This is a genomic window from Williamsia serinedens (assembly GCF_024171725.1).
GTDB classification, from domain to species: domain Bacteria; phylum Actinomycetota; class Actinomycetes; order Mycobacteriales; family Mycobacteriaceae; genus Williamsia_A; species Williamsia_A serinedens.
Genome location: NZ_JAMTCG010000006.1, coordinates 226,286 through 283,051, shown reverse-complemented (window position 1 = coordinate 283,051; position 56,766 = coordinate 226,286). Strand labels below are relative to the sequence as shown.

General features: G+C 70.8%; 56 protein-coding genes and 1 tRNA gene (2 of these 57 only partly in view). 33 read left to right on the top strand and 24 right to left on the bottom strand.

Annotated elements, in window-relative coordinates:
• Window positions 1–551, bottom strand: the 5' portion of a protein-coding gene (locus LX12_RS17230) for a LysR family transcriptional regulator (RefSeq protein WP_253655969.1). It extends 391 nt beyond the left edge of the window; the window shows 551 of its 942 coding nt (coding positions 1–551); the start codon lies at window positions 549–551; the stop codon falls past the left edge of the window.
• Between the two features lie 26 nt (window positions 552–577).
• Entirely contained in the window at window positions 578–1,987 is a 1,410-nt protein-coding gene (locus LX12_RS17225) for a chloride channel protein (protein WP_253655806.1), read from the bottom strand.
• Window positions 1,988–2,087: 100 nt separating this feature from the next.
• Between LX12_RS17225 and LX12_RS17220 the strand changes: the two genes are divergently transcribed.
• Window positions 2,088–2,702, top strand: a complete 615-nt coding sequence (locus LX12_RS17220; protein ID WP_253655805.1) for a uracil-DNA glycosylase — start codon at window positions 2,088–2,090, stop codon at window positions 2,700–2,702.
• 192 nt (window positions 2,703–2,894) lie between these two features.
• On the opposite strand, the gene LX12_RS17215 is transcribed toward LX12_RS17220, so the two are convergent.
• A complete protein-coding gene (locus tag LX12_RS17215; RefSeq protein WP_253655804.1) occupies window positions 2,895–3,752 on the bottom strand; it encodes a Gfo/Idh/MocA family protein in 858 nt (285 codons plus the stop codon).
• Between the two features lie 94 nt (window positions 3,753–3,846).
• Here LX12_RS17215 and nicT point away from each other — a divergent pair, with 94 nt between their 5' ends.
• Both nicT and LX12_RS17205 read left to right on the top strand, forming a co-directional pair.
• Window positions 3,847–4,938: a Nickel transporter NicT gene (gene nicT / locus LX12_RS17210; protein WP_253655803.1), complete on the top strand. Its 1,092-nt coding sequence runs from the start codon at window positions 3,847–3,849 to the stop codon at window positions 4,936–4,938.
• 62 nt (window positions 4,939–5,000) lie between these two features.
• Window positions 5,001–5,606: a cold-shock protein gene (locus tag LX12_RS17205; RefSeq protein ID WP_253655802.1), complete on the top strand. Its 606-nt coding sequence runs from the start codon at window positions 5,001–5,003 to the stop codon at window positions 5,604–5,606.
• 72 nt (window positions 5,607–5,678) lie between these two features.
• On the opposite strand, the gene LX12_RS17200 is transcribed toward LX12_RS17205, so the two are convergent.
• From LX12_RS17200 to LX12_RS17190, 3 genes are all read right to left on the bottom strand, one after another.
• Window positions 5,679–7,106, bottom strand: a complete 1,428-nt coding sequence (locus tag LX12_RS17200; RefSeq protein WP_253655801.1) for an amidase — start codon at window positions 7,104–7,106, stop codon at window positions 5,679–5,681.
• Window positions 7,107–7,131: 25 nt separating this feature from the next.
• Window positions 7,132–7,806 carry a Crp/Fnr family transcriptional regulator gene (locus LX12_RS17195; protein WP_253655800.1) on the bottom strand — a complete coding sequence of 225 codons (675 nt, stop codon included), beginning with the start codon at window positions 7,804–7,806 and terminating at the stop codon, window positions 7,132–7,134.
• Window positions 7,807–7,950: 144 nt separating this feature from the next.
• Window positions 7,951–8,208, bottom strand: coding sequence for a hypothetical protein (locus LX12_RS17190; RefSeq protein ID WP_253655799.1), 258 nt, complete (start codon window positions 8,206–8,208; stop codon window positions 7,951–7,953).
• A gap of 238 nt (window positions 8,209–8,446) precedes the next feature.
• On the opposite strand from LX12_RS17190, the gene nth reads away from it, so the two are divergent.
• From nth to LX12_RS17170, 4 genes are read left to right on the top strand one after another with little or no spacing between them, the layout of a single operon-like run.
• Complete coding sequence (gene nth / locus LX12_RS17185; RefSeq protein ID WP_253655968.1) at window positions 8,447–9,127, top strand: endonuclease III; 681 nt, start codon at window positions 8,447–8,449, stop codon at window positions 9,125–9,127.
• A 5-nt stretch (window positions 9,128–9,132) separates the two neighbouring features.
• Complete coding sequence (locus tag LX12_RS17180; RefSeq protein ID WP_253655798.1) at window positions 9,133–9,822, top strand: TlpA family protein disulfide reductase; 690 nt, start codon at window positions 9,133–9,135, stop codon at window positions 9,820–9,822.
• A complete protein-coding gene (locus tag LX12_RS17175) occupies window positions 9,819–10,586 on the top strand; it encodes an NUDIX hydrolase (protein ID WP_253655797.1) in 768 nt (255 codons plus the stop codon). Before LX12_RS17180 ends, LX12_RS17175 begins: the two co-directional genes overlap by 4 nt.
• Entirely contained in the window at window positions 10,583–11,779 is a 1,197-nt protein-coding gene (locus tag LX12_RS17170; RefSeq protein ID WP_253655796.1) for a MarP family serine protease, read from the top strand. The genes LX12_RS17175 and LX12_RS17170 overlap by 4 nt, the downstream gene beginning before the upstream one ends.
• A 26-nt stretch (window positions 11,780–11,805) precedes the next feature.
• Here the strand turns inward: LX12_RS17170 and LX12_RS17165 are convergent, their stop codons facing one another.
• Genes LX12_RS17165 through LX12_RS17155 form a run of 3 tightly spaced genes read right to left on the bottom strand, consistent with a single transcriptional unit; the run spans window position 11,806 to window position 13,906 of the window.
• Entirely contained in the window at window positions 11,806–12,744 is a 939-nt protein-coding gene (locus tag LX12_RS17165) for an alpha/beta fold hydrolase (protein WP_253655795.1), read from the bottom strand.
• 30 nt (window positions 12,745–12,774) lie between these two features.
• Entirely contained in the window at window positions 12,775–13,275 is a 501-nt protein-coding gene (locus LX12_RS17160; protein ID WP_253655794.1) for a phage holin family protein, read from the bottom strand.
• Between the two features lie 58 nt (window positions 13,276–13,333).
• Window positions 13,334–13,906, bottom strand: a complete 573-nt coding sequence (locus LX12_RS17155; RefSeq protein WP_253655793.1) for a helix-turn-helix domain-containing protein — start codon at window positions 13,904–13,906, stop codon at window positions 13,334–13,336.
• Window positions 13,907–13,967: 61 nt separating this feature from the next.
• Between LX12_RS17155 and LX12_RS17150 the strand changes: the two genes are divergently transcribed.
• Window positions 13,968–15,212 (top strand): benzoate/H(+) symporter BenE family transporter, encoded by a 1,245-nt coding sequence (locus LX12_RS17150; RefSeq protein WP_253655792.1) that lies wholly within the window; start codon window positions 13,968–13,970, stop codon window positions 15,210–15,212.
• Here LX12_RS17150 and nhaA read toward each other — a convergent pair.
• Window positions 15,141–16,361: a Na+/H+ antiporter NhaA gene (gene nhaA / locus LX12_RS17145; protein WP_253655791.1), complete on the bottom strand. Its 1,221-nt coding sequence runs from the start codon at window positions 16,359–16,361 to the stop codon at window positions 15,141–15,143. The two genes, LX12_RS17150 and nhaA, sit on opposite strands and share 72 nt — an antisense overlap.
• Before the next feature lie 225 nt (window positions 16,362–16,586).
• A complete protein-coding gene (gene acs, locus LX12_RS17140; RefSeq protein ID WP_253655790.1) occupies window positions 16,587–18,563 on the bottom strand; it encodes an acetate--CoA ligase in 1,977 nt (658 codons plus the stop codon).
• Window positions 18,564–18,861: 298 nt separating this feature from the next.
• Between acs and LX12_RS17135 the strand changes: the two genes are divergently transcribed.
• The 5 genes from LX12_RS17135 to LX12_RS17115 all read left to right on the top strand — a co-directional run bounded on the left by LX12_RS17135 (window position 18,862) and on the right by LX12_RS17115 (window position 24,909).
• On the top strand, window positions 18,862–20,454 hold the full coding sequence (locus LX12_RS17135) for a peptide ABC transporter substrate-binding protein (protein ID WP_253655789.1): 1,593 nt from the start codon (window positions 18,862–18,864) through the stop codon (window positions 20,452–20,454).
• A gap of 78 nt (window positions 20,455–20,532) precedes the next feature.
• A complete protein-coding gene (locus tag LX12_RS17130; protein ID WP_253655788.1) occupies window positions 20,533–21,459 on the top strand; it encodes an ABC transporter permease in 927 nt (308 codons plus the stop codon).
• A complete protein-coding gene (locus LX12_RS17125) occupies window positions 21,452–22,429 on the top strand; it encodes an ABC transporter permease (RefSeq protein ID WP_253655787.1) in 978 nt (325 codons plus the stop codon). The genes LX12_RS17130 and LX12_RS17125 overlap by 8 nt, the downstream gene beginning before the upstream one ends.
• A complete protein-coding gene (locus tag LX12_RS17120) occupies window positions 22,426–24,114 on the top strand; it encodes a dipeptide ABC transporter ATP-binding protein (RefSeq protein ID WP_253655786.1) in 1,689 nt (562 codons plus the stop codon). Before LX12_RS17125 ends, LX12_RS17120 begins: the two co-directional genes overlap by 4 nt.
• Before the next feature lie 45 nt (window positions 24,115–24,159).
• Entirely contained in the window at window positions 24,160–24,909 is a 750-nt protein-coding gene (locus tag LX12_RS17115; RefSeq protein ID WP_253655785.1) for an oxidoreductase, read from the top strand.
• 391 nt (window positions 24,910–25,300) lie between these two features.
• Here the strand turns inward: LX12_RS17115 and LX12_RS17110 are convergent, their stop codons facing one another.
• Window positions 25,301–26,146, bottom strand: a complete 846-nt coding sequence (locus LX12_RS17110; RefSeq protein ID WP_253655784.1) for an HAD family hydrolase — start codon at window positions 26,144–26,146, stop codon at window positions 25,301–25,303.
• Between the two features lie 439 nt (window positions 26,147–26,585).
• Here LX12_RS17110 and ssd point away from each other — a divergent pair, with 439 nt between their 5' ends.
• Genes ssd through LX12_RS17085 form a run of 5 tightly spaced genes read left to right on the top strand, consistent with a single transcriptional unit; the run spans window position 26,586 to window position 30,556 of the window.
• Window positions 26,586–27,671 carry a septum site-determining protein Ssd gene (ssd, locus tag LX12_RS17105; RefSeq protein WP_253655783.1) on the top strand — a complete coding sequence of 362 codons (1,086 nt, stop codon included), beginning with the start codon at window positions 26,586–26,588 and terminating at the stop codon, window positions 27,669–27,671.
• A complete protein-coding gene (locus tag LX12_RS17100) occupies window positions 27,668–28,864 on the top strand; it encodes a TadA family conjugal transfer-associated ATPase (protein ID WP_253655782.1) in 1,197 nt (398 codons plus the stop codon). The genes ssd and LX12_RS17100 overlap by 4 nt, the downstream gene beginning before the upstream one ends.
• Entirely contained in the window at window positions 28,861–29,697 is an 837-nt protein-coding gene (locus LX12_RS17095; RefSeq protein ID WP_253655781.1) for a type II secretion system F family protein, read from the top strand. The genes LX12_RS17100 and LX12_RS17095 overlap by 4 nt, the downstream gene beginning before the upstream one ends.
• 44 nt (window positions 29,698–29,741) lie before the next feature.
• Window positions 29,742–30,290 (top strand): type II secretion system F family protein, encoded by a 549-nt coding sequence (locus LX12_RS17090; RefSeq protein ID WP_253655967.1) that lies wholly within the window; start codon window positions 29,742–29,744, stop codon window positions 30,288–30,290.
• A 59-nt stretch (window positions 30,291–30,349) separates the two neighbouring features.
• Window positions 30,350–30,556 (top strand): DUF4244 domain-containing protein, encoded by a 207-nt coding sequence (locus tag LX12_RS17085; protein ID WP_253655780.1) that lies wholly within the window; start codon window positions 30,350–30,352, stop codon window positions 30,554–30,556.
• 54 nt (window positions 30,557–30,610) lie between these two features.
• Here LX12_RS17085 and LX12_RS17080 read toward each other — a convergent pair whose 3' ends face one another.
• Together LX12_RS17080 and LX12_RS17075 are read right to left on the bottom strand one after the other, a co-directional pair.
• On the bottom strand, window positions 30,611–31,411 hold the full coding sequence (locus LX12_RS17080) for a glycosyltransferase family 2 protein (RefSeq protein WP_253655779.1): 801 nt from the start codon (window positions 31,409–31,411) through the stop codon (window positions 30,611–30,613).
• Between the two features lie 47 nt (window positions 31,412–31,458).
• Entirely contained in the window at window positions 31,459–32,283 is an 825-nt protein-coding gene (locus LX12_RS17075; protein ID WP_253655778.1) for a glycosyltransferase family 2 protein, read from the bottom strand.
• Window positions 32,284–32,437: 154 nt separating this feature from the next.
• Between LX12_RS17075 and LX12_RS17070 the strand changes: the two genes are divergently transcribed.
• The 3 genes from LX12_RS17070 to LX12_RS17060 all read left to right on the top strand — a co-directional run bounded on the left by LX12_RS17070 (window position 32,438) and on the right by LX12_RS17060 (window position 34,379).
• Window positions 32,438–33,592: a diguanylate cyclase domain-containing protein gene (locus LX12_RS17070; RefSeq protein ID WP_253655777.1), complete on the top strand. Its 1,155-nt coding sequence runs from the start codon at window positions 32,438–32,440 to the stop codon at window positions 33,590–33,592.
• 86 nt (window positions 33,593–33,678) lie between these two features.
• A complete protein-coding gene (locus LX12_RS17065) occupies window positions 33,679–34,017 on the top strand; it encodes a TadE family type IV pilus minor pilin (protein WP_372505072.1) in 339 nt (112 codons plus the stop codon).
• Window positions 34,014–34,379, top strand: a complete 366-nt coding sequence (locus tag LX12_RS17060) for an Rv3654c family TadE-like protein (RefSeq protein WP_253655776.1) — start codon at window positions 34,014–34,016, stop codon at window positions 34,377–34,379. The genes LX12_RS17065 and LX12_RS17060 overlap by 4 nt, the downstream gene beginning before the upstream one ends.
• 13 nt (window positions 34,380–34,392) lie before the next feature.
• Here the strand turns inward: LX12_RS17060 and sftH are convergent, their stop codons facing one another.
• Window positions 34,393–36,717: a DEAD/DEAH box helicase gene (sftH, locus tag LX12_RS17055; protein ID WP_253655775.1), complete on the bottom strand. Its 2,325-nt coding sequence runs from the start codon at window positions 36,715–36,717 to the stop codon at window positions 34,393–34,395.
• 306 nt (window positions 36,718–37,023) lie between these two features.
• On the opposite strand from sftH, the gene LX12_RS17050 reads away from it, so the two are divergent.
• From LX12_RS17050 to LX12_RS17035, 4 genes are all read left to right on the top strand, one after another.
• On the top strand, window positions 37,024–37,227 hold the full coding sequence (locus tag LX12_RS17050) for a cold-shock protein (protein WP_253655774.1): 204 nt from the start codon (window positions 37,024–37,026) through the stop codon (window positions 37,225–37,227).
• Between the two features lie 166 nt (window positions 37,228–37,393).
• Entirely contained in the window at window positions 37,394–37,972 is a 579-nt protein-coding gene (locus LX12_RS17045; RefSeq protein ID WP_253655773.1) for a hypothetical protein, read from the top strand.
• 217 nt (window positions 37,973–38,189) lie between these two features.
• A complete protein-coding gene (gene topA / locus LX12_RS17040) occupies window positions 38,190–41,231 on the top strand; it encodes a type I DNA topoisomerase (protein WP_253655772.1) in 3,042 nt (1,013 codons plus the stop codon).
• A gap of 34 nt (window positions 41,232–41,265) precedes the next feature.
• On the top strand, window positions 41,266–42,147 hold the full coding sequence (locus tag LX12_RS17035) for a GGDEF domain-containing protein (RefSeq protein WP_253655771.1): 882 nt from the start codon (window positions 41,266–41,268) through the stop codon (window positions 42,145–42,147).
• Between the two features lie 24 nt (window positions 42,148–42,171).
• Here LX12_RS17035 and LX12_RS17030 read toward each other — a convergent pair whose 3' ends face one another.
• On the bottom strand, window positions 42,172–43,881 hold the full coding sequence (locus LX12_RS17030; RefSeq protein ID WP_253655770.1) for an adenylate/guanylate cyclase domain-containing protein: 1,710 nt from the start codon (window positions 43,879–43,881) through the stop codon (window positions 42,172–42,174).
• 100 nt (window positions 43,882–43,981) lie between these two features.
• On the opposite strand from LX12_RS17030, the gene LX12_RS17025 reads away from it, so the two are divergent.
• Both LX12_RS17025 and LX12_RS17020 read left to right on the top strand, forming a co-directional pair.
• Window positions 43,982–45,241 carry a DNA polymerase III subunit delta' gene (locus LX12_RS17025; RefSeq protein WP_253655769.1) on the top strand — a complete coding sequence of 420 codons (1,260 nt, stop codon included), beginning with the start codon at window positions 43,982–43,984 and terminating at the stop codon, window positions 45,239–45,241.
• Between the two features lie 74 nt (window positions 45,242–45,315).
• Window positions 45,316–45,391 (top strand) — tRNA-Thr (locus tag LX12_RS17020).
• A gap of 20 nt (window positions 45,392–45,411) precedes the next feature.
• Here the strand turns inward: LX12_RS17020 and LX12_RS17015 are convergent.
• Window positions 45,412–46,101: a TetR/AcrR family transcriptional regulator gene (locus LX12_RS17015; RefSeq protein ID WP_253655768.1), complete on the bottom strand. Its 690-nt coding sequence runs from the start codon at window positions 46,099–46,101 to the stop codon at window positions 45,412–45,414.
• 86 nt (window positions 46,102–46,187) lie between these two features.
• Here LX12_RS17015 and LX12_RS17010 point away from each other — a divergent pair, with 86 nt between their 5' ends.
• Both LX12_RS17010 and LX12_RS17005 read left to right on the top strand, forming a co-directional pair.
• Window positions 46,188–47,321, top strand: a complete 1,134-nt coding sequence (locus LX12_RS17010) for an FAD-dependent oxidoreductase (RefSeq protein ID WP_253655767.1) — start codon at window positions 46,188–46,190, stop codon at window positions 47,319–47,321.
• A 29-nt stretch (window positions 47,322–47,350) separates the two neighbouring features.
• Window positions 47,351–48,124, top strand: a complete 774-nt coding sequence (locus LX12_RS17005) for a PIG-L family deacetylase (RefSeq protein WP_253655766.1) — start codon at window positions 47,351–47,353, stop codon at window positions 48,122–48,124.
• A 5-nt stretch (window positions 48,125–48,129) separates the two neighbouring features.
• Here LX12_RS17005 and LX12_RS17000 read toward each other — a convergent pair whose 3' ends face one another.
• The gene (locus LX12_RS17000) at window positions 48,130–48,909 is read right to left on the bottom strand and encodes a pirin family protein (protein ID WP_253655765.1); all 780 of its coding nucleotides are present in this window, start codon (window positions 48,907–48,909) and stop codon (window positions 48,130–48,132) included.
• A gap of 67 nt (window positions 48,910–48,976) precedes the next feature.
• On the bottom strand, window positions 48,977–49,576 hold the full coding sequence (gene wrbA / locus LX12_RS16995; RefSeq protein WP_253655764.1) for an NAD(P)H:quinone oxidoreductase: 600 nt from the start codon (window positions 49,574–49,576) through the stop codon (window positions 48,977–48,979).
• 96 nt (window positions 49,577–49,672) lie between these two features.
• Here wrbA and LX12_RS16990 point away from each other — a divergent pair, with 96 nt between their 5' ends.
• Complete coding sequence (locus LX12_RS16990; RefSeq protein WP_253655763.1) at window positions 49,673–50,152, top strand: MarR family winged helix-turn-helix transcriptional regulator; 480 nt, start codon at window positions 49,673–49,675, stop codon at window positions 50,150–50,152.
• Between the two features lie 113 nt (window positions 50,153–50,265).
• Entirely contained in the window at window positions 50,266–51,318 is a 1,053-nt protein-coding gene (locus tag LX12_RS16985) for an isopenicillin N synthase family dioxygenase (RefSeq protein ID WP_253655762.1), read from the top strand.
• 10 nt (window positions 51,319–51,328) lie between these two features.
• Here the strand turns inward: LX12_RS16985 and LX12_RS16980 are convergent, their stop codons facing one another.
• The 3 genes from LX12_RS16980 to LX12_RS16970 are packed head-to-tail and all read right to left on the bottom strand — an operon-like array spanning window position 51,329 to window position 53,819.
• On the bottom strand, window positions 51,329–51,796 hold the full coding sequence (locus tag LX12_RS16980) for a MarR family winged helix-turn-helix transcriptional regulator (protein WP_253655761.1): 468 nt from the start codon (window positions 51,794–51,796) through the stop codon (window positions 51,329–51,331).
• A 1-nt stretch (window position 51,797) separates the two neighbouring features.
• Window positions 51,798–53,267 (bottom strand): MFS transporter, encoded by a 1,470-nt coding sequence (locus LX12_RS16975; RefSeq protein ID WP_372505069.1) that lies wholly within the window; start codon window positions 53,265–53,267, stop codon window positions 51,798–51,800.
• 39 nt (window positions 53,268–53,306) lie between these two features.
• Complete coding sequence (locus LX12_RS16970; RefSeq protein WP_253655759.1) at window positions 53,307–53,819, bottom strand: GNAT family N-acetyltransferase; 513 nt, start codon at window positions 53,817–53,819, stop codon at window positions 53,307–53,309.
• 96 nt (window positions 53,820–53,915) lie between these two features.
• On the opposite strand from LX12_RS16970, the gene LX12_RS16965 reads away from it, so the two are divergent.
• Entirely contained in the window at window positions 53,916–55,058 is a 1,143-nt protein-coding gene (locus LX12_RS16965; protein WP_253655758.1) for a CaiB/BaiF CoA transferase family protein, read from the top strand.
• Here the strand turns inward: LX12_RS16965 and LX12_RS16960 are convergent.
• Both LX12_RS16960 and LX12_RS16955 read right to left on the bottom strand, forming a co-directional pair.
• On the bottom strand, window positions 54,998–55,576 hold the full coding sequence (locus LX12_RS16960; RefSeq protein WP_253655757.1) for a GNAT family N-acetyltransferase: 579 nt from the start codon (window positions 55,574–55,576) through the stop codon (window positions 54,998–55,000). The two genes, LX12_RS16965 and LX12_RS16960, sit on opposite strands and share 61 nt — an antisense overlap.
• Window positions 55,573–56,460: a LysR family transcriptional regulator gene (locus LX12_RS16955; RefSeq protein WP_253655756.1), complete on the bottom strand. Its 888-nt coding sequence runs from the start codon at window positions 56,458–56,460 to the stop codon at window positions 55,573–55,575. The genes LX12_RS16960 and LX12_RS16955 overlap by 4 nt, the downstream gene beginning before the upstream one ends.
• A 135-nt stretch (window positions 56,461–56,595) precedes the next feature.
• Between LX12_RS16955 and LX12_RS16950 the strand changes: the two genes are divergently transcribed.
• Window positions 56,596–56,766, top strand: partial view of an NAD(P)/FAD-dependent oxidoreductase gene (locus LX12_RS16950; RefSeq protein WP_253655755.1) — the 5' portion only. 498 nt of this gene lie beyond the right edge of the window; 171 of the gene's 669 nt are visible here — the first part of the coding sequence; its start codon is at window positions 56,596–56,598; its stop codon lies off the right edge, out of view.

Below are 56,766 nucleotides of genomic sequence, written 5' to 3'. Positions count from 1 at the left end.
GGCGCGGCCCATGGATGCGTCGGCGCGACGACCACCACCAATTCGTCGTGGGCGACCACCCGGTCGCGCACGTCCGACGGCACGTCCGGTGCCTCGACGAAGCCGAGGTCGGCTCGACCGCCACGAACCGCGTCGACGGCGCCGTCGCTGTTGCTCGCGGTGAGGGTCACCTCGGGCGGGGTCAGGCCCGCATCGACGGCGGCCGCGCGTGAGGACACCAACCATCGCGGCAGGAGCTGCTCGGCGATCGTCTGGCTGGCGACCACGGTGAGGTGGTCACGCGACTCCCCGCGGATGCCGGCCAGGCCGGTGTCGACGCGATGGGCGGCGGCGAGCACCGCGGTGCCCCACTCGGCGACCAGGGCCCCGTGCTCGGTGAGGGTCGATCCCCGAGGAGATCGCCGCACCAGTACGACGCCGGTCTGGGCCTCCATCGACCGAACTCGTGCCGAGGCCGCCTGCTGCGTCATCCCGAACTCGCGTCCGGCAGCACCGAGACTGCCGGTGCGGGCGACGGCGGCGAGCAGTTCGAGCGCGGCGAGATCGGGCATGCGGGGGCTCAGCCGACGGTCCTCGGTCACCGCGGGTCACCACCGGACGGGCGAGACAGCACGGGGTCGACGGGCGCCTGACCCGCGATGCGCGCAGAGTAGATCGAGTAGCCGTCGATGCGGCGGGTGACCGCCGTCGCCAGCACTGTCGCGATGATCATGGGCACCATGATGGGCAACCCGCTGTGGGTGAGTTCGACCACCAGCACCAGCCCCGCCAAGGGTGCCTGCATGGCAGCTCCGATCATGGCGGCCGCCCCGATCATCGCGTAGGCGCCCATCGGACTCCCGGGCCACAGATGTCCGAACAGCACCCCACCGACCGCGCCGATCGCGGCACCGGTGCACAGCACCGGGGTGAACAGGCCACCGGACGCGCCCGCCCCGAGGCAGAGGGCTGTCACGACCGGCTTGAGCACGGCGAGGGCTGCGAGGACGCCTAGGCTTCCGAGGCCGAGAAACGCGTCGTGAGCGATCGACCGACCGTTGCCGTAGAGCTGCGGATAGACGACCGCCAGACCCGCCAGTCCGGCGAACACCACCGGCATCGCCACGATCACCCACGCCCCACGGGCCTGATGGAAGGAGATCCAGCCGATCACGCGGATGTAGAGGGCAGCCAACACGCCGATGACGGGACCCCCGATCACCGCCCACACGAGCAGCCGGCCATCGACGGCGTGGTCGACGACACCGGGATAGATCGGCTCGTCGGACAGGAAAACCCACGCAACCGCAGCTGCGACGGCCGAGCATCCCACCGCGGGCATCACCGTGGTCAGTGTCACCGATCCGATCAACACCTCTGCGGTGAACAGGGCGGCGCCGAGCGGCACGTTGTAGACGGCAGCCAGACCCGCGCCGCCTCCGCAGGCGATGAGCAGGCGGCGTTGGGGGTCTGTCAGTCGAGCCCATTCGCCGATGAGACCGCCCGCCACCGCACCCATCAACTTCGGGGCGGCCTCGCGACCCAGAGATGCGCCGAGGCCGATGACGACCTCGGACAGCACGGATGTCCCCGCGCTGCGGCGGAAGGAGAGGCGGTCGGTGCCGGCCCACAACACGGCATCGGCCTCCGATGACATCCCGGGTGTGAATCGCCGCAGCAGATACCAGCCGACACCACCGATCACCCCGGCGATGAGGACCGGGGTCGCACGCTCCCATCCGCTCGCGCGTTCGACCGCTGCAGTGAATCCCTGGCCGTCGCTGCCGACACCGAACGCCAGATGCTCCACGGCGAACAGCAGCTTCATGAGCGCGCTACCGACGACACCGGACACGACCCCGACCAGAGCGACGAGAACCCAGAACCGGACGGTGAGGGGCGTATCTCCGTCGCTGGTCACGTTCGGCTGGACCGTGGACCCCTGTCCGGACGGCAGCCGCTTCTTCAGCAGCGGGACGGGCCGCCGCTGCCGTTCATACGACGTCACGTCCGCTCAAGTTCCGTGGGCCCATCGGAGTTCACCCCGTCATTCTCGCCGCAGTGCCGTCGCGCACGCCAGCGATCATGCCGCGTGGCAGCATCGACGGATGGTCGACGACGCCGCGGCGAGGGGCCGCATCGAGGACAAACGAGCCCGTGTCCGCGATCGGCACGTCGCACCCCTGAACGCCTTGGTCGACGACTGGCGTGGCGTTCATCCCGCAGTGCCCTGGTTCGATCCTGATGACGGCGGCGTCCTCGCGCGGGTGTTGATCCTGATGGAGTCGCCGGCGCCCAGGACGATGCGGGTCGGGGGCACGGGGTTCTGCTCGGAGGACAACCCGGACTCCAGCAACCGCCTGCTCTCGTCGCTGCGCGACGAGCACGGTCCGGCGCGGGCGGACTGCCTGAAGTGGAACATCGTGCCCTGGGCGGTGCTCGACGACGCCGGCCGGGCCCGCACTCCCGACGCCGGTGAGCTGGCCGAGGCGGGTGCGATGCTGCAGGAGGTCCTGTCCGTCGCGACGGCTGTCGAGGTCGTGCTCACCCTCGGGCGTCCTGCGCTCGCCGGGTACATGGCGTATCTGACCGCCGCGCCCGGGCGACCCCTCCTGCCGGTGGTGTCCGCCCCGCATCCGTCGCAACGCAACACGCGCGGCCGCGACGACGCCATCCGGCGCATCGGGGTGGCGTTCGGCGCGGCGCGAGACCATCTGGCGTGACGTCCGCCCGAACGCACAGCGGCCGTACAGGCTCGTCGCATCCGATCGTCAGGGTCGGACCATACGTTCGTCCTCGTTCGCACCAGCGGACAGCCGGTGACATCGCCCCGCTCTCGACCCCCGACCGGAGCGGGTCGGCGTCAACGGACCGACGGACCTCCTGACGCGCCCAGGCCGTCAGGGGGTCCGTCGTCATCCGACCGCGTCGAGGACGCGGCCCAGGATGCGCTGGATGTGCAGGCCGCGGTGGACGTCGCACTCATGTCGCGAGCCGTCACGCGCCGACGCGAGGAACTCGTCGATCAGGGTCGTGAAGCAGTCGACCGACGACGTCGACCGGTCGGTGAGCGTCACCACGCCGTCGCGTCCGTGGACCGAGAACTCCGTCACCGTCGGGCGGGCCGGGACACGCAGCGACAGCTGTACCGCCGACGTCGCACCGGTCTCGTGTCGGAACGTGATGTGCCACAGATCGTCCGGGACGAGCCGGGCGTCGATCACCTCGACGATCTCGCCGAGTGCCGCGTCGAGAAGATCGACGACGTGCGGTCCGACGTCGAGCAGCGCCCCGCCGTCCTTGCGCCACTGCGACGACGAGTAGCGGCCGCCCAGCAGTGCGCCCGACACCCACCGGCCGAGACCGCCGCCGTACGAACCGGCCTGTGCCGCCGTGAGGAACGCACGGGTCTCGGGTGCGAAGCGACGCGTGAACGTGACGATCGACGCGACGCCTGCGGTGTCGACGGCGTCCGCGAGTTCCGCGGCCTGCTCGACCGAGCCGGCGATCGGCTTGTCGAGGATGACGTGCTTGCCCGCTCGTATGGCCTGCAGCGCGATCCCCGCCTGCGCGTCGGGCGGCACGGCGAGGCTCACGGCGTCGGTCGCGTCGAGCATGGCCTCCACGGTGTCGAACCGATCGACGGGCAGGTCGGCCGCAGCCTCCGGTCGTCGGGTCCATCCGCCGACCACCTCCACGTCAGGATGTGCGAGGAGGGCCGGGTAGTGGGTCTCGAGCGCCCAGGGGCCGGCGCCCACGACGGCGATACGCATGCGCCGAGCGTATCGCCGCGGTGGCCGCGTCCGGCATGCGTCACGACGCGTGAGGTGCTACGAATCTCGCAGGCCGACGACGGAAGCGAGAACCATGACGACGACCGTGCAGACGCCGGTCCCACCCCTAGGCGGGTTCCTGCGGTCGGATCTGCGGCCGCTGATCGGCATGGCGGTGGTCGTGGTCGCGTTGCATGTCGTCGGGTTCGCCTCGTTGGTGGCGGTGGCGTCGGGGGATCACCGGATGACCGGCGGTGCGGTGTTCGGGATCGGGCTGGGGATCACGGCGTACACGCTCGGGATGCGTCACGCGTTCGACGCGGACCACATCGCCGCCATCGACAACACCACCCGCAAGCTCGTCGTCGACGGGCGTCGGCCGCTGACGGTCGGGTTCTGGTTCTCTCTCGGCCATTCGACGATCGTGTTCGGCCTCTGCGTGCTGCTGGCAGCCGGAGTGCGCGCCCTCGCGTCGCAGGTCGACGACGAGTCGTCGACGCTGCAGTCGGTGACCGGTGTTTTCGGCACGAGCGTGTCGGGCGTGTTCCTCATCGTGATCGGCGTGCTCAATCTCGTCGTGCTGCTGCGGATCCGGCAGATCGTGCGCGACATGCGGCACGGCGCGTTCGACGAGGCGCAGCTCGACGCCCGACTGAACGAGCGCGGCGCGATCAACCGGGTCGTCGGCCGGTTCCTCGGGGTGATCCGCGCACCGTGGCAGATGTACCCCGTCGGGCTGCTGTTCGGGCTGGGGTTCGACACCGCCACCGAGGTGTCGCTGCTCGTGCTCGCCGGTACGGCCGCGGTCAGTCTGCCCTGGTACGCGATCCTCACGCTGCCGGTGCTGTTCACGGCCGGGATGTCGTTGTTCGACAGCATCGACGGCGCGGTCATGCACTACGCCTACGGTTGGGCGCACGCGCGGCCCGCCCGCCGCATCTTCTACAACGTCACCGTCACGGCGCTGTCGGTGGCGGTCGCACTGGGCATCGGCGGCATCGAGCTGATCGGCCTGCTTGCCGAGAAGTTGGGCGTCACATCGGGTCCGCTCGCCTGGATCGGTGCGATCGATCTGGAGTACGTCGGCTACATCGTCGTCGGGTTGTTCGTCGCCAGTTGGCTTCTCGCCGCCGCGATCTGGCGCTTCGGTGACATCGAACGCCGATGGACCCCCGGCGCGGGCTGACGCCGACCCCTTTCGGAAAAACCCGGCGACGATGCAACCGTCTCCGTCTAAGGTTCTGCCGCATGAGGAGCACCGGCACCATCCGCTCCTGGGACTTCGAGGAGGGCCAGGGCATCATCGACTCGTCCGACATCCCGGGCGGAGTCGTGGTGTCCGGGTGGTCGATCCGGTGCGAGGCGATCACCGTCGACTCCCCAGACGGTATGGGGATGCACGGCCTCGAGGCGGGCGAGCCCGTCGACTTCTACTGGCGGCGAGACGACGACGGCGACGGGTACGAGGTCACCGACGTGTGGCCGTGCCGGTGTGACGGTCCGGACTCTCCGTCCACGGGTGCCTTCCGGTCCGCGCTGTGGATGAGTGCCACGCGCGAGGACGGCGTCGCGATCATGCGTGAGGTCGACCCGAACGATCTGCCGCCCGTTCCACCCCGGCCTCCGCTACGGCGCTCGACGGGAGTCGTCGTCGTGTGGCGGCCGGAGGAGGGATGGGGAGTCGTCGAGGCGCCCGAGACCCCGGGTGGCGCATGGACCCACTTCAGCGAGATCCGCGGCGACGGCTACCGCTCACTGGTCCGCGACCAGCGCGTCGAGTTCGACTGGGAGCCGGCGCATCAGGACGGCTATTCGTTCCGCGCCTCCGACGTCGCCGTCGTCGATCAGGCCTGACGCTGCCGAGATCTGTCCCCACAGGCCGGTCCGATGACGTTGTGCCGTCGGAGGGTGCTGTCGGGACAGATCTCAGGCGCGGGTGACGTCCTCGGGTGCGACCCAGCCGCCGAAGACCGACTCGAGGTGGTGGGCGACGGCGATGGTGACGTGGTCGTTGCCGGGCGCGGCGGCCACCTGCACGCCGACGGGCAGACCGCGGTGGTCGAAGCCGAGGGGTACCTCGGTGACGGCCATCCCGAGCATGTTGAACATGGCTGCCCCGCCGAACAGCCATGGGCGCGCCAGGGTCCCGTGGTGCAGCGGCGCGGGGGCCGGGAGCGGCGGGTGCAGCATGACGCCGTCGCCGACGGCGCCGAACACCTCGTCCTTCAGGTCGCGCGCGAACCGGTCGAGGAGGTCACGACCGGGCTTGGGCAGCAGCTCCGGGATGCGATCGCCGATCATCGCCAATCGCAGCTGGAGGCTGTCGGCGCGGAGGACCGCCGGGGTGAGGTGGCGACCCGGTGTCTCCGACAGCGAATCGAACAGCGACATCACCGGCATGCCTGCGTGGCGCCGCAGTTCCATCAGGTAGCTCGCGATCACCCGCCGCATCGCCGTCATCGGCTGCCATCGCACGTCGGCCCCGACGTCGGCGAGGCTGCGGCCTGCGGAATCCCGCGCGTCGCGCACGGCGCGGTTCATCGGCCGCACGAACGACGAGCGCGTCGGGACCACCACCGTCAGACCGGCGAGGTCGACGGAATCGACGTCACCGCAGCGGGTCCCGTCGTCGTCGGCGAGGATCCGCAGCAGCGGCATGAGGTCGGTCGCGCGACGGGCCATGGGCCCCAACGTCTCCAGGGTGTCGAGCTCGGCGTCACCGGCGAGCGACGGCACGCTCTCGTTCGCGGGCACCAGGCCGGGGGAGGGCTTGTGCCCGAACACCCCGCAGTAGAACGACGGGATCCGGATCGACCCGCCGGTGTCGCCACCGAGTCCGAACGGGCTGCCGCCACTGCCGATCGCGGCGCCCTCGCCGCCCGACGACCCTCCCGACACCCGACGCTCGTCGTACGGATTACGGGTCCGTCCGTGGACGCTGTTGGTGCTCTCGATGCCCAGGCACAGTTCGGCGGTGTTGGTGACGCCGAGGACGATCGCCCCGGCGTCGCGTAGTCGACGCACCGCGAGTGCGTCGTCGGTCGTGACGATGCACCGACGGCTCGCGAGCCCCGCGGTGTGCGGCATCCCGACGACCGGGATCGACTCCTTGACCGTGCACGGCACCCCGGCCAACGGACCGCCGGGTGACTCGCCGGCCGCGATCCGAGCGTCGACGGCGTCGGCCTCGTCGAGAGCGGCGTCGTACCGATCGGCGACGACGGAGGTGAGTGCCGAGCCGGCGCGCAGCCGGTCGACGTGGAACCGCACCACCTGCCGCGAGGTGACCTCACCGGCACGGATCGCCGCGGCGATCTCCGTGGCCGAGGCGTCACGGATCCACACGCCGGACACCGCTGTCACCCGGTCCGGCGTGGCGTCAGCGGGCGCGACGGGCCAGACGCTCGGAGTCGGCGATGAGGACGCTCTTGCCCTCGAGTCGCAGCCATCCGCGCTGGGCGAAGTCCGCCAGTGCCTTGTTCACGGTCTCGCGGGAGGCGCCGACCAGCTGGGCGATCTCCTCCTGGGTGAGGTCGTGCGTGACGCGCAGGGCGCCCGCCTCCTGCGTGCCGAAACGCTGCGCGAGCTGCAACAGCTGCTTGGCCACGCGACCCGGGACGTCGGTGAAGATGAGATCGGCGAGGTTGTTGTTGGTGCGACGCAGGCGCCGCGCCAGGACGCGCAGCAGCTGCTCCGCGATCTCGGGGCGATCCGCGATCCACGCTCGCAGCGCGTCGCGGTCCATCGACACGGTGCGCACCTCGGTGACCGTCGTCGCCGACGACGTCCGGGGGCCGGGGTCGAAGATCGACAGCTCACCGAACATGTCCGACGGGCCCATGATCGTCAGCAGGTTCTCGCGACCGTCGGCGGAACGGCGTCCGACCTTCACCTTGCCGCTGAGGATGATGTAGAGCCGGTCACCCGGCTCGCCCTCGTTGAAGATGACGTGGCCGCGCGGGAAGTCGACGGGCTGCAGCTGCTTGGTGAGCGCGGCCACCGCACTGGGCTCGACCCCTTGGAAGATGCCGGCCCTGGCGAGTACTTCCTCCACGTACGTCCCTTTCATCGCGTTCGGCGGCGGTGTCGTCGCACGCCCGTCGCCGCGAAGTGTTGACTGTGTCACTCGCGGGCATGTGAAGTCTACGACCAAACAGCCCGGGGAGGCGGTGAACCCGACGCGGTGGGTGTGTGGCGATCAGCCCGCGCGGTGGACCGGGACCTCGACGGCGTGTCCGAACGACGACGGGACGTCGAACTCGATGGTGTCGCGGCGACCCGCGAGTTCGTCGTCGGCGGGCGTGGGCAGGGCGTCGGGGGTGGCGGCTCCGGCGAGGAACTCCTCCACCTCTTCGCGGTGCACGCTGTTCTGGTCGACCCCGTTCTCCATGCGTTCCATGGCGAGGGCGAACAGCATGAGCACTGCCGGGAAGAGCAGTACGGCCAGTCCGTGCATGGCTTGCAGTAAACACATCGCAGGTCTCGGCGAGGCAACGAAAACGCCCTCCGGAACACAAGTGTTACCTCCGGCGCCGCACCTGAACTCCCCTTCAGGCGCCCTCAGTAGTCTGGTCGCCGTGAACGAGCCGGACAGCGCGCCCTCCGCGCCCGCGCGCAGGCCGGCGTCCCGGCGCCGCACCGCAGCCGAGAAGGGGACCGAGACACGGACCGGGCTGGTGCGCCGCGCGCGACGCATGGACCGGGCACTGCAGGTCGCGTTCCCGCACGTGTACTGCGAACTCGACTTCACGACGCCGCTCGAGCTGTCGGTCGCGACCATCCTGTCCGCACAGTGCACCGACGTCCGGGTCAACATGGTGACCCCGGCGCTGTTCGCCCGGTATCCCGACGCGCAGGCGTACGCGGGCGCCGATCGCACCGAGCTCGAGGAGTACATCCGCAGCACCGGCTTCTACCGCAACAAGGCCACGTCGATCATGGGCCTCGCGCAGGCGTTGCTCGAGCGGTTCGACGGGGAGGTGCCCGGCCGGCTCGAGGACCTCGTGACGCTGCCCGGCTTCGGTCGCAAGACGGCCAACGTGGTGCTCGGCAACGCGTTCGGCGTCCCCGGGATCACCGTCGACACCCACTTCGGACGTCTGGTGCGCCGCTGGCGGTGGACCGAGGAGACCGATCCCGTCAAGGTGGAGCACGCCGTCGGCGAGCTCGTCGAGCGCAGGCACTGGACCGACCTGTCGCATCGTGTGATCTTCCACGGCCGCCGTGTGTGCCACGCCAAGAAGCCCGCCTGCGGGGTGTGCGTGCTGGCCGCCGACTGCCCGTCGTTCGGCGAGGGGCCCACCGATCCGCAGGTCGCCGCAGCCCTGGTCAAGGGTCCCGAGACCGAGCACCTGCTCGCGCTGGCCGGGGTGTGACGCCGGTGTCCTCACGTCTGTCGCGGATCCCCGCGTCGGCTCGGTGGTCGGTGGTCCTGCTGGTCGTGGTCGTGGCGCTGATCGTCGCCATCTGGCCCCGCGGCGGGGGCGGCAGTTCCCTCGACGCCGGTGGGACGGCACAGAGCGCCGGACCCATCCCCGGTGCGACGGCGTCGGTGAGTCCCGACGACCTCGCCGCCGCGCGGTCACGCGCCGCCCTCGCGCCGTGTCCCGTCGGCACCGGTGCCGCGCCCGCGTCGTCGGTGCTGCGCGGGGTCACCGCGCCGTGCCTCGGTGCGCCCGGCGAGGTCGACCTCGGGGCCGCGACCGCGGGCAGGCCGATGTTGGTGAACTTCTGGGCGCCGTGGTGCCTGCCCTGCCGTCGCGAACTGCCCACGATCGAGTCCTTCGCACGACGCGCGGGCTCGTCGATGACCGTCCTCGCAGTGCAGGCGAAGGAGGGATCGGAGAACCCGGTGCTCGCCCTGGCGCTGCTCACCGAGATCGGCGTGCGGTTGCCGTCCGTCGTGGACTCGGACGCCCGCGTCGCCGCGGCCCTGGGCATCCCGCGCGTGTTCCCGGTGTCGGTGCTCGTCCGTGCCGACGGGACCGTCGCGAAGGTCCTCCCGACGGTGTTCGAGGGCGAACAGGACGTCGCCGACGCCGTCGCCCGTGATCTCGGCGTCCGCGTGTGAGCGGCCCGTCGGTGCCGGACGAGTCGGACGCCGGGGACACCCCGGGCCCGCTCGTCCCTCTCGACACCATCCCGCCGTGGCTCCGGTCGCTCGCGGCCGACGTCGACGCGGTGACATCGGCGGTCGAGAACCGCGGCGGCGACCGGACCCGCTTCCTGGCCGCGCTCAAGCCCGGCCGTCGAGCGGCGGCGGTGCTGATCGCGATGACGGGCGGGTTCGGAGAGGACGCCACCCCGCCCGCCGACGCCGCGGTCCTGCTGACCCAGCGGGCGAGCACGTTGCGCAACCACGCCGGTCAGGTCGCGTTCCCCGGCGGTGCGCGCGACCCCGGCGACGACTACCCGATCGGCACCGCGCTGCGCGAGGCCACCGAGGAGACCGGTCTGATCGCCGAGGACGTGACGCCGGTGGCGCGGCTGCGGTCGTTCCCGGTCCCGCCGTCCGGGTTCGACGTCGTCCCCGTGCTCGCGTGGTCGCCGGAGGCGACGCCGGTCCGCGTCGTCGACACCGCCGAGACCGCCCGGGTCACCCGGGTGCCCCTCGCGGATCTCCTCGACCCCGCGCACCGGTTCCAGGTCCAGCGATCGGTGATGGGCGGTCGCGTCTACCGCGGACCGGCGTTCGCCGTCGACGGGATGCTGGTGTGGGGCTTCACCGGCGGGCTGCTCGCCGCACTGTTCGACGCCGGGGGCTGGACCCGACCGTGGGACGCCGACGACATCCGTGACCTGAACGACGAACTGACGAAGGCGGGACAACGATGAGCGGCTCCACCTGGGTCGACATCGTCGTCGTGGTCATCGCGCTGCTCGCCGCGGGATCGGGGTACCGGCAGGGCGCGGTCGCGTCGGCGCTCGCGTTCGTCGGCGTGCTCCTCGGGGCGATCGCCGGCATCATGCTGGCGCCCACGGTGATCGGTCAGATCGACGACCGCCGCTGGCGGCTGCTCGTGGGCGTCGCGCTGCTCGTCGCCCTCGTGCTCGTCGGTGAGGCGGCGGGGATGGTGCTCGGTCGCGCCGCCCGCAGCGTCATCCGCTCGGTCGGCGTGCGGCGGGTCGACAGTGTCATCGGGTCGGTGCTGCAGGCCGTCGCGGTGCTCATCGCGGCGTGGTTGCTGGCGATCCCCGTGAGCAGCTCGGCCGAGCCGCAGATCGCGTCGGCGGTGCGGGGGTCGCAGGTGCTCGGCGGCGTCGACGACGTCGCCCCGCAGTGGCTGCGCGACCTCCCCAGCGACTTCAGCGCCCTGCTCGACGACTCAGGCCTCCCGCAGGTCATCGGGCCGTTCGGCCGGACCCCGATCGTCTCGGTCGACCCGCCCGACCAGGGCCTGACGACGCTGCCCGTCGTCTCGTCGGTGCGCCCGAGCGTGGTCAAGATCGAAGGCGTCGCGCCGAGCTGCAACCAGGCGCTCGAGGGCAGCGGGTTCGTGGTCTCGCCCGAGCGCGTGATGACCAACGCCCACGTCGTCGCGGGGACGCGCACGCTGCGGGTCGAGTCGAACGACGGCACGCTCGACGCCACCGTGGTGCTGTTCGACCCGTCGACGGACATCGCGATCCTCGACGTCCCCGGGCTCACCGCGCCCGCGCTGCAGTTCGTCGACCGTCCCGCGTCCACCGGCGACGACGCGATCGCGCTCGGGTACCCCGAGGCCGGCCCGTTCACCGCGAGTCCCGAGCGGATCCGCGAGGTCGTCGACCTGTCCGGTCCCGACATCTACCGCGACAGCCAGGTGCGCCGCGAGGTGTACACCGTCCGCGGGTCCATCCGGCAGGGCAATTCCGGCGGACCGCTCATCGACACCGACGGCCGCGTGCTGGGCGTCGTGTTCGGGGCCGCGGAGGACACCAGCAGCGAGACGGGGTTCGTGCTGACGGCCAAGCAGGTCTCCGACGACCTCGCGCGCTCGGAGAACCTCACCGAGCCCGTCGACACCCGGTCCTGCGTGAACGCCTGAGCTGATCCGCCGGCGGCGCCGAGCCCTCAGCGGTCGACGGTGTCCAGGTGCTCGACGAGGAGCTCCGAGGTGCGGCCGGGGTTCTCCTGGTGGGCGAAGTGCGCGGCGTCGGGGACCTCGGTGTAGGTCAGGCGCGACGCGTAGTAGCGCGCGGCGGCGACCGCATCGGCGCCGATGTACTTGTCGTCGGCCCCGCGCAGGGCGAGCACCGGGATGCTCAGTCGGCGGTTCATCAGGTGCATGAAGGTGGCCCCGTCGCGACGGAACTGCGACCGGAACGCCCAGCGCCGGTACTCCAGCGAACAGTGGGCCGCGCCGGGGATCTGGATGGCGGACCGGTTGCGCCGAACCACCTCCACGAACTCCGACGTCTGTTGCCAGGCCACCGTCGACCGCTCGATGAACATGCGGGCGACGAAGGCGCCGTCGTCGCGGGTCAGCGTCTTCTCCGCGCGGCGGGGCAGCTGGTTGCCGAGGAAGTCGGCCAGGAACGCGCTGCGCTGGCCGGGGTCGCGGAGCACCGCCCGCCGCAGGGCGCGCGGGTGCGGGGAGGCGAGCGTCGCGATCGAGTCGACCGCGCGGGGGTGCAGGGTCGCCGTGGCCCAGCAGACGAGCCCGCCGTCGGCGTGACCCACCAGCGACGCGTGCGTGTGCCCGAGCGCGCGGATCAGGGCGTTGGTGTCGCCGGCGAGCGTCCACCCGTCGTAGCCGCGCGGCGGCTTGTCGGTGTCGCCGTAGCCGCGCAGGTCGACCGCGACGGCCCGGTAGCCGGCGGCGTCGAGAGCGGCGAGCTGATGACGCCAGCTCCACCAGAACTCGCCGAACCCGTGCAGCAGCAATACCAGCGGCCGATCGAGGCGCGACGGACCGCACTCGACCGCGTGGAAACGGATCCCGTTGGCGCGGACGTCGAGGTCGATCCAGGGACCCTCGATCCGCACGGTCGACGGGTCGGGCGCGGTCATCTCAGGAGGTCGGGCGGAAACGGTCGGGCGTCACCGTCGCGGCGCGACACCCGCCCCACCGGGCAGATCGACCGGGGCGCCCTTGCCGGAACCGGGGACCACCGACGGGACGGCCTTCACCGTCTCGATCGTCTTCTTCGGCCCGCGGACCTTCTTGAAGAAGATCCACCCGACGATGGCCGCGATCACCGTGATGATCACGAGGATGCCGAACACGATCGCGAACGCGGCCCAGCGGGGCAGCCACACGTCGAGCAACTCGGCGAGGAAGAAGAACAGGAAGAAGCTGGAGTACAGCGCGATCACCGCGGCGACGATGAACAGGCCCGCACCGATGGCGGCCTTCTTGGCCTCGCCGACGATCTCGGCCTTGGCCAGCTCCACCTCGGCGCGCAGCAGCGTCGACATGTGCGCCGTCGCGTCCTTGACCAGGCCACCGATCGACTGGGTCGCCGGATCGTGCGGGTCGCTCAGCGGGATGGAGGAGACGGCTCGATCGCCGGCGGTCGGGGCACGGTCGTCCAGGCTCACGGGGATCCCTTCATCGAGGTCGTCCTTCGGTGGGGCGGCGGACCGCCATCCTGAGGTCTCATCGTGCCATGCCCGCCGGGGGCTGCTCCGGGTCGGCGGGGGTCATGATCACCAGGACGGCCTCGGTCGGCTCGTCGCCCGCCCGGTAGCGGTGCGCGGAGTCGCTCCGGAACGACGTCGACTCCCCCGCCGCGACGGTGCGCATCCGGTCGGTCGGACCGGCCGACAGCGTCCCTGCCACGACGGTGATGTGTTCGACGACGCCGGGGCCGTGCGCCGGCGAGGTGTGGTCGGCGCCGGCGGCGAACTCGAGCCGGAACACCTCGATGGTGCGGTCGAACAGGTGCCGTACGTCGAGGGTCACCGACGTCATCCCTCCGCCGCGGGTGTGCGGGTGGTCGCCGGACGCCGCGGGTTCGTCGCCGACCAGCGCGGTCATCGGCACCGACATCGGCGCGCACAGGGCATAGAGCGTCTCTATGGTCGGGTTGCGTCGCCCGGCCTCGATCTCCGACAGCGACCCCTTGCCGATCCCCGCCCGCCGGGCCAGCTCCGAGAGGCTCAGTCCCCGGTCCGTGCGCAGTGCACGGACGCGCCGCCCCACGGCGGCGGACGTCTGGTCGCGGTCCACCACCACAGTGTGTCATGGTGTTCCGCGAACAGAACGTTCCGTCGACAGAACGGGTGTCGAGATGCTGCGGGGAGATCGGTCGGGGCTGATGGCCGCGGGCGTGGTGTGCGCCCTCGTCGGGTTCACCAGCTCGTTCGCCGTCGTGGTGACGGGCCTGCGCGCGGTGGGCGCGTCTCCCGCGCAGGCGGCGTCGGGGTTGGTCGCGGCCTGTGTGCTGCAGGGCGTGGTGATGATCGGCATGGGCCTCCGGTACCGGATGCCGATCGCGTTCGCGTGGTCGACCCCGGGTGCGGCGGTGCTCGCCGGGGTCGGCGGGGACATCGGTGGGTGGCCGGCCGCGGTCGGGGCGTTCGCCGTCTGCGGTGTGCTGATCGTCGCCACGGGTTTCGTGCCCGCGCTCGCCGCCCTGATCCGCCGGATCCCCACTCGCGTCGCGCAGGCGATGCTGGCCGGCGTGCTCCTGCCGCTGTGCACGGCACCGGTCACCGCGCTGGTCCACCATCCGCTGTCGGTCGCGCCGGTCCTCGTCGTCTGGTTGGTCCTCAGCCGGTTCGCGCCGCGGTGGTCGGTGCCGTCGGCGTTCGTGGTGGCGGCCGTCGTCGTCGGCATCGACCTGATCCGGCCGGGGAGGTCGATCGCCGTCGCGGATCTCGTGCCCCGTCTGGAGTTCGCCACGCCGCACCTCACGCTCGCCGCGGTGACCGGTGTCGCGCTGCCGCTGGTCGTGGCGACCATGGCGGCACAGAACATCCCGGGCGTCGCCATCATGCGGGCGTTCGGGTACGCCGTCCCGTGGCGGTCGTCGATGGCGGCCACCGGGGCCGCGACCGTCGTCGGGTCGGTGGTGGGTGTGCACGCGCTGAACCTCGCCGCGATCTCGGCCGCGCTCGCCGCCGGACCCGACGTCCACCCCGACAGGTCGCGACGGTGGGTGGCGTCGGTGACCGCCGGGTGGGTCTACCTCGTCCTGGGCGCGCTGTCGGCGGCCGCGGCGACGATCGTCGCGCTCGCCCCGGACGGGGTGATCCAGGCGGTCGCCGGGGTCGCACTGTTCGGGACGCTCGCCGCGGCCCTCGCGGCGGCGGTCGGTGCGCGTCCCGACGGGTCCGCCGCGCGCCCCCACGAGACCATCGCGGCGTTGGCCGCGTTCGTGACCGCGGCGTCGGGTGCGACGTTCCTCGGTGTGGGAGCGGCGTTCTGGGCGCTGGTCGTCGGGATCGGGATATGGGTCGCGCTACGTCCCCGCCGTGTCGAGGGCCGCGTGGACGCGGCCGCGGCGGATGAGGGCGGCAGCGCCGACCAGTGATGCCGCCATCGAACTGAGCAGCACGGCGGCCTTCGCCGCGTCGGCCTCGCCGGGCGGGAGGGCGAGTTCGGCGATGAGCAGGCTCACCGTGAACCCGATGCCCCCGAGGATCGAGATGGCGAGCATGTCTCGCAGCGACAGCCCGTCGGGTCGGGCGACCCACCGCATCCGGATCGCGACGAACGACACCCCGAAGATGCCGATCGTCTTGCCGACGACGAGGCCGACCGCGATGCCGATGGCGATGCGGTCGCCGGTGAGGTCACCGAGAGCGGATGCGGTCAGTGGTACGCCGGCGGCGAACAGCGCGAACAGCGGGACGCAGACGGCCGCGGAGATCGGCTGGATCCGGTGCTCGAGCCGACCGGCGGGGGAGCACTCCTCGCCGGGATCGGTGCGGACGCGGGTGAGCAGGCCGAGGGCGACGCCGGCGATGGTCGCGTGGATCCCGGCCTGATACATCGCGATCCAGGTGACCACCGCCAGCGGGACGTACAGGAACGACGACCGGATGCGGGCACGCTGGGCCAGGGCGTAGACGGCGCAGGCGGCGGCAGCGATGGCCAGGGCCCACCAGTTGATCGAGGCGGTGAACACGACGGCGATGATCACGATCGCGATGAGGTCGTCCACGACCGCGAGAGCGAGCAGGAACACCCGTGCGCCGGAGGGGATCCGCGACCCGACGAGAGCGAGCACCCCGAGTGCGAAGGCGATGTCGGTGGCGGCGGGGATCGCCCATGCCCGGTCCGCGCCGGGGGTGCCGTGCGCGATGGCCAGGAAGATCCCGATCGGGACGACGACCCCACCGACCGCCGCGACGATCGGGAGTGCGGCCTGGCGCAGGCTGGACAACTCGCCGACGACGATCTCGCGTTTCAGCTCGAGACCGGCGACGAAGAAGAAGACCGCGAGAACGGCCTCCTGAGCCCAGTGGCCGACCGTCAGGTCCAGACCCAGGAACGACGTGCCCACGTGCGCATCACGCAGTGCCACATAGGAATCCGACCATGGCGAGTTCGCCCACAGCAGGGCCGCCGCCGCGGCCACCAGCAGGACGACGCCGCCGAACGTCTCGGTGCGGAGATAGCGGGCGAATTCACCCGGGCCCGGCGGAGAGAGCTTCGACAGCGTCGAGGAGAGCGACATGGCGGGTCCTTCAGGGGTCGGCGGCACGATCGCCGACCAGACTTCCCGGCACACCGCGAACCATCTTAACGGCTTGGATACGCCCAGCCGACCCCGTCTCGCCCGCGATCTGCCCGCCTCGCCACGGCGCGGTGGTCTCGCCCGCAGGATTCGTCGGGCGAGACCGGACCGTGGTGGCGAACCGGGTGGTTCGCGAGCGATGCCTGTGCGCGGTGCGCCCCCGGCTCAGCTGTTCCGGCGGCGGATGTTCTCGAAGACGGTGGGGTCGACGAGGGTGGAGGTGTCGCCGAGTTCGCGGCCCTCGGCGACGTCCTTGAGCAGGCGTCGCATGATCTTGCCGCTGCGGGTCTTCGGCAGCTCGGGGACGACGATGATCTCCCGCGGCTTGGCGATGGGCGAGATGTCCTTGGCGACATGGGCTTTGAGCTCGTCGATCATCGCGTCGCCGCGGTCCTCGACACCGCTGCGCAGGATGACGAACGCGACGATGCCCTGACCGGTGGTCTCGTCGGCGGCGCCGATGACCGCGGCCTCGGCGACACCGGAGTGCCCGACGAGTGCCGACTCGACCTCGGAGGTCGAGATGCGGTGGCCGGAGACGTTCATGACGTCGTCGATGCGGCCGAGCACCCACAGGGCGCCATCCTCGTCGTAGCGGGCGCCGTCACCGGCGAAGTACCAGCCCTGCTCGGCGAAGCGTGACCAGTAGGTGTCGCGGAAGCGGTCGTCGTCGCCCCACACGCCGCGCAGCATCGACGGCCACGGCTGGTCGAGCACGAGGTAGCCCTGCTCGCCCGCGGCGACGGGCTGGGCGTTGTCGTCGACGATCTTGGCGCTGATACCGGGCAGAGGCCGCATCGCGGATCCGGGCTTGGCGTGCGTCACGCCGGGCAGCGGCGAGATCATCATCGCGCCGGTCTCGGTCTGCCACCAGGTGTCGACGATGGGGCATCGGTCGGCGCCGATGACGCTGCGGTACCACCGCCACGCCTCGGGGTTGATCGGCTCGCCGACACTGCCCAACAGTCGTAGTGACGACAGGTCGTGCGCGTCGGGGATCTCGCGTCCCCACTTCATGAACGTGCGGATCAGCGTCGGCGCGATGTAGTACGTCGTGACCTTGTAGTTCTCGATGATCTCGAAATGCCGGTGCTCGTTCGGCGAGTTCGGGGTGCCCTCGTAGACGATCTCGGTCGCACCGTTGGAGAGCGGGCCGTAGACGAGGTAGCTGTGCCCGGTGACCCACCCGATGTCGGCGCCACACCAGAACACGTCGGTCTCGGGCCGGTGGTCGAACACGTTCTTGAACGTGTAGGCGATCTGGGTGAGGTAGCCACCGGAGGTGTGCAGGATGCCCTTCGGCTTGCCCGTGGTGCCCGAGGTGTAGAGCAGGAACAGCGGGTGCTCGGCGTCGAACGCGGTGTAGGAGTGCTGATCCGAGGCGTTCCCGACCGTCTCGTGCCACCACAGGTCACGCCCGTCGACCCAGTTCAGATCGGGGTCGTGGTCGGTGCGCTTCACGACGAGGACGTGCTCGACCGACGGCGCGGCGTCGTCCCCGGTCCCGAGGGCCTCGTCGACCGCGGCCTTCAGGGGAGCGGGCTTGCCGCGACGGAACTGTCCGTCGGTGGTGATGACCAGCTTGGCCTGCGCGTCGTCGACGCGGGAGCGCAACGCCGCGGCGGAGAACCCGGCGAACACCACCGAGTGCGGCAGGCCCAGACGCGCGCACGCGAGGATCGCGATGATCGCCTCGGGGACCATCGGCATGTAGATCGCGACGCGGTCACCGGGCTGCAGGCCGAGTTCGGTCAGATGGTTGGCGGCTTTGCTCACCTCGCCGAGCAGGTCGGAGTAGGTGAGATCGCGGGTGTCGCCGGGCTCGCCGACCCAGTGGATCGCGACCCGGTCACCGTTGCCCGCGTCGACGTGACGGTCGAGGCAGTTCGCGGCGACGTTCAGCTTCCCGCCGACGAACCACTTCGCGAACGGGGCGTTCGACCAGTCGAGCGTGTCGGTGAACTCCGTGTCCCACTGCAGCGTCCGGGCCTGCTTCGCCCAGAACGCGAGGCGGTCGGCGTCGGCCTCGTCGTACAGATCCGCCGTCGCCACGGCGGAGGCCGCGAACTCCTCCGGCGGCGGGTAGGCCTTCGGGTGCTCGGCGGTCGCCGATTCCGTTCCGGACTGGCCTGCGCTGGACATGATCTGCTGTCACCTCTCGGTCGGGTCGGGCGATCGCCGTCATCGTGAGGGTAGTCACGTTGGATTCGCGTTGCAGTCACCCTCGACGACGCCGCGTGCCCGAATGGTCCGGTTGCCGTCCGGACCGACCGATGCGTAGGCCACGCAATTTCCCACTCACCGAGACGACCTGTGATTCACCTGGGTATCGTCTGCCGAGTCCATGACCTCCGTGCGTCCACCAGGTGCACGGGGAGTGGACTCCTCCGGCGGCCGGGACCCGGGCGTCGCGCAGCGTTCGAGAAGAGAGATCAACACGGTGAGATTCAAGAAGCTGGCGGCTGTCGCCGGTGCAGTGGTCATCGGGGCCGGCGTGCTCGCCGCCTGCGGCGGCTCGTCGTCGGACAGCGGGATGGTGACCGTCAACGGCAGTGAGCCGGAGGTCGGCCTGGTCACCACGAACACCAACGAGAACGGCGGCGGTCGCATCGTCGACCGGCTGTTCACCGGTCTCTACTACTACGACGCCGACGGCAACCCGCAGCCCGGCATGGTCGACACGCTGCAGACGACGGACAACAAGAACTACACCATCACCATCAAGAAGGGATGGAAGTTCACCGACGGCACCGAGGTGAAGGCGCACAACTTCGTCGACGCCTGGAACTTCGGCGCCTACACCCCGAACGCGCAGCGCCAGCAGAGCTTCTTCGCCCCCATCGAGGGCTACGACGCGGTCGCCGCGGAGAAGCCGACCGCGAAGACCATGTCCGGTCTGAAGGTCGTGAACGACTACACCTTCACCGTCGCGCTGAAGAACCCCGCCATCGACTTCAAGCTGGGTCTCGGGTTCACCCCGTTCAAGCCGCTGCCCGACGTCGCGTTCAAGGACATCAAGGCGTTCGGTGAGAACCCCGTCGGCAACGGCCCGTACAAGCTGCAGAGCTGGCAGCACAACGTGCAGGCGACGCTGGTCCCCAACGACCAGTACCCGGGCGCGAACAAGGCCAAGAACAAGGGCCTGGTGTTCAAGTTCTATCTCGACTTCGACTCCGCCTACAGCGATCTGCAGTCGGGCAACCTCGACTTCCTCGACACCATCCCGGTGAGTGCCCTGCGTACCTACAAGCAGGATCTGGGCGATCGCGCGATCACCAAGCCGACCGCGCAGAACCAGACCGTCGCGATCCCGGAGACGCTGCAGCACTTCTCGGGCCAGGAGGGGATCCTGCGCCGCCAGGCCATCTCGCTGGCGATCGACCGCAAGCAGATCACCGACAACATCTTCGCCGGCTCGCGCAACCCCGCGCGGGACTTCACGGCGCGGACCCTGCCCGGCTTCAACGGCAACCTGCCGAACGAGTCGAACCTGGACTACAACCCGACGAAGGCCGTCCAGCTGTGGAACCAGGCCAACGCGATCTCGCCGTGGAGTGGGACGTTCGTGCTGGCGTCGAACTACGACGGTGGCCACAAGGAGTGGGTCGAGGCGACGGTCAACAGCATCAAGAACGTGCTGAAGATCGACGCGCAGCCGCAGGCCATCGCGACGTTCTCGCAGCTGCGGCAGCAGGTCAACGCGCGGACCATCAAGTCGGCGTTCCGCACCGGCTGGCAGGGCGACTACCCGTCGATGCTGGAGTTCCTCGAGCCGATCTTCGTGACCGGTGCGGGATCGAACGACGTGGACTACTCGAACGCCGCGTTCGACGCGAAGCTGCGTGAGGCCGAGGCGGCCCCGTCGGCGGAGCAGTCCTACCAGCTGACCGGTCAGGCGCAGAGCATCCTGCTCAACGACCTCCCGGTCATCCCGATGTGGGACTACGTCGCCAACGCCGGCGAGGGAGTGGGCGTGAACGCGCCGATGACCTGGTCCGGCCTCGCCGACTTCGAGAACATCACCAAGAGCTGACACCACGCCCTGCGTCCTCCCGTCCGGCACCACCGGGCCGGGAGGACGCAGGTGTGTCTGCGAAGGAAGTGACCGAACATGCTCTGGTACACCGCCCGGCGGATCCTGCAGCTGATCCCCGTCTTCTTCGGCGCGACGCTGCTCCTCTACTTCATGGTCTACAAGCTGCCGGGTGACCCGACGGCTGCGCTGGGTGGCGGGCGTCCCCTGACACCCGCTGTGCGCGAACAGATCCGCGAGCAGTACCACCTGAACGACAGCTTCTTCCAGCAGTACTGGATCTACCTCAAGGGCATCTTCACGTTCGACTTCGGCCAGTCCTTCTCGGGTCGGCCGGTGCTGGACGTGATGCAGCAGACCTTCCCGACGACGATCAAGCTCGCCGTGATGGCGCTGATCATCGAGGCGGTGCTCGGCATCGTCATCGGTGTGATCGCCGGCCTGCGCCGCGGCGGCTGGTTCGACTCGACGGTCCTCGTCGCGAGCCTCATCGTCATCGCGATCCCGATCTTCGTGCTCGGCTTCCTGGCCCAGTTCGTGATCGGTGTGAAGTGGGGTCTGGCCCCGGTGACCGTCGGCGGCAACACCTCGATACAGAACCTGTTGCTACCCGCGTTCGTGTTGGCGCTCGTGTCGATCGCCTACATCCTGCGGCTGACCCGCAACTCCGTCGCGGAAGTCGCCGGCGCCGACCACGTCCGTACCGCCACGGCCAAGGGGCTGGGCCGGCCACGCGTGGTCACCGTCCACATCCTGCGGAACTCGCTGATCCCCGTGGTGACGTTCCTCGGTGCCGATCTCGGCGCGCTGATGGCCGGTGCCGTCGTCACCGAGGGGATCTTCAACATCAACGGGATCGGCCAGACCGTGTTCCGCAGCGTGCAGATCGGTGAGGCGCCGACGGTGGTCTCCATCGTCACGGTGCTCGTGCTGATCTACCTCATCGCCAACCTGGTGGTGGACCTTTTGTACGCCCTCATCGATCCGAGGATCCGTTATGCCTGACCGCGATCCGGACGCCGCACAGGCGGGCGTCCCCGCCACCCACCCGCACCAGGACCGGTTCGTCGCCGGTGCGTCCGAGGCCGAGGTCCTCGCGGTCGACGCCGTCGTCGACACCGGCTCGTCGGCCGGGTTCTGGAAGGGCGCCTGGCTCAACCTACGTCGTCGGCCCCTCTTCATCGTCTCGGCCGTGATGATCCTGATCGTCGTGGTCGTGAGCCTGTTCCCGGGCCTGTTCGCCCACCAGGACCCGCGACTGTGCCTGGGGTCGCTCAGCCTCCAGAAGCCGTCGGGTGCGCACTGGTTCGGCACCGACCTGCAGGGCTGTGACATCTACGCCCGCACCATCTACGGCGCCCGGGCGTCGGTGGTGGTGGGTGTGGTCACCACCCTGATCGTCTTCGTGATCGGCACGACCTTCGGTGTCCTGGCCGGGTTCTTCGGCGGATGGCTCGACGTGATCATCTCGCGCGTCACCGACATCTTCTTCGCGCTGCCGCTGATCCTCGCCGCGATCGTGATCATGCAGATGTTCGCGAACCGGAGCGTCTGGACGGTGGTGACGATCCTCGCGGTGTTCGGGTGGCCGCAGGTGGCGCGCATCGCCCGCGGCGCGACGATCTCGATCCGCAACGAGGAGTTCATCACCGCGGCCAAGGCGCTCGGTGCCTCCCGTGCGCGGATCGTCGTCTCGCACGTCGTGCCCAACGCCCTCGGCCCGATCATCGTCATCTGCACCATCAGCCTGGGCGTGTTCATCGTGACCGAGGCGACGCTGTCGTACCTCGGCATCGGATTGCCGGCCACCAGCGTGTCGTGGGGGATCGACATCTCGGCGGGGCAGAGCCTGCTCCGGTCGGGGAACCCGATTTTGCTGTATCCCGCTGTGGCGCTGGCCCTCACGGTGCTCGCGTTCATCATGATGGGTGACGCCCTGCGTGACGCCCTCGACCCGAAGGCCCGCACCCGATGAGCGAGCAGAACAGCGGCGCCCCGACCGCCGCCGAGCCGATCTTGTCCGTCCGAGACCTCGCGGTCGCCTTCGGTGACACCGAGGCCGTCTCCGGCGTCGACCTGACGGTCTACCCGGGTCAGACCGTGGCCATCGTCGGCGAGTCCGGCTCGGGCAAGACCACGACGGCCAACGCGGTGCTGAACCTGCTGCCGGGTACGGGCCGCGTGACCCGCGGCAGCATCGTGTTCGACGGCGCCGAGCTGACCACGGCGTCGAAGAAGGACGTCGACGCCCTGCGCGGCAGCGACATCGGGCTCGTCCCGCAGGACCCGATGTCGAACCTGAACCCGCTGTGGCGGATCGGGTTCCAGGTCCGTGAGGCGCTCGAGGCGAACAACGTCGCCAAGGGGGCCGCGGCGAAGAAGCGTGCGGCCGAGCTGCTCGCCGAGGCGGGTATGCGTGACGCCGAGAAGCGCATGAACCAGTTCCCGCACGAGTTCTCGGGCGGTATGCGGCAGCGCGCGCTCATCGCGATCGGACTGTCGTGCCGACCGAAGCTCCTCGTCGCCGACGAGCCGACCTCCGCGCTCGACGTGACGGTCCAGCGCCAGATCCTCGACCACCTCGACGGGTTGACCAGGGACCTGGGCACGGCGGTGCTGCTCATCACCCACGACCTCGGCCTCGCCGCCGAGCGCGCGTCGCACCTGGTGGTGATGTACCGCGGACGCGTCGTGGAGAGCGGCCCGGCTCTCGACATCCTCCGGGATCCGCAGCACGAGTACACGAAACGGCTCATCGCGTCGGCGCCGTCGTTGGCCTCGACGCGCCGGTCGATCAGGGAACAGCGCGCGGAGATCGTCGAGCAGGCCGCAGAGGCCGCCGAGGGGATAGCTCCCGCCGAGGCCGGGAACGACGTGGTCGTCGCCTCGGGTCTCACCCGGGAGTTCTCGATCCGGGGTGGCGCACCGTGGAAGTCGTCGACGCTCCTGGCGGTGGACGACGTCTCGTTCTCGATTCGCCGGGGCACGACGACGGCGATCGTCGGCGAGTCGGGGTCCGGTAAATCGACTGTCGCGCAGATGGTCCTGGGACTGCTCGAGCCGACGCGCGGCACCGTGGAGTTCGACGGTCGCGACGTGCGGTCGTACACGGGACGGGAGTCCGCGTCGTTCCGGCGGCGCGTGCAGCCGATCTTCCAGAACCCCTACGGGTCCATCGACCCGCTGTTCTCGATCTACCGCGTGATCGAGGAGCCGCTGCGCATCCACAAGATCGGGTCGGCCAAGGAACGGGAGGCGCGCGTGCGCGACCTCCTCGACAAGGTGGCGCTGCCCGCGTCGGTGATGCGTCGATTCCCCAACGAGTTGTCGGGCGGACAGCGACAGCGCGTCGCGATCGCCCGTGCGTTGGCACTCGAGCCCGAGCTGGTGGTCTGCGACGAGGCGGTGTCGGCGCTCGACGTGCTGGTGCAGGCGCAGATCCTCGAGCTGCTCAACCAGCTGCAGGCCGATCTCGGGCTGACGTACCTGTTCATCACGCACGACCTCGCCGTGGTGCGGCAGATCGCCGACGACGTCGTCGTGATGGAACAGGGTCGGGTCGTCGAGAAGAACACCACCGACGCCGTGTTCGACTCCCCGCAGCAGGACTACACCCGCACCCTGCTCGACGCCATCCCGGGTGCCGCGCTGCTGCGCTGAGACGTCGCAGCGGGTGGCCACCGGCGGCTCACTAGGGTTGTGCCCGTGAGTCCCGACCCCCTCGCGCCCCTGGTGGACCTACCCGGTGTCGCCACAGCCGCCGACACGGCCCGTGATGCCCTGGCGGCCGTGCACCGTCACCCCGTGAACCTGCGGGGATGGTTGGACTCGTCCGTCGAGGCGTCCTGGCGTGCGGCGCAGTCGTCGGCCGCGATCGACGGGGCCGTGGTCACAGCGCGACGTGACGACGACGTCGCCGATCCCGTCCTCGCAGGGGCGCTGCGGGTGACCCTCGCCCTCACCGGCGAGTCGCTCGACACGCTGACGGCGGTGTGGACGCGCGCCCCGCTGCAAGCCCTCGCCCGGCTGCACCTCCTCGCAGCGGCCGACGTCGTCGACGACCCCGATCAGCTCGGCCGACCCCGGGTGGACGAGGGGGTGTCGCAGCGGCTCGAACTCCTGGCCGATCTGGTGACCGGCGGGACGTCGGTACCCGCGCCTGTCCTGACCGCGGTCGTGCACGGCGAGTTGATGGCGATGGCACCCTTCGCGACGGTCAACGGCGTCGTCGCCCGCGCGGCGGCGCGTCTCGCCGGCGCGGCCGCCGGCCTCGACCCCCACTGCCTCGGCGTGCCGGAGGTGACGTGGCTCCGGCGGGTGCAGGACTATCGCGCGGGCGTCACCGGGTTCGCGTCGGGGACCGCCGACGGACTCTCGGCGTGGCTGCTCATGCACATGCAGGCGTTGGAAAGCGGTGCGGCAGAGGCTCGCTCGATCGCCGAGGCGCGGCGCTGATCCGTCACGCCGTGCCACCTGGCCCGGAAACCATTGCAGGCCCTGCGATCTGAGGAGATCGCAGGGCCTGCGAGCACGGACCCGAGTTACCAAGCGTGCTGGGTGGGTTGCGTGGGTGGCCTCGGCGAACTCGTCGGGGTGTCATGTCCGCGGCTCCCACCCAAGGGTTGACCGGGAACATCCACCTGCCGAGAAGTCGCAGGCCCGCAACACTTCTGCCTTTCGCGGCGCGCTCCGCGTGGGTGCTCGGTGTCCGTGCTGGGAGGCCCCTGCCCGGGGATCCACTCCTTCTCTTCCGAAGTGGACGTTGCCGTCGGTGCCTTCCGTGCCACCAGTTCTACACCGTGACGGCGGTCACATCAAGGGTGTGGGCGAGGTCGTCTCGATCTCGTCACCGCGACCTGCCGCGGTGCAGCACCGCGTAGGTCAGACCACCTGCCACGACGGCGCCGACCCCCAGCGCGACCGCGCCTCCCGGCGTCGACGGGCGGGACGGGCGCGGGATCCGGCTGCGAATCGACACCGGTCGGCTGAACGACACGACGGGCCATCCGCGTGACGACGCGGCCCGTCGGAGCGCCCGATCGGGGTTCACCGCCGTCGGGTGGCCGACGGCGTCGAGCATCGGGAGGTCGGTGACGGAGTCGGAGTAGGCGAAACAGTTCGCGAGGTCGTAGCCGACGCGGTCGGCGAGCTCCCGCATCGCCGTCACCTTCGCGTCGCCGTAGCAGTAGAAGTCCATGTCGCCGGTGTAGTGACCGTCGACCACCCGCATACGGCTGGCCAGCACCGTCGACACGCCGAGCATCTGGCCGATCGGCTCGACCATCTCGACACCGGACGCGGAGACGATGACCACGTCGTGCCCGCGCGCCCTGTGGCCGGCGATGAGTTCGGCGGCCTCGGCGAACACCAGTGGCTCGACGATGTCGTGGAGTGTCTCCCCGACGATGGTCCGGACCTGCTCGACGTCCCATCCCGTGCACATCTGCGTCACGTGTCGCCGCATCCGGTCGACCTGGTCGTGGTCGGCGGCGGTCAGCAGGAACAGGAACTGCGCATAACTCGACTTCAGGACCGCGCGTCTGTTGATCAATCCCTCGTCGAAGAAGGGTCGCGAGAATGCGAGGGTGCTCGATTTCGCGATGATCGTCTTGTCGAGGTCGAAGAATGCCGCGACCGGCGATGCCGACGACGGCGTGACGAATTGTTCGGATCCCGAGGACGCCGAGTTCACGGCATCAGCCTACGTCCGGGCGGTTGCGCCGGCAGGGCTGTCGCCGCGCCCGCCGTCGAGGGCGTCGGCGGGGATGACCGAACTTACGGCCCGGTAGGTCACACGCGAGGCTCGTGCAGGTCAGGCGGTATAAATTACCCACCGGTAACCGATGCTCGGGGTTGCAATCTTCGGGGTGTGGGTGTGTATAGTCTGAGTCACCCGGTTCATCCGGGGCTTTCAGCCCGACCCCCCGGGGCTGAAACGCGACGACCCTGGCCTCCTCCCCCCCTGGCCGGGGTCGTCCTCTATTTCCGGCCCTTTTCTCTCGGCCGTCTCGCTTTCCTGTCGGCCGGCGACCGCCGGCCGGTCGTGCACATCTTCGCGCCGATCAACAGAAACCCTAACCCAGCATTTGTACGGGGCGCAGGATGAGAGATCCGCCGGTGACGATCTCCCCATGACGCACCCGCCCGCATCGGTCGATCTGCTCGTCGCGATGGTCGACGACGCCCTCCTGGACGACGTGACGCGGTGCGCCGCGGCCGCGGGTTATCGCGTGGTCTCCGCCGACCCCACGACCGGCCGTCGGGCCTGGGCCGACGCGACCGCCGTCGTCCTCGACCCGTCGTCGGCAGGTGCCGTCGCCGACGCGGGCTGGCCGCGGCGTCCCGGTGTCGTGGTCGTCGGGTCCGGACCGATCGGGGCCGACCTGTGGCGGGCCGCGGTGCGGTTGGGCGCGGAGGACGCCCACGTCCTGCCCGACGGCGACCACGCGGTCGTCGGCGTGCTGAGCCGACTGCGCATCCCGCGACGGGGGCCCGGGTTGTCCGTGGCCGTCGTCGGCGGACACGGTGGGGCGGGTGCCAGCGTCCTCGCCGCCGCGATCGCGACGCGCGCCGCCGAGGACGACCTCGTCGGCGACACCCTCCTGGTCGACCTCGACGATCTCGGGGGTGGGGTCGACCTCGTCCTGGGCGTCGAGGAGTCGCCGGGACTCCGGTGGCCGGAACTCACCGTCGACAGTGGCCAGGTGGTGGCCGCCGGCCTGTACGCGGCGCTCCCGCGGACGGCCGCCGGCGTCACCGTCCTCGGGCCCCGGCGCGGCATCGGCCACGACGTCGGGGCCGACTCCGCCCGCGCGGTGGTCGAGGCCGCCCGGACCGCCGGTGGTGCCGTCGTCGTCGACCTGTCGCGTCGCCTCGACGACGTCGCGCTCGCCGTCGTGGAGGTGGTCGACCTGGTGGTCGTGGTCACGACGGCAACCGTGCGGGGGTGCGCCGCCGCCTGCGAGATGGCGCAACGCTGGCGTCCGGTCACGGACCGGTCGGGGCTCGTGGTGCGGGGCCCAGCACCGGGCGGACTCAGCGCGTCCGTCGTCGCCTCCACGGTCGGGCTGGACCTGATCGCCGCGGTGCGGTCCGACCCACGGATCGTCCAGGGGCTCGAGTCGGGGCGTCTGCCCCTCGCGCGACGGTCGTCCCTGGCGCGCGCGGCCGACGCCGTCCTCGACCACGTACTCGACCTGACCGAGGTCGCCGCATGACCGCCGACGTCGCAGCCCGGACGGCGCTGCTCGCCCGCGTCCGCGAGCGTCTCGCCGGCGATGCCGCGGAGCCCACCCCGCAGGTGATGGCCGAGGCGATCCGGGCGGAGTCGGGGGGCGTCCTCGGCGACACCGATCTGCTCGAGGCGTTGCGCTTCCTGCAGACCGAACTCGTCGGCGCCGGACTGCTCGAGGAGATCCTCGGTGACCCGGACGTGGCCGACGTCCTCGTCGTGGGTCCGCGCCAGGTCTGGGTCGACCGCGGTGCCGGCCTCCACCTCACCGACGTCGTCTTCGACGACGACGCGGCGGTCCGTCGACTGGCCGTGCGTCTGGCCGCGGGGGCCGGCCGACGCCTCGACGACGCCGCGCCATGGGTCGACGGGCAGCTGCGGAACGTCGGTCGACGCGGCTACAGCGTGCGCTTGCACGCGGTGATCCCGCCGATCAGCGTCGACGGCACGTGTCTGTCGCTGCGCGTGCTGCGGCCGGCCACGCTCGACTTCGCCGCACTCGTGTCGCGGGGTGCGATCCCCGCCGAGATCGTCGACCTCGTCGACGAGATGGTCGCAGCGCGCCTCGCGTTCCTCGTCGTCGGCGGCACCGGTGCGGGGAAGACCTCGCTGCTCTCCGGACTGCTCGGCCGTGTGAATCCCGCCGAACGGATCGTCTGCGTCGAGGACGCCGTCGAGCTCGCGCCGACGCACCCGCACGTCGTGCGTCTGGTCGCCCGGACCGCCAACGTCGAAGGGGTGGGGGCGGTCGGCGTCCGGGACCTCGTCCGTCAGGCCCTGCGGATGCGTCCCGACCGCATCGTCGTCGGCGAGGTCCGCGGTGCCGAGGTCGTCGACCTGCTGACCGCGCTGAACACCGGTCACGAGGGCTGTGCCGGCACGCTGCACGCGAACTCGGTCGAGGAGGTGCCGGCGCGTGTCGAGGCACTCGCGGCGCTGGGTGGGATGGATCGTCCCGCGGTCCACAGTCAGCTCGCCGCCGCGGTCGACGTGGTCGTCGCCGTCGCGCGTGACCCCGACGGGCACCGCGGGATCACCGAGATCGGACTATTCGATCGCGGTGCGGACGGATGGGTCCGCACGCGCCCGGTGTGGCGACGGGACACCGGGTTCACCGACGCCGCAGCCGATCTGCGGTCGCGGATGCGTCGGTCGCGTCCGTCGACGGAGGCGTCGTGACGGCGGCGGCGCTGTGGATGTCGCTCGCCGCGGTGGTGGCACTGTGGCCGGTGGGCGTGCCCCGACGGCGCGTGCACGCCGCGACGGGTGACGACGGTCGCCCGGGGGCGCGCGGGCGGTCGTCGCGGATCGACGGGTGGGTCGTCGGCGGATGTGCCTGTGCTGTCGGCTCTCTCGTGGTCGTCGGGACCGCGGCAGGTGTCGCCGCCGGGATCGTCACCGCCGCAGTTCTCCGACACCGACGTCGGCGACGACGTGAGCGCGCGAGGGACGCCGAGCTCGACGCCGTCCTGGACGCGGTGACGGTGATCGTCGCCGAGATGTCGGTCGGCGCGCATCCGGCCCGCGCGTGTCGGCAGGCCGCCGACGATCTCGCGCGGAGGCCGTCGGCGGAGGGTGTCGCGCCGACGCTCGAGGTGGTCACGGCGATGGCCGGGCGCGCAGAACTCGGCGGCGACGTCGCCGCCGGGCTGCAGTCGGTGGGCGGGGAGCGGTCGCACGCCTGGGCACGGATCGGCGTGGCGTGGCGCACCGCGGAGGACCACGGCCTGCCGATGGCCGATCTCGTGCAGTCGGTCCGTGACGACCTCGTCGCGCGTCGCCGGTTCGCCGAGCGGACACGCGCGGCTCTGGCGGGTGCCCGGGCGACCGCGGCCGTCCTGGCCGGACTGCCCGTGCTCGGCGTGCTGCTGGGCGAGGCCATGGGTGCCCGCCCGGTCGCGGTGCTGCTCGGGGGTGGCCTGGGTGGGATCCTCCTCGTGGTGGGGGTGACGCTCGTCGTCGCGGGGCTGGCGTGGACGCAGCGGATCACCGACAAGGTGATGACCCCGTGAGCCCGTGGTGGGCGGCGGCGGGCATTGCCGCCGCGGTGGCGCTAATGCTCGCCCCGTCGGGTGGCTGGGTGATCGCCCGCCTGGTGCCGCCGCCTCCCGCCGACCGATCGCCGCGGTGGCTCGGTGTGACGCGGCATCGGACCGACCCGTTCGCCGTGGCGGCGGGCTACGACCTGTTCGCGCTGTGCCTGCGTGCCGGGATGCCGGTCGGCGCGGCCGCCGGGGTCGTCGCGGGGTCCGCGCCCCCGGAGCTCGCCACCACGCTGCACCGCGCCGCCGAACTGCTCTCGCTCGGTGCCGATCCCGTCCAGGCGTGGGAGCCCGGCGCCGACGCCTCCCCGGCGGCGGTGTCGTTGTGCGCCATGGCCCGCCGGTCGGCACGCGCCGGCTCGTCGCCCGTGGTCGGGTTGGCGGAGCTCGCCCGCTCGGAGCGGGAGAGCGCCCAGGATGCCGCCGCGGCCGCCGCGGAACGGGCGGGTGTCGCGGTGGCCGGTCCGCTCGGCCTGTGTTTCCTCCCGGCGTTCGTCTGCCTCGGCATCGTGCCGGTGGTCGTCGGGCTGGCCGGGACGGTCCTGCGCGGAGGGGTGCTGTGACGCAGCGGTCCGCGGAGCAGACCGACGGACGGTCCGTCGGTCACGAGAGGGGAGAACAGATGCAGCACAGGTGGATACAGGCCGCGCAGGTCCGTGTGATGGAGGCTGCGGCCGCAGACGACGGCATGTCGACGGCGGAGTACGCGATCGGCACCATCGCCGCCGCGGCGTTCGGGGCCATCCTCTACACGGTGGTCACCGGCGACAACATCGTGTCGGCGCTGACGGGGATCGTGACGAAGGCGCTGAACACCAGCGTCGGCTGAGGGGGGAGCGGTGACCGCGGCGGGGATGGATGCCGCCGCGGGAGCCCCTCCCGCTCAGCGGATGTCGACGGTCTTGCCCGTGGTGTCGCGGTTCTTCTCGCCGTACCAGGCGACGAAGCCGCGGACGCCGAAGTGGTGCAGCCGGCGCAACGAGATTCGAACCACCGCCTCAGGTGCTAGTGCGATCCCCCCGGCACCGACCAGGGCGCGCACCCGGCGTTCGAAGGTGAGGTCCTCGTCGAGGTCGTCGATCGCCGCGCGGGGGAAACCGCCACTGCGCTCGTAGATCTCGGCGTCGAACGCCATGCTGGGGCCGCAGACCGCGAAGCTCCGGCGGTTCGCGTCGGGTTCGTTGCGGGTGCGGTACCACTCGACCAGGTGGCCGAGCCGCCATCCGTTGCCGATGACGTTGAACACCGTGTTGACCACACCTTCGTCGGTGCGGGCGCGCAGCCGGCCGCCGACGAGTCGCTTCCCGGCACAGAGCGGGCGGATGATCTCCGCGAGCCAGTCGGGCTCGGGGAGGGTGTCGGCGTCGGTGCGGGCGATGAACACCGCGCCGGTCGCGATCGCGTAGCGCGTGGCGGTGTCGACCGCGAACCCGGTGCCCTTCTCCTTCTCGGAGATGAGTTCGACGGGGAAGCGAGGCCCGCTGTCGATGTGTTCGCGCACGATGTCCGCGGTGCGGTCGGTGCTGTTGTTGTCGACGACGATCACGCGGAACCCGTCGAGGACCCTCCGCTGCAGCACGGAGTCGAAGCGTTGTGCGTCGAGCGCGCGGAGCGTGTCGAGGATGTATTTCTCCTCGTCGAACGCGGCGACGATCACGGCAACCGGCGACTGATCGCTCGTCATTAGTTCAGTACAACACAGGTGAAGCAGGGTCGCAGCGCCGATTCAGGTCAGCGGATGTCGGCGTCGCGATCTGGTCTGTCGTCACCGTCGGAGCTGTACCAGGACACGAAATCCCGGGTGCCGTACTCGTCGAGACGTCGCAGCGAGGTGCGGACGACCGCGCGCGTGGCGAGGGCGATCCCGTCACCGCCGACGAGCGCGCGCACCCGCTGGTGCAAGACCTCGTCCTCGTGCGCGTCCTCGATGCGCGTGCGGGGGAAGCCGCCGGACTGCTCGTACATCTCGGCGTCGATGGCCATGTTGTTGCCGACGACGGCGAAGCTCCGACGCTCGTGCGGCGCCGCGCGGCGTGTCCGCGCCCACTCCACCGCGTGTCCGACCCGCCACAGCGCCCCGACGGCGTTGAACACGGTCGCCGAGGTGCCCCCGTCGGACCGCGCCTGCACCCGTCCCCCGACGAGCCGGTACCCCTCGAGCAGGGGCGCGACGATGTTCGCCAACCAGTCGGGTGCGGGCAACGTGTCGGCATCGGTCCGCGCCACGAAGCTCGCGCCGAGATGTATCGCGCGGCGCACACCGGTGTCGGCGGCACACCCGGTGCCCTTCTCCGGCTCGGACACCAGTTCCATCGGCACCGAGGTCCCCGCGTCGATGAACGACCGCACCACGTCGGCCGTGCCGTCGGTGCTCGCGTTGTCGACCACGATCACCCGGTAGCCGTGCAGCACGTGCCGGTGGACGACCGAGCTGAACCGCTGGCGGTCGAGCGCACGCAGGGTGTCGGTGATCAGACGTTCCTCGTTGTGGGCGGGGACGACGACGGCGACCGCCGGGACGGCCGTGTCGGCCGCGTCGCCAGGGGTGCTGGTCACACCGGGAGTAAAGCACCGCCGGTTCGCTCACGCCGGGTCGTGGCCCTGCGATCGCGCCGATTCCGCGTGTGACCCCGCTGTCTCGGGCCACGATGGTGAGTGGGTGGCCGCACCATCACGCGTGCCTGGATGACGATCGGGAGGAGGCGTCGGCATGAACTCGCAGGCCGTCGTGCGCCGCGCTGCCGCGGGTCCGACGCCACGGCCGTCCTTCCGCCAACTGCTGTGGCGGTGGCTCGTCGACGACTTCGACTACCGGTACGTCATCGAGCACCACTCGCTGCGCCCCCTCTACCACCCGATGCGTGCGATCCTCGCCGGGAACACCGCCCTCCTCGCCATCTGCGCGATGCTCCTGCTCGGCAGCGAGGAGGGGCCGAGCACGTCGGCCGGCGTCGTCTGGGTGTGGATCGTCTTCGCGGTCCAGATGGTCGTGATCGTGGGGCTCCTGTTCGTCCGCAAGTCGTTCCTCACCCGCCACGCGCGGGTCTGCCTGGTCGGTTTCGGCATCTTCGCCGACGTCGGGCTCACCTCGGTGCTGTTCCTGTACACGCCGATGATCAGCGCGTTCGCCTGCGTCTTCTTCGTGGTGAACAGCGCGCTGTGCACCTTCCTGGTGAGCTCGCGATGGTTGCTGGTCCACACGGCCTACGTCACGGTGGTGATCGTCGTCTGCGCACTCCGGCTCGAGGCCGCCGGGACGTTCGACACGCGGGCCGTGATCGCGGGGACGATCGTCATCCTGGCCGCGGTCGACGGGATCCCCGCGGTGGCGCATTTCGCGTGGTCGACGCTGTCCGCGGACTCCCGCCAGGCGATCCGCGATCCCCTGACCGGCCTGCTGAACCGACGCGGGGCCGACGTGTCGGTGGAACCCCTGTGGTCGACCGCCGCGGCGGCGGGGCACGCCGTCGCGGTGCTCGTCGTCGACGTCGACGACTTCAAGCGGATCAACGACAACCACGGCCACGACGAGGGCGACCGCACGCTCCGGCGCATCGCCGGCACGCTGTCCACGGCGGTCGGTGACGGTGTGCTGGCCCGGACGGGCGGCGAGGAGTTCACCGTCTATCTGGCGGGTGTGCCCGACGAGTTGCGGCGCCGCATCGACACCGTGCCGCACGTGGTCGGAGACGACCGCTCGATCGGGTGCACGATCAGCGTCGGCGCCGCGATCATCCCGGCGCCGACCGTCGCCGGCTCCGGCCTCGGCGTGGTGCTCCCGGCGCTGCGGACCGCGGACACGCTGATGTACGAGGCGAAGCAGCGCGGAGGCGGTCGGGCGATGACCACCGTCGTCGGCGACTGACGCCGGGACGAGCGGAACCGGATCGCCGACCGCTGCGTCCAACGGACATGGTGGGTCGAGGAGGACGGGGACGACGGTCTCTCGTCGTGGCGATACGTGACGACCGGGGGATGGTGACCGTCGAGGCGGCGTTCGCGATCGCCGCGATCGTGGCCGTGGTGGTCCTCGGCGTCGGCGTGGTGACCGCGACCGCGACGCACGTCCGATGCATCGACGCCGCGCGGGAGGTGGCGCGGCTCGCGGCGGCCGACGACCCGCGAGCACTCGACGCCGGGCGGTCGGTGGCGCCGAATGGCGCCGACGTCGGACTGGCCGTCGACGCCGATCGGGTCACCGCCCGCGTCCACGCGCGGTCGCCGTTGCTGCCCGGTGTGAACCTGGGCGCGACCGCGGTCGCGGTGCGCGAGCCGGCGGGCGCCGGGTGAGGCGTCTCGTCGACGGCGATCGCGGCTCGGTCACCGTCCTCGGCGCGTTCGTGGTGGCCGCGCTCGTGGGTGTCATCGTGCTGATCGTGTACCTCGGCGCGGCCACCGCCGCCCGTCACCGCGCCCAGAACGGCGCCGATCTCGCTGCGTTGGCGGCGGCTGGTCGGGCCCTGCTCGCCGAGCCCGATCCCTGCGGCGCCGCGCGGGAGATCGGCACGGCCAACGCGGTCCGCGTCACCGACTGCACGGTGGACGGGTCGGAGGTGTCGGTGCGCACCACCGTCCCGATCGCGCTGGGACCGTTCGGTTCCCGCGACGCCCACGCCCGGGCGCGGGCCGGCCCGACGGAGGACACCGGGTGAGACGCCCGGCGAATCAGTCGCCGGGGCCCGCGAGGTCGAGGACGAGACGCAACACGCTGATCGCCCCGGCCTTGTCGAGGGGGTCGTTGCCGTTGCCGCACTTCGGTGACTGCACGCACGACGGACATCCCGACTCGCAGCGACAGGCCGTCACCGCGTCGAGGGTGGCGCGGATCCAGGTCCGGAAGGCACGGAAACCCCGCTCACCGAACCCCGCCCCGCCCGGGTAGCCGTCGTAGACGAAGACGGTCGGCAACCCGGTGTCGGGGTGCAGGTTCGTCGACAGGCCGCCGATGTCCCATCGGTCGCAGGTCGCTATGAGGGGCAGCAGCCCGATCGCGGCGTGCTCGGCGGCGTGCAGGGCGCCGGGGAACCGGGCCGCCTCGACACCGACGCCCTCGAGGGACTCCGGCGTGAGCGTGTACATCACCGATCGGGTGTGCAGGGTCTGCGGCGGCATGTCGAGTTCGACGACGTCGAGCACCTCCCCGGAGACGAGGGTCCGCATGTAGCCGACGACCTGATGGGTCACGTCGACCTCGACGAACGCGACCCGTAGCGCCCCGGCGTCGAACGACTCCAGCACGGCGGTGACGTCGGTCGACGTGGTCTCCCGCGCCGACGTCGTCCAGTCGGGCTCCTCGGGGTGACACAGCGCCAACCCCTCCTCGAGGTCCAGCTCGTCGACGACGAACGTCCGTCCCTGGTGCAGGTGCACCGCACCGGCGTGGACGGTCGACATCGCCCGGCCGGTGTCGACCGTGCCGAGCAACTGTGACGTCGTCGTGTCGACGATCATCACCTGACCGCCGATGCCACCGCGGATGTCGACGTCGGCGTGCGGTTCGAGTCCGGCAGCCGGGTACCAGCCCGCCGCCCGTCGGCGGAGCAGTCCGCGCCCGGTCAGGTCGGCGACGACGGCGTCGGCGCCGAAGCGCGCGACGTCGTCCTCGGTGAGCGGGGCCTCGGTCGCCGCGCAGAGCATGTGGGGACCCAGCACGTAGGGGTTGGCGGGGTCGAACACGCCGGCCTCCACCGGGCGGCCCAGCAACGCCTCGGGGTGGTGCACCAGGTAGGTGTCGAGCGGGTCGTCGCGGGCCACCATGACGACGAGCGAGCCCTCCCCGCGGCGGCCGGCCCGACCCGCCTGCTGCCAGAACGACGCGACCGTCCCGGGGTAGCCGGCGACCACGACAGCGTCGAGACCGGCGATGTCGACGCCGAGTTCGAGGGCGTTGGTCGTCGCGACGCCGAGCAGGGTCCCGTCGGACAGTGCGGCCTCCAGCGCGCGACGGTCGTCGGCCAGGTAACCCGCCCGGTAGGCCGCGACACGATCGGCGAGTTCGGGATCGGCCGAGGCGAGCAGGTGCCGCGCGCTCAGGGCGGCGATCTCGGCCCCGCGACGGCTGCGGACGAAACACAGCGTGCGGGCGCCCTCGACCACCAGGTCGGCGAGGATGCGGGCGGCGTCGGCGCCCGCCGACCGTCGGACGGGGGCCCCGTTCTCGCCGGTCACCCCGGGTGTGAAGCCCGGTTCCCACAACGCGACGGTGCGCTCCCCGTGCGGCGAGCCGTCGGTGGTGACCGCGACGCAGTCGTCACCGATGAGCCTGCTCAACGCGCCCCGGGGATCACCCGCCGTCGCGCTGGCGGCCACGACCGTCGGCTGTGCCCCGTACAGCCGCGCCATGCGCAGCGCCCGCTGCACGACGAGCGCCGTGTGCGCGCCGAAAACGCCGCGGTAGTGGTGGCATTCGTCGACGACCACGTAGCGCAGGTGCCGGAAGAAGTGACGCCAGCGCCCGGGTGACCCCAGGAAACCGAGGTGGAGCATGTCGGGGTTGGTGAACAGCCACCGCGAGTGCTCGCGGGCCCATTGCCGCACATCGGGTTCGGTGTCACCGTCGTAGGAACACGGTGCGATGTGGGCGAATTCGGGACGGCCGGCGATCAATGCGCTCACCGAACGGATCTGGTCGGCACCCAACGCCTTTGTCGGAGAGATGTACAGAGCCGTGGCGCGGGGGTCGGCGACGAGGTCGGTGAGCACCGGCAACTGATAGGCCACCGACTTGCCGGACGCGGTCCCGGTGGCCACGACGACATGTCGTCCCGCATGGGCGTGGTCGGCTGCCGTCATCTGATGGGTCCACGGCCGCGAGACGCCGCGCTCGCGGAACGCCTCCACGACGGCTGGATCCGCCCACTCCGGCCAGGGGGCGAACTGTGCTGTCTGCGAACTGATCACGGTCGTGTATGTGACAGGTGACAAGGACTCGTCGACGCCGGCCAGGCTGCGCCGCAGCAGGCCTCCGCCGTAGGTGTCGGGGAGGGTCATCAGGCGCGACGGCGTTGTCGGACACCATGACCGGCAGGTGTCGACCAGTTGAAATGTGACAGTGTTGCGCTCAGAGCGACTTCCTGACTGACGGGATCGGTTCCTTCGTGATTGACTGTCCCCGGTCGCAGCTCCCGGGGGTCGGTCCGACGACGTCGTGCTCCCTCGGGAACGTGTTGCGGACGTGGTACCCAAAGGTTAGTGCGCGGCTGGTCCGCAAACGTCGCGGAGTAGGTATGGCGGTCGGAACGGACCCGGCGCGATGCACGTCACGCCGCAATCTGTGAGCAGTGAGGACAGCAGTACATGGCACAGGGGACTGTGAAGTGGTTCAACGCGGAGAAGGGCTTCGGCTTCATCGCACCCGATGAGGGCTCCGACGACGTGTTCGTCCACTACTCGGAGATCCAGGGGTCGGGATTCCGCACCCTCGAGGAGAACCAGCGCGTGGAGTTCGAGGTCGGTCAGGGCACCAAGGGTCCGCAGGCCACCGGCGTCCGCGGACTCTGAGGGTCTCTCGGTCCTGGCGGTGACCACCGGTCCCGCGGTACTGCGACCGTGACTCTTCGTCGTCGCCCCCGGCACCCGTGCGGTGTCGGGGGCGACGTCTGTCCGGGCCACGTCACGGCGACGTCCGTGCAGGTCGGGCCCACGGCGCCGGGGTAGTGTCCCACCCGTGGGTCAGCTGTCCTTCTTCTCCGCCGAGACCGACGAGCCCTCGCTCGCCGACCTCGCGGGATTGTTTGCGGCGCAGGGACAGTCGAGCCACACGCCCGCGGGGAGCCGGGTGTCGATCGTCGTGGCGGCACCGTGGCGCGCGGAGGCGCTCGTCGACGAGATCGAGCGCAGTGGCGCCCGCGCGTCGACCGCGGTCTCCGACGAGGGCTCCTCCATGGCGCGCACCGAGACCAGCAAGGCGCTCGAGTCGCTCACACGGGCCTGGATCACGGGTGCGGTGAAGACGATGCCGGCGGGATGGGTCCCGTCGCCGCGGGCGCTGCGGCTGTGGACCATCGCCGCGGGCCGGCCGGACGAGGGCCGCTACACCCTCGGCCTCGACCCGCACGCCCCCGAGACCCACGCGCCGCTCGCGACCGCTCTGATGCGGGCGGGCATCGCCCCCACGCTCGTCGGCACGCGCGGCGCCAGCCCGGGCCTGCGCATCGCCGGTCGCCGGCGGTTGAGCCGCCTCGTGGAGAGCATCGGGGCCCCGCCGGACCACCCCGCCGCGTTCGCCGCGTGGCCGACCGTCTGAGCGGACCACACGGACGGCCCTGACCTGCGCTTTGTGGATGGTCGTGGGCGGCGACCCGCCGGGTGTCGGTGGCGCCGGAAACGATCGGGACCCGTCCGGCGTTGTGCCAAATGAGTCGGGTATGGGGTAGAACAGGCCAGAAGTGCGCCGGTCAGCAACCGGCGCCGCGGTCGGCAGCGTGCCGACACATATATGAGGAAAGGCGCGGGAAGACACCGTGGCAGACAGCGACACCACGTCCCCGTCACGGGGCGACGTGCGTCGTCTGGTGATCGTCGAGTCACCGACGAAGGCGCGCAAGATCGCGGGCTACCTCGGGTCGAACTATGTCGTCGAGTCCTCCCGCGGCCACATCCGCGACCTCCCGCGCGGCGCCGCGGACGTCCCCGCCAAGTACAAGGGACAGCCCTGGGCCCGCCTCGGGGTCAACGTCGACGAGGACTTCGAGCCGCTCTACGTGGTGTCCCCGGACAAGAAGTCGACGGTCAGCGAACTCAAACAGCTCCTCAAGGGTGTCGACGAGCTCTACCTCGCCACCGACGGTGACCGCGAGGGCGAGGCCATCGCGTGGCACCTGCTGGAGACGTTGCGCCCCAGCGTCCCGGTCCGACGCATGGTGTTCCACGAGATCACCCAGTCGGCCATCCAGGCCGCCGCCGCCAACCCCCGCGACCTCGACACCGACCTCGTCGACGCGCAGGAGACCCGCCGCATCCTCGACCGCCTCTACGGCTACGAGGTGTCGCCGGTCCTGTGGAAAAAGGTCATGCCGAAGCTGTCGGCGGGCCGCGTGCAGTCGGTGGCCACGCGCATCATCGTCGAGCGGGAGCGCGAGCGGATGGCGTTCGTCTCCGCCGGCTACTGGGACATCGCCGCCACGCTCGACGCCGGTGCCGAGGTGACCCCGCGGACGTTCGGCGCGAAACTCGTCTCCGTCGACGACGCCCGCGTCGCCAGCGGCCGCGACTTCGACGCGACCGGCCGGGTGAAGAAGTCCGACGGTGTCGTCGTCCTCGACGAGTCCCGCGCCCGCGCACTGGCCGAGGGTCTGCAGGGCGCGGACATGACCGTCACCTCCGTCGAGGAGAAGCCGTACACCCGGCGCCCCTACGCGCCGTTCATGACCTCGACGTTGCAGCAGGAGGCCGGGCGCAAGCTGCGGTTCACCTCCGACCGGACCATGCGTGTGGCGCAGCGGCTGTACGAGAACGGCTACATCACCTACATGCGTACCGACTCCACGACGCTGTCGGAGTCGGCCATCACCGCCGCCCGCGACCAGGCGCGTGAGCTCTACGGCGCCGACTACGTGCACCCCTCGCCGCGGCAGTACACCCGCAAGGTCAAGAACGCCCAGGAGGCCCACGAGGCCATCCGTCCCGCTGGCGAGTCGTTCCGCACGCCGGGTCAGGTGGCGTCGGCCCTGCAGTCCGACGAGTTCCGCCTCTACGAGCTGATCTGGCAGCGCACCGTCGCGTCGCAGATGGCCGACGCGCGCGGCACCACGATGAGCCTGCGGATCAGCGGCACCGCCACCACCGGTGAGCGGGCGACGTTCGCCGCGTCGGGCCGGACGATCACCTTCCCCGGCTTCCTCTCCGCCTACGTCGAGACCGTCGACGAGCAGGCCGGCGGCCAGGCCGACAACGACGAGGTCCGCCTCCCGACCCTCACCGAGGGCCAGCACCTCACCAGCACCGACCTGCAGGCGGAGGGACACACGACCAACCCGCCCGCCCGCTACACCGAGGCGTCGCTGGTGAAGGTGCTCGAGGAACTCGGCATCGGCCGCCCGTCGACCTACGCGTCGATCATCGGCACCATCCAGGACCGCGGGTACGTCCACAAGAAGGGCAGCGCTCTGGTCCCGTCGTGGATCGCGTTCGCCGTCGTGGGCCTGCTCGAGGCCTACTTCCGTCGTCTCGTCGACTACGACTTCACCGCCTCGCTCGAGGACGACCTGGACCAGATCGCGTCGGGGTCGGAGAACCGCACGGACTGGTTGTCGCGCTTCTACTTCGGCGGGTCGACGTCCGGGTCGCACGCGGACGCGGAGATCGCCGAGGACGGCGGGCTGAAGAAGCTCGTCGGCGTCAACCTCGAGGAGATCGACGCCCGGGAGATCAACTCCATCAAGCTGTTCGACGACGAGCAGGGTCGGCCGATCCATGTGCGCGTCGGCCGGTTCGGGCCGTACCTCGAGCGCAACGTCGCCGCACCCGACGCCGAGCCGGACCTGCAGCGCGCCAACCTCCCCGACGACATGACGCCCGACGAGCTGACGCTCGAGGTCGCGGAGAAGCTCTTCAGCACCCCGCAGGAGGGTCGCACGCTCGGTGTCGACCCGGCGACCGGCCACGAGATCGTCGCCAAGGAAGGCCGTTTCGGGCCTTACGTCACCGAGATCCTGCCGGATCCCGACGGCGACGACGACAGTTCGGACGACGGCGACGGTTCGGACATCGGTGGTGGCCCGTCCGCGCCGACGCCCCTCGACGGCGGGGAGCCCGCCGTGGCGTCGTGCGGTGGCACCGCGACCGCGACGAGAGCCGTTGCCACCCAGGCGGCTCCCGCGAAGAAGGCGGCCAAGAAGACCGCGGCCAAGAAGGCCGGGCCCAAGCCGCGCACCGGCTCGCTCTTCAAGTCGATGGACATCGCGTCGGTGACCCTCGACGACGCCCTCAAGCTGCTGTCGCTGCCGCGGGTCGTCGGCACCGATCCCGAGTCGGGTGAGGAGATCACCGCGCAGAACGGCCGGTATGGGCCGTACCTGAAGAAGGGAACCGACTCCCGGTCGCTCACGACGGAGTCACAGATCTTCGAGATCACCCTCGAGGAGGCGCTGAAGATCTACTCCGAGCCCAAGCGTCGGGGGCGGCAGGCCGCCGCGCCGCCGTTGCGTGAGCTCGGGAACGACAGCGTCAGCGAGAAGCCGATGGTGATCAAGGACGGCCGTTTCGGTCCGTACGTCACCGACGGTGAGACCAACGCGAGCCTCCGCAAGGACGACGACGTCGCCACCATCACCCCCGAGCGGGCGATGGAGCTGTTGGCCGATCGTCGTGCGCGCGGGCCCGCGCCCAAGCGCGCGAAGAAGGCCGCCGCCAAGAAGACCACGGCGAAGAAGTCCGCGACGACGACGACCGCCGCGAAGAAGTCGGCCGCGAAGAAGACCACCGCCAAGAAGTCGGCCGCGAAGAAGACCGCCGCGAAGAAGACCGCGGCGAAGAAGACCGGCGGCGCGGGGTCGACCGGCTGACGAGCAGACGCCGCAGTCGGGGTGGGGGGCATCCGTGGGGGATGACGGGAACCGGGCGGGGACCAGTGCGTCGTTCGACGACGGGTGGTTCCGCGCCATGTTCGAGGCGAGCACCGTGCCGATGGCACTCGCCGACGAGCAGGGGCTGTTGACCGCGGCGAACGCCGCGTACTGCACCATGGTCGGCCGCCCGTGGTCGATGATCGCGGGGCGGTCGTCGCGGGAGTTCACCCATCCCGACGACATCGCGGCCCACCACGCGATGGAGGTGAAGTTGGCCGCCGCTGCACAGCGGGGACACTCCCACCGCGAGGAGAAGCGCTACGTGCACCCGGACGGCACCGTCCGGTGGGGGTGGGTGTCGGCCAGCCCCGTGACAGGTCCGGACGGGCGCGCCTGGACGATGGCCGTCATCCACGACACCACCGAGCGTCGGCGCGCCGAGGAGAGCCTGGTCGCGGCAGCCTGGACCGATCCGCTCACCGGTCTGCTGAACCGCCGCGGCTGGGAGAACCGGCTGACGCAGTTCGAGGCCGCACCGGTCCGGGTGGGCACCCTGTCGCTGGCCGTCGTCGACCTCGACCGGTTCAAGGCGTACAACGACACCCACGGCCACAACGCCGGCGACCGGCTCCTCGTCGAGTTCGCACACGGGGCCGTCGCCACCGTGGAGCCACCCGGCGTGGTCGCGCGGTGGGGCGGTGAGGAGTTCGCGATCGCACTGCCCCACGCCGACGCGACCGCGGCCGCGGACGTCCTGATGCGCCTGGCGGCCGTCGTGCCCGATGGGCAGACCTTCTGCGCGGGTCACACCACCCTGCGTGACGACGAGACCGTGTCGGACTGCTTCGACCGCGCCGACGCCCTCCTCTACCGCGCGAAGCGCGCCGGGGCCGGACGGATCAACGGGGACTGAGGGACGAACGCGCACACCTCGGCGTCATCGCCGCGAGCGGGCTTCCTCGTCGTCGTCCTCGTCCTCCGCCTCGCCGGTCAGGTCGCCCGTACCGGAGCCGGTGCGCGTGCCCGTCGGCCCGCGGGTGAGGGACGCGCCGACGGCACTGTCGACCACGCCGTCGGTGTCGTCGTCGGTGTCCTCGTCGTCATCGACGACGAGGGCGAACTTCGGTCGCGCCAGACGGGTCTCGATGCCGCGCCCGCGGAGTTCGACGCTCTCGCCGATGTCCCAGCACTCGGCCTCGGCGTCGGAGGCCAGGTAGATGGCCCGGGCCGAGGCGAGGACACGAGCCGCCTCGTCCTTGGCCAACTCGGTGAGACGGGCGGCCTCGTTCACGGGATCGCCGATGACGGTGTACTCCAACCGCTTCTCGGACCCGATGTGCCCGGCGATGGCCTTGCCGGCGGAGACGCCGATGCCCACGTCCGTCTCGCCCAGGGTGCGTTCGAGTTCGATGCGCAGTTCCCGGGCGGCGGCCAGCGCCTGTCCGGCGAAGTCGGCGAGGTCCAGCGGCGCACCGAAGATCGCCAGGGCGGCGTCGCCCTGGAACTTGTTGATGAAGCCGCCGTGGCGTCCGACGGTCTCGACGACCACGCGGAAGAACTCGTTCAGCAGGTCGACCACCTCGCGGGGCGGTCGGGTGACGGCCAGTCGCGTCGACCCGACGATGTCGACGAAGAGGACGCCGACGTAGCGCTCCTCGCCGCCCAGCTCCGTGCCGGTCTCGATGGCACGGCGCGCGACGTCCTCACCGACGTAGCGGCCGAAAAGGTTCCGCAGTTCCTGTCGCTCCCGCAGGTCGGAGACCATGTCGTTGAAACCGGCCTGCAACAGACCTATGTCGCTGCCGTCGTAGATGCGGACCGACGCGTCGAGGTCACCCGCGCTGACCGCGCGCTGTGCCTCACGCAGTTCCTTGATCGGGTCGGCGATGGCACCGACGAGCCGGATGAGCCCGATCAGGCCGAACAGGACGGTCGCGACGACCAGCCACAGCAGCGGGCGTTGCAGTCCGGCCGCGTCGGTGGTGATGACACCCGTCTGCTGGCCGATCACCAGGAGCACCACGAACAGCAGCGGGGCGACGACGCTGATGCACCAGAACAGGACGATGCGCCCGGTGACGCTGGGTGCTATCGGCGTGCTCGACGGGTCGTTGGCCATGGCCGAGACGGTGATGGGACGCAACACCTTCTCCGCCTGCATGTAGCCGAGCACGCACGAGACGAACCCGCCGATCGACGAGGCGATCCACACCACGAGCGCGGTCGACCCCGAGGCCTGCACGTTGAGCAGGGCGAACAGCACCCCGCCGACCGCCCACAACGCGAGGTTGACCAGCGTGAGCAGCACGGGGAGACGCAGAGCCCGTCGTCGCGCGAAGTCGTTGTCGAGGCGGCTGCGCCGGCGGTGCCAGACCAGGACGGGCAGGGTCAGCAGGATGCTGAGGTACCCACCCACGAACGCGGCCGCGACGAGGTAGCCGACGAAGACGGCCTGGTTGTAGCCGTTGATCTCGTCGAGCCGGACCGTGTACTCGTACGGCATCCCGAACCGGAGGAAGGCGAACGTGAACAGGGCGCCGATGATGTTCGCCCGGAGCAGGTCGAGCGCGAGGATCGGCCACGGGGTGTGCGCCAGCCAGCGCAGCAGGTGGATCACCCTGCGCGCACGCGACTGACGTTCGACCACGCATGTAACGGTAGCCGCCCACGCGTGGCCTCCACCGGTGTTGGTCGCACCCGCGCGAGGACGGTGTGGCCCGTCGGTGGGCGCGGCTAGGCTGGCCCGCGTGACATCGGTGTTCGACCGCCTCGTCGGGCAGCAGCACGTCGTCGACGAGCTCGCCGCCGCCGCGCGGTCGGCCCGCGCGGTGTCGTCGGACATCGCGCTCGCCGAGGACGGCGCGGTCTCGATGTTCTCCGACGACTCGGGTGCGGGGACGGTGCCCGTCCGAAGCTCGATGACGCACGCGTGGTTGTTCACCGGTCCGCCCGGGAGCGGCCGGTCCGTCGCCGCGCAGTGTTTCGCTGCCGCGCTGCAGTGCGAGGACCCCGACGTCGTCGGCTGCGGCCACTGCCACGCCTGTTCCACCGTGATGAGCGGGACCCACGCCGACGTCCGCCGGATCGTCCCCGACGGTCTGAGCATCTCGGTGAAGCTGATCCGGGAGACGGTGCAGATCGCAGCACGACGCCCCGCGACCGGGCGGTGGCAGGTCGTGCTCATCGAGGACGCCGACCGCCTCACCGAGCAGGCGGCCAACGCCCTGCTGAAGGTCGTCGAGGAGCCGCCGTCGCGCACGGTGATCCTGCTCTGCGCGCCGAGCGTCGACCCCGAGGACATCTCGGTGACCCTGCGGTCCCGCTGCCGCCACATCCCGCTGACCATGCCGTCGGTGTCCGCCATCGCCGACGTGTTGACCGCCGACGGCGTCGACGCCGAGACCGCGCGTTGGGCGGCGTCGGTGTGCGGGGGCCACGTCGGGCGGGCCCGACGGCTCGCCACCGACGACCAGGCACGCAGCCAGCGCACCCAGGCCCTCGGGCTCGCCCGCGCCGCGACCCGGGAGTCGACGGTGTACGGCGACGCCGAGAACCTGGTGCGCACCGCCGAGTCGGTCGCGAAGTCGATCAGCGCGGAGATGGACGAGGCGGAGACCGAGGAGTTGAGGACCGCGCTGGGCGCCGGCGGAACCGGCAAGGGATCGGCGGGTGCGCTCCGCGGCTCGGCCGGTGTGCTGAAAGACCTGGAACGGCAGCAGAAGTCGCGACGGACGCGTCTGCAGCGCGACGTCCTCGACCGCGCCCTGGTCGACCTCGCCGCGCTTTTCCGCGACGCGGTCGTCGCGGCCTACGGCGCACCCGTCGCCGCGATGCATCCCGACATGGCCGACCAGACCCACCGCATGGCCGCCTACGCGCCACCCGAGCGGCTGCTGCGGTGCGTCGAGGCGGTGCTCGAGTGCCGCGAGGTGCTCGACCAGAACGTGAAGCCGAAGTTCGCGGTCGACGCGATGGTCGCCTCGATCGCGACCGCTCTGCGTCGCTGACCTGGCGCCCCGACGCGGTTTGGTCGGGGTGCGCGACGGTCGATACACTGGTCGGCGCTGCCTCCGGGCGGCACGCCGCCTTAGCTCAGTCGGTAGAGCGCTTCACTCGTAATGAAAAGGTCGCGAGTTCGATTCTCGCAGGCGGCTCCACATCCACTCGGTCCTGACCGTCAGCCACGGCCGACTGCCGGCCCATCCTGGGCGTCGATCCCCGCGAGGATGAGGTCGACCCCCGCGAGGAATTGCTCACGGTCGTCGTGGTCACGGAGTGACGACGCCATCGCCCGGACGAACGGGTAGCGCTCGTCGTCGAAGGCCGCCCACCGGTCCGCCTCCTGGCCGAGGGCAGCGGTGCGCGACGGCACCTCCCCGGTCTGCGCGTGACGCCGCGCGTTCGCAGCGTTCTGGGCTGCCCCGCCGAGGACATAACTGAGCAGTGCCGTCGCCGTGTCGAACAACCGGTCCGGCGCCACGCCCAGAGCGTCGACCTGACGGCCGATGGCGTCGAGCACCGCGACCATGCCCGGCTGACCCAGTCCGCGGGAGAGGTGGGTCGCCACCCACGGGTGCTCGTCCACCGTGTCGAAGACGCGTCCGGCGATGAGACGCAACGCCTCTCGCGGGTCGTCGGTGTCGTCGACGCCGGCCAGTGTCCGATCGACCGCGTCGGCCGTCGCCGCGGCCAGGAGCTCGTCCTTGTTCGCGACGTGCCAGTAGATCGCGCCGGCACCCGTGTCCAGGCGTGACGCGAGGGCGCGGAACGTCAGCGCGGTCTCTCCGTCGGCGTCGAGGATCTCCGTCGCCGCGGCCACGATCGCGTCCTTCGACAGCGATTCCGTGCGGCGTCCCCGTGGTGGCATGGCCCATCTTGACATTTCTGGAACGCCGTTCCAAACTCGACGCCGACACTGGAACGCTGTTCCAGGCGCGGCGGCAGGAGGCGGACATGGACACCATCACGATCATCGGGGCGGGGCTCGGCGGGCTGACCCTCGCGCGCGTCCTGCACGTCCACGGCAACGCGGCGACGGTCTACGAGGCCGAGCCGTCGCCCGAGAGCCGGACCCAGGGTGGTCAGCTCGACATCCACGAGGAGGACGGTCAGGTCGCGCTCGCGGCGGCCGGTCTGACCGACGGGTTCCGGGCGATCATCCACGCAGGCGGGCAGGCCACCCGAGTTCTCGACAGCGCCGCGACCGTCCTCGTCGACGACCCCGCCGACGCGGACGACGTCGCGAGCGGCCGACCCGAGGTGCTGCGCGGCGATCTGCGACGACTGCTCCTCGATTCCCTCCCCGCCGAGACGGTGCGATGGGGCAGGAAAGTGGCGTCGGTGAGCACTCGCGGCGACGGTCGCCATGAGGTCCGCTTCGCCGACGGCTCGACGGTGGAGACCGACCTTCTCGTCGGCGCCGACGGCGCCTGGTCTCGCGTGCGATCGCTGCTCACCGACGCGTCGCCGGAGTACACGGGGGTCACGTTCGTCGAGACCTACCTGCACGACGTCGACGAGCGACATCGGGCCACGGCGGCTCTCGCGGGCGGCGGTGGGATGTTCGCCATGGCACCCGGTGAGGGCATCTCCACCCATCGCGAGTCCGGCGGCGTCCTGCACGCCTACGTGCAGCTACGACGACCCTCGGACTGGGTCGACGCGCTCGAGGCCTCCGACGACGTCCTCGGCCGGGTTGCCGAGGAGTTCGCCGGGTGGGCCCCGGAACTCCTCGCCCTCGTGACCGACACGGACACCGCGCCAGTCGTCCGGCGGATCCACCAGTTGCCGGAGGGGGTCCGGTGGGATCGTGTCCCGGGCGTCACCCTTGTCGGGGACGCGGCGCATCTCGCGCCTCCCGCGGGCGACGGTGCCAACCTGGCGATGTTCGACGGCGCCCAGCTCGCCCTCGCGATCGCCGCGCATCCCGAGGACGGCGAGGCCGCACTCGCCGAGTACGAGACCGCGATGTTCGCCCGGACGGCCGACGCCGGCCGCGACGCCCGGGAGATCCTGGACCTCTGCATCGGGGACTCCGCGCCGTATGGACTCGCGGCGTTCCTCGGCCGGGCGACGGCCGCTGGGTGACGGTCGGGCGTGCTGATTACGCTTGCCCGGTGAGCGTTCTCGTGTGCTTCCACGCCCATCCCGACGACGAGGTGTTCTCCACCGGCGGGACCATCCGCCTCGCCGCCGACGCAGGACATCGCGTCGTGCTGGTGACGGCGACCGACGGGGCCGTCGGCGAGGTGCCCGACGGACTCCTGGCGCCCGGGGAGTCGTTGCTGTCCCGGCGCCGGAAGGAACTCGAGGCGTCGGCCGAGGCGCTCGGCGTGCACCGGCTCGTGATGCTCGACTACGCCGACTCCGGGATGGCGGGAACCGCCGACAACGACAACCCGGCTGCGTTCTCGAACCTGCCGGTCGACGAACCCGCGCGCCGGCTCGCGGACATCCTCGTCGAGGAATCGGCCCACGTCGTCACCTTCTACGACAGCAACGGTGGTTACGGACACCCCGACCACGTCGCCGTGCACCACGTCGGTCGCGCGGCGGCCGAGATGGCAGACACGCCACACCGTTTCGAGAGTGTCGCGAACCGCGACCGGTTCCGCGAGATGATGAAGGCGAACCCCCGCTGGACCGAGGAGGACCCCGGACTCGACATCGAGTCGTTCGGGGTGCCGGCGTCGGAGATCACCGTCGAGATCGACGTGACCGCGGCGATCGACGCCAAGCGCGCCGCGATGGTCGCCCACGCGACGCAGGTCGGCGACTTCGGACCGTTCCTCGAGATGCCGATCGAGCTGCTGCGCACCGTGATGGGGCTCGAGTCGTTCCGCCACGCCGACCTGCAGACGCGGCCGGTGGCCGACCACCTGCCGCTGTAGTCGGATCAGCCGATGGTCGCGTGCATCTCCCACACGATGACCTCGGCGCCCGTCGCGCTGGAGAGACGCCGGCCGCCGGATCCGGTGAGCCGCACGGCATCTCCCTCGTGCAGCGGACCGACACCCTCCATGTCGGCCTCGCCGCGTGCGACGAAGACGTGGCCGAGCGGACTGTCGGGCAGGGTGACCGGCGCGGCGCCGGGCTGCAGCCGGGCGACGTGCATCGCCGCGAACTTGTTGCGGATGCGGATGGCGGAGTGGTCGACGTGCTCGGGCATGCCCGACGCGACGGTCACCAGGCCGCCCGAGAGCAGCTCGTCGTCGATCTCGAGCTGCTCGTAGCCGGGGGTGATCCCCGACTCGTCGGGCACGACCCACATCTGGATGAAGTGCACGGGGTCGGAGTGCACCGACGCGTGGTCGCCGGCGGCGGTGCCCAGACGCCACGAGTCGTTCTTCTCCGAGTGCAGGATGCCGGTCCCGGCGCTCATCCGCTGTGCGAGACCGGGATAGATGACGCCGGAGTGGCCCATCGAGTCCTGGTGGACCAGTGACCCCTGCAGGACCCAGGTGACGATCTCCATGTCCCGGTGCGGGTGGGTGTCGAAACCCTGTCCGGGCGTGACGATGTCGTCGTTGTTGACCAGCAACAGACCGTGGTGGGTGTTGTCCGGGTCGTAGTGGGACGAGAACGAGAACGAGTGGTGGGAGTCGAGCCACCCGATCCGCGTGGAGAAGCGGTCGGCCGCGCGACGGACGTCGACGACGGGTGCAGGTGCAGTCATGCGAACCTCGCTGGGAGACGACACGGCGGGCGTCCCGGGGTCGGGACGCCCGCCGCGATGGTGGGTCCTACTGTGCCAGCTTGCCGGCGAAGGTGACGACGCGCTGGGCCAGGTGCTCGAGCGCGGCGACGGTCTCCGGCGCCAGCTCCTCGGTGTTGTTTGGACCGGTCACGTGGCCGACGCCGTAGGGGTTGCCGTCGGCGAACTTCAGGCCGTCGGTGTACCCGGGGGCGACGATGATGCCGCCCCAGTGCATGAGCGTGGTGTACAGCGCCAACAGGGTGGCCTCCTGGCCGCCGTGGAGGGTCTGGCTGGAGGTGAACGCGGCGTACGCCTTGTTGGCCAGCTTCCCCTGCGCCCAGAGTCCGCCGAGGGTGTCGATGAACGCCTGGAACGGCGCGGCGGTGTTGCCGAACCGGGTGGGCGAACCGAGGATGACGCCGTCGGCCCACTCGATGTCCTCGCCGGTCGCGGCGGGCAGGTCCTTGGTGGCCTCGTAGTTCGCGGTCCACGCCGGGTTCTCCGCGAACACCGACGGGTCGGTGGTCTCGGCGATGTGGCGGACGCGCACCTCCGCACCCGCGGCCTTCGCGGCCTCCTCCAGCTTGTTCGCCATCGTGGTGCCGTGGCCGGTCGCCGAGTAGTAGATGATCGCGAGCTTCGTCATGGGTGTCCTCGTCTCTCCTCGAACGTCGAACTCTGTCGTGTCTCACGCTACCGGAGATGATTGCGCTGTCAACTAGTTCTTCCTAGACTGGACGTCATGGACGAGGTGCGGTGGTTGTCGGCGGGGGAGCAGCGCGCGTGGCGCGCGTACCTCGAGGCCACCCGCGTGCTGATGCAACGGCTCGACCAGCAGCTGCAGGGGGACGCCGGCATGTCGCTCACCGACTACGAACTGCTGGTGACGCTGGACGAGGCCCCGGACCGACGGATGCGGATGTCGTCGCTGGCCGACGCGACCATGGCGTCGCGCAGCGGTGTGACCAGGGCGATCAACCGTCTGGTGGCGCTCGGCTGGGTGACACGTCGGCCCTGTCCCGACGATCGTCGCGGGCAGCTCGCCGAACTGACCGACGCGGGACGTCGCAAACTGGTCGAGACCAGCCCGGGTCATGTGGCAGCCGTACGTGACCACCTCTTCGACTGCCTGTCGCCGCGCGACGTCGAACGGATGGGTCAGGTGTTCGGCGAGGTGCGCGATCACCTGGTCGAGGGCACGGTCGGCGCGTCCCGCGACTGATTGCCGCCGCAACCAAGTGGCCGGCGTCCGAGATGCGGTCGGGCCGTTGTGCGCGCACACTCGGACCGCGGCGTCGGCGAACTGCGAGGGCGCGCGGTCGGCGAGGATCTGACATGGACGACTCCCGCGACGTCGACTTCGACGTCCCCGTCATCGACATCGGCGCCGTCGTCCGCGGCGACGATCCCACACGACTAGACGCCGTCGTGGCGGCGGTCGACGACGCATGCCGTCGCGTCGGGTTCATGCAGATCCGGGGCCACGGCATCCCGGACACGGTGACGCATGGTCTGGCCGACGCCATGGACACGCTGTTCGGTCTGCCGCTCGAGGTCAAGCGGACCTGGCGGGTGGCCGGCGCGAACCGCGGCTACAGCCCCCCGAAGAGTGAGTCGCTGTCGCTGAGCCTGGGCGTCGCGTCGGCGTCGGGCATGAACGACTTCTTCGAGGCCTACAACGTGGGTGTCGAGGCCCGGTCGTTCCCGGATCCGGCGCTCTCCGAGTCCGATTACGGACTGAACGTGTGGCCCGAGGTCGAGGGCTTCCGGTCACAGGTGCAGACGTACTTCGACGAGGCCGCGCGCGTGGCGCGGACGCTCACCGCTGTCTTCGCCGCGGCGTTGGGTGTGTCCGAGGAGTTCTTCCCGTCGATCACCGACCACTCCATCGACGTGCTGCGCATGAACAACTACGCGATGCCGGAGGGCGAGCTCACCCTCGACGGGGAGCTGACCGGCATGGGCGAGCACACCGACTTCGGCATCGTCACCGTGCTGTGGGCCGATCAGGTCCCGGGCCTGCAGGTCCTGGGTTCCGACCACCGATGGCACGACGTCACGCCGGTCGAGGGGGCGCTGCTGGTGAACCTCGGCGACCTCACGGCGCGTCTCACGGGCGACCGCTGGATGTCCACGCTGCACCGCGTGAAGCCGCCCATCGTCGACGGCACCGTCAGGCGTCGTCGATCCGCGGCGTTCTTCCACGATGGCAACCCCGACGCGGTGATCGGTACCCTTCCCGGCTTCGACGACGCCGCCGCCTACGAGCCGATCACCGTGCGCGACCACATAGCCGCCAAACTGGCGGGTTCGCGCGAGGGGACGTCGAACGTCCGCGCCGTGCGCGAGGCGGAGCGGGTGCGGGCGGCGGCGCGACCGGGCGACTGACCGGGTCGGCTCAGAGGTCGGGGGCCGGGGCGCCGTCGAGTCGTCGGAAGATGCGCCGCAGCGTGTCGACGTCCTCGTCGGTGAGGGCGTCGAACGCCGCCGGCGCGGGGTCCGGGGTCGACATCGCCGCCTCGAGGGCGCGTCGACCGTCGTCGGTGACGGAGACGATCTTGCGCCGACGGTTGGCGGGATCGACGTCGCGCACGACGAGACCGTCGCGCTCGAGTTGGGTCACCGCGACCGACGCCGCCGGGGCGTCGATCCCCACGGCGTCGGCGAGTTCGGACAGGGAGCGTGGCCGGGCCGCGATGCGCCGCAGCAGCCGGATCTGGTTGAAGGCCAGACCGGTCCGCTCGGTGACCGCGCGCTTCCAGGTCCCCCGGTTGTCGATGACGAAGTGCGCCATGCGCTGCCACGCCTCGTCGGCCGGTGTCGTCGGTGCGGCGTCGGCGTCTCGGGTGCTCGACGGAGATCGCATGTCAGACCCTCACCGGCACCCGCGCGGCGGGGTCGGGTTCCTCCTCCTCGTCGCCGAACAGGAACGCGATCCGATCGGTGGTCCGGTGCGCCCACGCGGTGGTGCTGACGACGCCGAGCGCGAGGATCGCGACGGCGAACCCGGCGGTGATCCACCACAGCGGCGCGATGGCGTCGGTGAAGGTGGTGCCGGTCGCGGCGATCGCCGACCCGGCGACCGAGCCGCTGATGGCGACGCCGAGGCTCGTGCCGAGCTGACGACTCGTGGAGGCCACCGCCGACGCGGCGCCCGCCCGCTCGCGCGGCATGCCGCTCACCGCCGACGTGGTGATCGGTGCGTTGACCAGGCCGAAGCCCATGCCGAACAGGAAGAACGTCGCGAGCACCTGCCAGAGCGGTGTCGTCGGCGTGAAGAGGGTGAGCAGCGCCGACCCGACCGTCAACAACACACCCGCGCACATCAGCGACGGACGGGTGCCGTGGCGGCCGACGAGGCGGCCCGAGAGCGGCGAGAACGCCAGCGTGGCCACGGCGATGGGCAGGTACATGAGACCGGCGTGGATGGCCGAGAGTCCACGCACGTTCTGGAGGTAACTCGACATGAGGAAGAGGAACGCGCCGTAGGAGGCGAACGCCATGATCCCGACCACGGTCGCCGTCGAGAACGGCACGCTGCGGAAGAACCGCACGTCGATGAACGGGGAGTGGTGTCGCAGCTCCCAGGCGACGAACGCCACGAGACCCGCGACCCCGACGCCGAACAGCGCGACGGTCCGGGGGTCGTCCCAGCCCATGTTCGGCCCCTCGATGAGGCCCGAGACGATCGTCGCCATGAAGACGATGCCGAGGACCTGACCGACCGGGTCGAGGCGACGGACGGTCGCCGACTTCGACTCGGGGACGTAGATCGCCGAGAGGACGATCGCCGCGGCACAGATCGGCAGGTTGATCCAGAACACCGACTGCCAGCGCAGGGTGTCGATGAGGACGCCGCCGACGATCGGGCCCAGCGCCATCGAGATCCCCACCACGGCACCCCAGACGCCGACGGCCTTCGCGCGTTCCTGCTTGCCCGTGAACACCTGCGTGATGATGGACATGGCCACCGGGTTGAGCATCGACCCGCCGATGGCCTGCAGGAACCGTGCGCCGATCAGCATGTCGACGCTGGTCGAGAGGCTGCAGAGCAGCGATCCCACGGCGAAGACGGTCAGGCCGATCTGGAAGACGCGGCGACGGCCGAACCGGTCGGCCGTGGCGCCCGAGAGCAGCAGCAGGCTGGCGACGGTCAGGGTGTAGATGTCGATCACCCACTGCAGCCCCGACACGGAGGCGCCGAGGTCGCGACGGATGTCCGGCAGCGCGACGTTGAGGATGGTCACGTCCATCGAGACGATCAGCAGGCTCAGGCAGCAGGTCGCCAGGATGATCGTCTTGCGACGCGCGTCGAGTTCTTGACCCATGGCAACCATTGTGAAACCACAAGTGTTTGTCGTGCAACCTGGATCGGGTCACACCCTCTCGGCCGACGCCCAGATCCGTTCGCCCGCGCGGTCGAGGTGATCCGTCGCCGTCAGTCCCAGTGCTGCGACGACGTGTTCGGAGGCCGTGTGCCCGGGCGCGATGTGCGCGAGGAACTGATGTGGTCGATCGGTCTCGACGACGAGCCCGACGAACGCACGCATCATCTCGTGCGCGATGCCGTGGCCCTGGTGGTCCGGGTGGACGCTGTACCCGAGCGTGCAGTCGGTCGCGATCGTGCCCCGACGGGGCACGATGGTCCCCTGGCAGTGGCCGACGAGATCGCCGGTCTCCTCGAGGCGGGCGACGTGGTTGATCCAGGTGATCCCGGGTTTCGGCGACCCGGCGAGCCATCGCTCGACGCGGCCCCGCGCCTCGTCGCGGTCGGCCGGTGCGCCGCCGGTCATGCGGTGGAGCTCAGGCAGCGTGACCATGTCGACGAGTTCCTCGACATCGGTGGGGCGCAGGGGGCTGACGGACAGGCGACGGGTGCGGGCGATCACGGGGTCCTCGTTTCTCGGGACGTGACGACGTCCACCTACGGTAGGCGCAGAGCACCTCGGCGACGTCGCGTCGGGCTCGGGAGGCAGGAGAGGCCGATGGCGGGTGCGCTCGACAGGATCGTGGTGGCCGACTTCAGTCGGGTGCTGGCCGGCCCGTACGCGACGATGCTGATGGCCGACCTCGGCGCCGAGGTGGTGAAGATCGAGCGCCCGGGCACGGGCGACGACACCCGCTCGTGGGGTCCGCCGTACGTCGACGACCACCGCGGTGCGCTGATGGCCACCTACTTCGCGTCGGTGAACCGCAACAAGTCCTCCGTCGCCCTCGACCTGTCGACGGACGCCGGACGCGACGCCGCCCGCGAGATCGTCGCGCGGGCCGATGTCGTGATCGAGAACTTCCGGTCCGGGACGATGGAGCGACTCGGGCTCGGCTACGACGACCTCGTCGCACTCAAGCCTGATCTGATCTACTGCGCCATCACGGGTTTCGGTCGGGACGCCGGTGCCGCGATCCCGGGGTACGACCTGCTGATCCAGGCGATGAGCGGGTTGATGAGCATCACCGGGGAACCCGACGGCCCGCCCGTCAAGGTGGGTGTCGCCGTGGTCGACGTACTGACGGGGGTGCACGCCATGGCCGGGATCCTCGCGGCCCTGCGGCACCGAGACCGGACCGGGGAGGGTCAGCGCATCGACCTCGACCTCTTCTCCGTCGCGCTGGCGTCGATGTCGAACCAGACGACGGCCCACCTCGCCGCCGGCGTGGTGCCGTCGGCGATGGGCAGCCGGCATCCCAGCATCGTCCCGTACGAGGTGCTGCCGACGGCCGATCGGCCGCTCGCCCTGGCGGTCGGCAACGACACCCAGTTCCGGCGACTCGTGGAGACGCTCGCTGTCCCCGACCTCGCCGACGATGACCGGTTCCGCACCAACAGCGATCGCGTCGCCCACCACGAGGCCCTCGTCGACCTGCTCCTGCCCGCGCTGGCCGAGCACGGTGCCGACCACTGGTTCGACGCCCTGACCGCGGCGGGCGTGCCGGCCGGGCCGATCAACGACATGGCCGAGGCGGTCGCCTTCGCCAGGACCGTCGACATCGAGCCGACCGTGGACCTCCCCGACGGCGCGACGCCGACCGTCCGCAACCCGATCGGCATGTCGCGGACGCCCGCGACCTACCGGACGCCGCCGCCGTCGCTGGGGGACACGTCGGGATCGGATCGCAGCAGACCGTAGAGCACCACGTCGTGGCGGATCCCGCCGTTGCCCAGGTGTGCCTCCCGTAGCACGCCCTCCTGCGTCATCCCGCACCGTTCGGCGACGCGCCGGGACGCGGTGTTCGTGGCGAACGCGTCGAGCGCGACGCGATGGGCGCCCAGCGACCAGGCGTGGTCGATCAGCAGACGCGTTGCCCGGGTGGCGATCCCGCGCCCCCGCGCGGACGGCGACACCATGTAGCCGATCGCGACGACGTCGGAGTCCTCGTCGCGGATGCGCAGACCGCACGTGCCCACCAGCGCGTCGTCGTCGCCGGTGATCGCCACCTCGAAGCCCGGCCACACCTGCGCCGAGGCGCGGTCGACGAACTCGACGGCGTCGCTCCGGAGGTACGGACTCGGGACGGTCGTGAAGCGTTGCGACGCAGGGTCGGACGCACACGTGTACACCGCGTCGACGTCGGAGGGCTCCAGCGGGCGCAACCACACGACGCCGTCGGTCAGCGTCGGGATGTGCCGCGGCCAGTCGAGCGTCACCGTCGGTTCCCGTAGCGGCGCAACGCCTCCAGCAGATCCTCCACCACCGGTTCCTCCGGGGCGGGCCTGCGGTCACCGGGCCGGCCCCGCACGATCGCGCACACCGGTACCCGGAGTCGGCCGCTGCTCTCCCGCAGGCGGGCGATGGCCTGGGCGTGGGGCTCGTCATAGAGGACCGTCCACGCGTCGGGGCGGTTCACCAGATCGAGTGTGGCCGTGTGATCGGCCGCGACCGGGTCGCCGAGGCGCGGCGACAACCCCGCGTCACCGAAGGCCGCGTCGACGATGCCGTGCAACAGGATCTGTTGCCGTCGTGGGGGGAGCAGGAGCGGGAACTGGGCGAGCTCGGACAGGTCGACGCTGTCGCGACCGGCCAACGGATGTCGGCGCGCGACGGCCACGACGAGGTCCTCCACCCACAGGCGGTGGACCGTCACGCGGTCGTCGACCAGCTCGCCCCGGATGAGCGCGACGTCGACGTCCCCGGACACCACCGCGTCGACACGTTGGGTGAAGTCCTTGAGGACGAACTCGATCTCGACGTCGGACTTCTCCTCGCGCACCGCGGCGATGGCCGCGAGCGCGCGTTCGGCGAACGACATGTTCGCGGCCAGGCGGATCCGCGACGCGCGCTCCCGCACGACCGCCCGGGCGCGATCGGCCAGCTCCAGGATCTGTTCGGCGACCGGGAGCAGGCGTCGCCCCGGCTCGGTGACGGCGACCGAGCGGGTGGAGCGCTCGAACAACGTCACCCCGAGATCGCGTTCGAGACGGGCGACCTGATGGCTGACCGCCGACTGCGACATGTACAGGCGCTCGGCCGCGCGCGAGAAGCTCAGGTCACCGCACACGGTCACGAACGCGGTGAGTTGGCGGAGCTCCACGGGTCGAGACTAGCGATTGATCGAAGACATCGATAGATGTCATCGCGAGAATGCGCTGGTGGTGGGGAGTAACCGTGCCGACGATGGACGTTGTCGATGACGAAACAGTTCATCGGATGCGAGAGGAGCCCCGAGATGAGCCCACAGGTGAGCACACCGCAGTACGACGTGATCGTGGTGGGATCGGGATTCGGAGGTGTCGCCGCCGCCCGACGGCTCGCGCGCTCGGACAAGTCCGTGCTCGTCATCTCGGCCGCGGCGCAGTACCTCTTCCAACCGCTGCTGTACCAGGTCGCCACCGGTGTC

What these genes read in the sequence shown, in the direction of transcription:
- LX12_RS17220 (WP_253655805.1), top strand. Translation starts at nt 2,088, where the DNA reads ATGGTCGACGACGCCGCGGCGAGGGGCCGCATCGAGGACAAACGAGCC.
- LX12_RS17215 (WP_253655804.1), bottom strand. Translation starts at nt 3,752, where the DNA reads ATGCGTATCGCCGTCGTGGGCGCCGGCCCCTGGGCGCTCGAGACCCAC.
- nicT (WP_253655803.1), top strand. Translation starts at nt 3,847, where the DNA reads ATGACGACGACCGTGCAGACGCCGGTCCCACCCCTAGGCGGGTTCCTG.
- LX12_RS17205 (WP_253655802.1), top strand. Translation starts at nt 5,001, where the DNA reads ATGAGGAGCACCGGCACCATCCGCTCCTGGGACTTCGAGGAGGGCCAG.
- LX12_RS17190 (WP_253655799.1), bottom strand. Translation starts at nt 8,208, where the DNA reads ATGCACGGACTGGCCGTACTGCTCTTCCCGGCAGTGCTCATGCTGTTC.
- nth (WP_253655968.1), top strand. Translation starts at nt 8,447, where the DNA reads ATGGACCGGGCACTGCAGGTCGCGTTCCCGCACGTGTACTGCGAACTC.
- LX12_RS17170 (WP_253655796.1), top strand. Translation starts at nt 10,583, where the DNA reads ATGAGCGGCTCCACCTGGGTCGACATCGTCGTCGTGGTCATCGCGCTG.
- LX12_RS17165 (WP_253655795.1), bottom strand. Translation starts at nt 12,744, where the DNA reads ATGACCGCGCCCGACCCGTCGACCGTGCGGATCGAGGGTCCCTGGATC.
- LX12_RS17150 (WP_253655792.1), top strand. Translation starts at nt 13,968, where the DNA reads ATGCTGCGGGGAGATCGGTCGGGGCTGATGGCCGCGGGCGTGGTGTGC.
- nhaA (WP_253655791.1), bottom strand. Translation starts at nt 16,361, where the DNA reads ATGTCGCTCTCCTCGACGCTGTCGAAGCTCTCTCCGCCGGGCCCGGGT.
- acs (WP_253655790.1), bottom strand. Translation starts at nt 18,563, where the DNA reads ATGTCCAGCGCAGGCCAGTCCGGAACGGAATCGGCGACCGCCGAGCAC.
- LX12_RS17130 (WP_253655788.1), top strand. Translation starts at nt 20,533, where the DNA reads ATGCTCTGGTACACCGCCCGGCGGATCCTGCAGCTGATCCCCGTCTTC.
- LX12_RS17125 (WP_253655787.1), top strand. Translation starts at nt 21,452, where the DNA reads ATGCCTGACCGCGATCCGGACGCCGCACAGGCGGGCGTCCCCGCCACC.
- LX12_RS17120 (WP_253655786.1), top strand. Translation starts at nt 22,426, where the DNA reads ATGAGCGAGCAGAACAGCGGCGCCCCGACCGCCGCCGAGCCGATCTTG.
- ssd (WP_253655783.1), top strand. Translation starts at nt 26,586, where the DNA reads ATGACGCACCCGCCCGCATCGGTCGATCTGCTCGTCGCGATGGTCGAC.
- LX12_RS17100 (WP_253655782.1), top strand. Translation starts at nt 27,668, where the DNA reads ATGACCGCCGACGTCGCAGCCCGGACGGCGCTGCTCGCCCGCGTCCGC.
- LX12_RS17090 (WP_253655967.1), top strand. Translation starts at nt 29,742, where the DNA reads ATGCTCGCCCCGTCGGGTGGCTGGGTGATCGCCCGCCTGGTGCCGCCG.
- LX12_RS17085 (WP_253655780.1), top strand. Translation starts at nt 30,350, where the DNA reads ATGCAGCACAGGTGGATACAGGCCGCGCAGGTCCGTGTGATGGAGGCT.
- LX12_RS17080 (WP_253655779.1), bottom strand. Translation starts at nt 31,411, where the DNA reads ATGACGAGCGATCAGTCGCCGGTTGCCGTGATCGTCGCCGCGTTCGAC.
- LX12_RS17070 (WP_253655777.1), top strand. Translation starts at nt 32,438, where the DNA reads ATGAACTCGCAGGCCGTCGTGCGCCGCGCTGCCGCGGGTCCGACGCCA.
- sftH (WP_253655775.1), bottom strand. Translation starts at nt 36,717, where the DNA reads ATGACCCTCCCCGACACCTACGGCGGAGGCCTGCTGCGGCGCAGCCTG.
- LX12_RS17050 (WP_253655774.1), top strand. Translation starts at nt 37,024, where the DNA reads ATGGCACAGGGGACTGTGAAGTGGTTCAACGCGGAGAAGGGCTTCGGC.
- LX12_RS17015 (WP_253655768.1), bottom strand. Translation starts at nt 46,101, where the DNA reads ATGCCACCACGGGGACGCCGCACGGAATCGCTGTCGAAGGACGCGATC.
- LX12_RS17010 (WP_253655767.1), top strand. Translation starts at nt 46,188, where the DNA reads ATGGACACCATCACGATCATCGGGGCGGGGCTCGGCGGGCTGACCCTC.
- LX12_RS17000 (WP_253655765.1), bottom strand. Translation starts at nt 48,909, where the DNA reads ATGACTGCACCTGCACCCGTCGTCGACGTCCGTCGCGCGGCCGACCGC.
- wrbA (WP_253655764.1), bottom strand. Translation starts at nt 49,576, where the DNA reads ATGACGAAGCTCGCGATCATCTACTACTCGGCGACCGGCCACGGCACC.
- LX12_RS16990 (WP_253655763.1), top strand. Translation starts at nt 49,673, where the DNA reads ATGGACGAGGTGCGGTGGTTGTCGGCGGGGGAGCAGCGCGCGTGGCGC.
- LX12_RS16985 (WP_253655762.1), top strand. Translation starts at nt 50,266, where the DNA reads ATGGACGACTCCCGCGACGTCGACTTCGACGTCCCCGTCATCGACATC.
- LX12_RS16980 (WP_253655761.1), bottom strand. Translation starts at nt 51,796, where the DNA reads ATGCGATCTCCGTCGAGCACCCGAGACGCCGACGCCGCACCGACGACA.
- LX12_RS16975 (WP_372505069.1), bottom strand. Translation starts at nt 53,267, where the DNA reads ATGGTTGCCATGGGTCAAGAACTCGACGCGCGTCGCAAGACGATCATC.
- LX12_RS16965 (WP_253655758.1), top strand. Translation starts at nt 53,916, where the DNA reads ATGGCGGGTGCGCTCGACAGGATCGTGGTGGCCGACTTCAGTCGGGTG.